We start from the raw sequence: 57,671 nt of genomic DNA, 5'->3' as shown, positions 1-57,671 counted from the left end.
CGCGATCATCTGCGCGGTCGTCTTCCACTTGGCCAGCTTGGTCACCTTGAGAAGGCCCGCGGTGTTGCCCAGGAATTCCCGCAATCCGCTCACGAAGACCTCGCGGAACAGGATCACGGTCGCGGGCAGCAGGATCCACGGATTCATGCCCGAAAACCCGGTGATGACCAGAAGCGCGATCACCACCATCGCCTTGTCCGCGATCGGGTCGAGCATGGCGCCGAAGCGGCTTTCCTGGTTGAACTCGCGTGCATACCAGCCGTCGAACCAGTCGGTGATCGCGGCGGTCACGAACAGCACGAGGGCGAACCAGTCCGCCCAGGGCCGGGCGAAGAACAGAAACATGATCGCGACGCCCGGCGCGGCGGCCAGGCGGATCACGGTCAGGATATTCGGCACGTTCCAGATCATGATGCGGGTTCTAGCCCGGTCCGGCGGAGGGAGCCAGCCGTCACGGGGCATTCGTGACGCGCGAAAGAAATTCGGCTAGCTTCCGCTGCGTAAACCCTATGATCGGAACATTGCATGCCCTGCCGTCTCGCCCTCGTCCTCTCCTTTCTTGCCGCGCCGGCAATGGCCCAATGGTCTCTGGATCAGGGCGGCGGGTCCGCCATGGCCGAGACCCGGGCGGGGGGCTATACGTTCCGCATGTCCTGTGAGGCGGGGCGCGGGGCGCAGGTGTATTTCGGCATCCGCGCGGGCGGGTCCGGCGACCCCGACCTGGCCGCGGCGCAATCGGCGATGCTGTGGATCAAACTGCCCGACGGGCGGACCGACCGCTGGCCCGTCACGCTGTCGGGCACCGCGCGCGGAGCCGGGGGGCCGCACCCGGTCTCGGATTTCAACCTGGATTTCTTCCGCAACGCCACCTCGATGGAGGTAGAGCTGTATCCGCAGCGCAAGACGCTGGCGGTCTTGCCGATGCGGGGGTCGGGCGCCGCGCGACTGGCGTTTCTGGAGCAATGCGGGATCTAGCGCGCCCGGCCTAGCCCCGTTCGTGGAAATGGGCGTGGATCGCCTCGGCCATGGCGTCGCTGATGCCGTCCACCGCCTTCAGATCGGCCAGGCCGGCGCGCGCCACGGCCTTGGCACTGCCGAAATGGGCCAGCAGGGCGCGTTTGCGCGTGGCGCCGACGCCCGCGACCTCATCCAAGGGGTTGGCGACGAATGCCTTTGCACGCTTGGCACGATGCGTCCCGATGGCGAAGCGATGCGCCTCGTCCCGCAGGCGTTGGACGAAATAGAGCACCGGGTCGTTGCGACGCAGCGCGAAGGGCCGCTGACCGGTGCGGTAGAATTCCTCCTTGCCGTGGTCGCGGTCGACGCCCTTGGCCACGCCGACCATGGCGACGTCCTCCACCCCCAGGTCGCGCATGATCCCGCGGACGGCGCTGACCTGCCCCGCGCCCCCGTCGATCAGCAGAAGATCCGGCCAAAGGTCCGATTTCCGCTCCGGATCTTCCTTCAGAAGGCGCTTGAACCGGCGGGTCAGCACCTCCTTCATCATGCCGAAATCGTCGCCGGGCGTCAGGTCCGCATCCTTGATGTTGAACTTGCGGTATTGCGACTTCTCGAACCCTTCGGGACCCGAGACGATCATCGCGCCGACGGCATGGCTGCCCTGGATGTGGGAGTTGTCATAGACCTCGATCCGCGCCGGCGGAGCGGGCAGGTCGAATGCCTCGGCCACGCCATTCAGCAGCCGGGCCTGCGTCGCGCTTTCCGACATCTTGCGGCCCAGGCTCTCGCGCGCGTTGCGCAGGGCGCCCTGCACCAGTTCGTGCTTTTCGCCTCGCTGCGGAACAAGAAGCTGCACACGCCGGCCCGCGCGGTCCGAGAGTGCCTGTGTCATCAGATCCCCTTCCTCGATCCCGTGGGACAGCAGGACCATGCGCGGCGGTTCCTTGTTGTCGTAGAACTGGCCCAGGAACGCCTCCATCACCTCGGCCGGCGAATTGTCCTCGGCCATTCGGGGATAGAAGTCGCTGTTGCCCCAGTTCTGGTTGGCGCGAATGAAGAAGACCTGGATGCAGGCCTGCCCGCCCTCGATATGCAGGCCGATGACGTCCGCCTCGGGGACGCCCTGCGGGTTCACGCCCTGAACCGACTGCACGTTCGTCAGCGCCTTGATCCGGTCGCGCAGGGCGGCGGCGCGCTCGAATTCCATCTCGGCGGAGGCGCGCGACATCTCGTCGGCCAGCTTCTCCTGGATCGCGGTCGTCTCGCCCCGCAGAAACCGTTCGGCATCGCGCACCGCGCCCGCGTAGTCCGGCGCCGAGATGTGACCGACGCAGGGCGCGCTGCACCGCTTGATCTGATAGTTCAGGCAGGGGCGTGTGCGGGATTCGAAGTCGCTGTCGGAACAGTTGCGCAACAGGAACACACGCTGCAACTGGTTGAGCACGCGGTTCACCGCGCCCGCACTGGCGAAGGGCCCGAAATACTCGCCCTTCTCGGACCGGCGGCCACGGTGCTTCTTGATCTGCGGGAAATCGTGGGATTTCGTTACCATGATGTTCGGGAACGACTTGTCATCGCGCAGCAGCACGTTGTAGCGCGGCTTGAGCTGCTTGATGAGATTCTGCTCCAGCAGCAGCGCCTCCAGCTCGGTCGCCGTGGTCAGCACCATCATCGACGCCGTCTCGGAGATCATCCGCCGGATCCGGCCGGAGTGGCCCTGCAACCGCGTGTAGTTCGCCACCCGGTTCTTCAGGCTGCGCGCCTTGCCGACATAGAGGACGCGGTTCTCCCCATCGAGCATCCGATAGACGCCCGGTGACCCGTCCAGCGTCCGCAGGAAGCGTTTGATGACCGCAGGGCCCGTCTGTTTCGTGGTTTCCGTCATTGCGTGCTGATTCCCCGATACCGCTGCCCCGATCCGGCGGCTCGATCAAGATGGCAGGCCCGTTCCGAACCGTTGCAGGGGTGTGGATAAAGCTGGTGGCGGATTTGGCTAGCCCCTGTGGCGCAAGGCAAAAGTCACATTGTTGTCACATTGCCCCGCCTTCTCTGAAAATTCCAACATCTTGATACGTATACAAAGTTTTCTTCGCCATTCTGCAGGTCGCCCCTGGGCCGCGCGATCGCGCCGGACCCGGAGCGACGTTACGGCAAGGTGGAGAAAAACCGCGCCCCTCTCCGTTTCCCGCCGACGACTGGGCTATTCGCGTCCTATGATGTCCGGCGTCTTCCAGGCCAGATGCTGACCCCCATCGGTACAGATCATCTGCCCGGTGACCGATGCCGCCGTCAGCAAATATGCCAGCGCCGCACGGATATCGTCGGCATCCGCGCCGCGTTCAAGGATCGTCGCCGCGCGCTGCGCGGCGAAATGGTCGGCCGATTGCCGATGGCCGCGCAGCGTTGGGCCCGGCGCGATCGCGTTGACCCGAATGCGCGGCGCCAGCGCCTGCGCCGACGTCCGCGTCAGCGTCCAAAGGGCGGACTTCGCCAACGTGTAGGTCATGAACTCCGGCGTCAGCTTGCGCACCCGCTGATCGAGCATGTTGACGATGCAGGCGCGGGCCAGCGGCTCCGGGTCGTCCTGCGGCGCGGGCGCCTGCGCGGCGAAGGCCTGCGTCAGCAGAAATGGCGCGCGGAGGTTCGAGCCGAAGTGGCGGTCCCAGCTTTCATGCGTTGCCGTGTCCACATCGTCATGCTCGAAGATCGACGCATTGTTCACCAGCACGTTCAACGGCCCGCCCAGCGCCTCGGCGGCCCGTGGCACCAGATCTTCGCAGGCCCTCAGGTCAAGCAGATCCGCTTGCAGGGCCACGCCGCGCCGGCCCAGCGCCTCCACCTCGCGCACCGTGTCGGCCGCGCCCGCGGCACTGCTGGCGTAGTGGACCGCGACATCGTGTCCTCGCTCTGCCAACTCGACGGCCATCGCCGCACCCAGCCGCCCGCCCGCCCCGGTGACCAGAGCCGTCATGCCAGCGCCCAGATCAAGTAGACCGCGTAAAGCGTCGAGAGCCCGACGCCCCAGATGCGCGTGATGTCGCGACCCAGAAACACGAACGGGATCAGCATCAGCGTCGCCGCCAGCATGACCCACAGATCCTTGGTCAGGAACGCCGGATCCACAGGCACCGGGCCGACCAGAACGGCCACGCCCATGATCCCCAGCAGGTTGAACAGGTTGGACCCGATCACGTTGCCCAGCGCGACGTCCGCATGCCGCCGGATCGCGGCCATGACCGTCGTCGCGAGTTCCGGTAGCGAGGTTCCGATCGCGACCAGCGTCAGGCCGATCACCGTCTCGCTGACGCCGAAGGCGCGCGCGATGCTGGTGGCGCCGTCGACCAGAAGGCCCGCGCCAACCGGCAGGCCGACGATCCCCAGCACCAGGAAGGCCGCGACCTTCCACCCGGGCAGTCCGGGCTCGGCTCCCTCGACCTCCACCTCCTCGGCGCGGCTCGCCAGGAAAGTGGCGATCAGCACCGCGGCAAGCCCCGCCAACAGGATCAGACCGTGCCACCAGACCAGCGTTCCGGTGAAGCACAGGCCGATGAACAGCGCCGTCGCGCCCAGCATGTAGACATAGTCGCGGCGTGTCTCGCAGGCGCCGGTATGCATCGTTGCGATCAGGGCCGGAATGCCCAGCACCAGCAGGACATTGGCGGTGTTCGATCCGACCACATTGCCCAGCGCTAGGCCCGGCGCCCCGTCGAGGATCGCCTGCACACTGACCAGGAGTTCCGGCGCCGAAGTCCCGAACGCGACGACGGTCAGGCTGACGACCAGGGCGGGAATCCCCATGCGAAGCGCGAGGTTGACCGCCCCCTTCACCAAGGCGTCGCCGGCAAGGATGAGGATGACAAGGCCCAGGGCCACGCTCAGGAACTCGATCACCATCGGGTTCAGGCCTTGCCACAGGGGCAGCGGCCACGGCCGACGCGCGGCGTTCCGCAATGCTTGCACGTGCCGCGCCCGATCCGCGTCGTGCCGGGAAAGCGCAGCCGTCCGAACATCGCCAGGACGGCCATGCCGATCAGGAACAACGTGATGATCTTGACCAGCATCTAAAGGCCGAACCGCGCCCAGGCGGCCCGGTCCTCGACGGCGGCGAACGCGTCGGCCATGGCCCAGGGGATCATGCGCTGCAAGAGCGGTCTGCGCAGGCCCATCGTCCGGGTGCGCACCTTGGGTCCGTAGATCTCGCGAAGCTTGGGGACCGCGTGGCCGATTCCGTCGGCCAGGCCGGCGGCAACGGCATCGGACCCGACGAAGATCTCGCCGGTGAAGAGATCGCGCGTCATATCGAGGCGCGCGCCCCGGCGCGACCGGACCTGCGCGATGAAGGTGTCGTGGATGCGGGCCTGTATCGCCTTCAGCCGTGTCACGTCCGCATCCCGTTCGGGTCGGAACGGATCTAGCATGGACTTGTCTTCGCCTGCCGTATGCACGCGCCGTTCGACCCCGTGGCGCGTCAGGAGGTCCGCAAACCCGAAGCTGGCGGAAAGGACGCCGATGCTGCCGGTGATCGAGCTGTCGTCGACCCAGATGTCGTCCGCCGCCGTGGCCAGCCAATAGCCGCCCGATGCCGCGACATCCTCGACGAAGGCATGAACCGGGACCTCGAGTTCCTCGGCGAGGTTGCGGATATGTGCGGCGATCAACGAGGACTGCACCGGCGAGCCGCCCGGAGAGTTGATCGCGATCGCGACCGCCCGGGGCTTGCCCTTGCGAAAGGCCCTTTCCAGCACCGGGGCCAGGCTCGCGTGGTTCAACGTCCCCCGCGCGCCATTGGCCGCGATGATCCCCTGAAGCCGCACGAGCGTCACGCGCGGGCCGCGGTCGCGGAAAAAGGATCGAATGCGTTCGCGCATGACGGTCGATGTATAGGGGGGCCGCCACCGGGACAAGGCGCCGGAAGCTCTCATCGGGCGAATTGACCGGCGCCGTCGCCGGCCTTGCGATGCGCAAGACAGCACCCGCGGCGCGTCGAACCGGCCGTCCCGCGCTGTGACGGCGTCGACGGAAGCCGATCAGACTGACCTGGACGGTTGCAACACATCTACGCCGGATTGTCTCCTGGGCAAGGCGGCGAACCGTTCAGCGCACGACGAACTCCGCATGGAGGGCGCCCGCGGCCTTGATGCTCTTGAGGATGTCGATCATATCGCGCGCCGAGACCCCGAGCGCATTGAGACCGGCGATCACGTCCGAAAGCGTCGTTCCCCCCTGCACCAAGGCAAGGCCCGGTCCGGGTTCCTCCTGCAAGGCGACGCCCGTTCGCGGAACGACCACCGTTTCGCCCTCGGCGAAGGGATTGGGCTGTACGACCACCGGCGCCTCCTCGATGCGCAGGGTCAGGTTGTTCTGCGACACCGCCACTTCCGAGATCCTGACGGTGCTTCCCATGACGATCGTGCCGGACGCCTGGTCGACCACGACCCGCGCGCGCTGCTCGGGCGTGATGGTCACGTTCTCGATCGCACTCAGGGCATGCGCGGGCGAGTCGCGTCCCATCCGCGCGATGTCGAGAAGAACGGTTCCCGAGTCGAGCATCCGCGCGACGTTCCCCCCGATCTCACGGTTGATGGCCGCCTCGACCCGGGAAGCGGTGGTGAAATCCGGACTGCGCAGGGCAAGCCGAACCTGTTCCATAGCGGTGAAGTCGAAATCCACCTCGCGTTCGACCCGCGCGCCCGAGGGGACCACGCCTGCCGTGGGCACGCCCTCGATGACGGTCGCCGCCTCTCCGGTCGCGGCCACGCCCCCGGAGATGACGGTGCCCTGGGCCACGGCGTACACATCGCCGTCTGCAGCCGTCAGCGGCGTCATCACGAGGGTCCCGCCCAGCAGGCTGTCGGCGTCGCCGATCGCCGACACGGTGACGTCGATCCGACCGCCGCTGCGCGCGAAGGGCGGCAGCGTCGCCGTGACGATAACGGCCGCGACGTTCTTTGGCCGAAACTGCTCTCCGGTCACGTTTACGCCCAACCTCTCCAGGATGTTGGACATGATCTCCTCGGTGAACGGCGCGTTGCGCAGACCATCGCCGGTTCCGTTCAGCCCGACCACGAGACCATAGCCCAGCAGGTCGTTGCCGCGCACCCCGTCGAATTCCACCAGGTCCTTGATGCGGATGGACTGAGCGGCGGCCGGCAGGACACCCGCTACGGCCAACACGAATGCCATCCAGATGACCGGAACGCCAAGGGACGGACCACTCCGCAGGAGGGCCCGAAAGGCGGCGCGTAGACAGCTCAACGCAGGAACTCCGTCAGATTCAGGCGCGATCGCCTCGCGGTAATTGCATAGAGCGTCTCGAGCTTCGTCATCGCCTCCTGCAGGCGGGTGGCCGTCTCGTAGGGATCGGCGGCGAGCATGTCGTTCTTCTGTCCCTCGAGCGTCAGTCGCGCGGCTTCCAACCCCTCTACACGATCGGCCACGCGGGATTGGACCGCGCCCATCCGGCCTTGAAGGGTCGCGACGTCCGCCCGATCGCCGACCCCGCGCGCCGACATTTCGGCCCGAAGCGTTTCCACATCGGCCCCCGTCAGCGCGAACCCGGCCTGAGGAAGAGACGCCACGATGCTGGCCGTCAGCAGAACCGATCGGACGGCATCCTCGCGGGCCGAGAACGGCATCGAGATCGCGTCGCCGTCCCCCAGCGGGAATACGGCCGGATCCGCGGGAAAGTCGCCAAGGGCGCCGCGCTCGACATTGCCGCCCGGGGCGAAATACGCCTCGAGATCGCGGATCATCGTCTCGGCGTCAGGGGCGGCGGCGGCAATGGCCGCCGTCTCGGCCAGCAGAACCTCCAGATCGACCGGCGAGGCGCCATCGGCCGATCCGTTCCCGAAGACCGCCCGCCCGTCATGCGTCTGCGAAAGCGCGGATGCCATGTCCGTCAGCGCGGCGCGCGCGACCCCGGCGGCCTGATCGAACTGCGGCGTGTCGCCCGGAGCCAACGCGACCTGCAAGGTTTCGTCCAGACGCTCGGACGAGCGGGCGACGGCATCGAGCCCGGCCTGCCCACCTTCGAGCCACATCTCCGCGCCCGAAAGCGCCGCGGCGCGCGTCTCCAGCGTGCGAAGTCCATGAACCACGCGCGACACTTCCGAAAAATCGCTCGCCAGCGCCCGGCCGGCGTCGGAGGTACGGCCGCTGCCCATCTCCATCGTCAGACGTTCGATCCGCGCGCGTACGCCCGCCGATGCGTTGTCGCGCAAGGAGTTAGCCGCGATGTGCTGTGTCGTCAGCATCCTAGATCTCCATCAGTCTGTTCATCATGTCATCGACCACCCGGATGACGCGCGCGTTCGCGGCATAGGCCTGTTCGATCTCGATCAACCGGCGCATCTCGGCATCAACATCCACGGCGCCGCCGTCGCGGGCGTCTAGGATCGCCTGTGCCTGGCCGCGATGCGCCTCAGCGGCGTCCGACAGGCGAACGCGGTCGGCCGAAACCGATGATTTCAGGCCAGCGGCATGTCCGGCGATATTCGTGACCCTGTTCTGCAGATCGGACGAACGGGGGGCGGCGGTTTCGGCGAAGGCGGCGCCATATGCCAGGAGCAGGTCGGGATCGCCCTGCACCCCCGAACCTGACGCGGCCAAGCCATCGCGTAACCGCCAATGCTGGTCCGTCCTCTCGGGCGCGACGGCGGCGTTGATCTGCAGCCTGCCCGCCAAACCGGCCGGTGCCGACGGATCGAAGCCCAGCCCCCCGTCGGAGAAGAGACCGGGATCGGCGGGCGCGAGCGTGGGATCGACGGAGGTGTGGCCAAAGCGACCGACCAGTTCCGCGGCGAGCCCGTCGAGGCGCGCCGTGGCACTCGGTGCAACGCGGTCGCGAAGCTCGAACAGGGCCTGCAGACGGCCGCCCGCGATCCCGGCCTGCGGCCCGTCGGTCGAGACCGGCCGACCATTGACGGTCAGTCCCGACAGCTGATCGGGGGCCGTCATGTCCGGCGTGATCGGATTGCGGCCGTCATGGCCCAATTCGGCCGGCCGCCCATCGAGCAACAGGACCCCGCCCTGCGTGACCAGCGCCACTGCGCCGTTGTCGCGCGGAAGCTCGCGGATCGGAACCTCCTGCGAAATCCGATCGAGAACCCGCGTCCTCTGGTCCAGCAGATCGGCGGTGTCGTGGCCCCCGGCGTCCAGCCGGACGATGCCGGCGTTTATCCGGGCGACCTCCTCAAGATCGGCGTTGAGCTTGTCGACCGTCCGTCCGATCTCGGTTTCGGCATCCTGGCGGTCTTGCCGCACGAGAGCGTCAAGACTGTTGAGCTTCTCCGCCGTCGCGTCGGCGGCATGGGCAATTTCCGTCAGCCGCGTCTCGGACCCCGGGCTGGCCGCGGCGGATACGAAGGCCGCGTCCAACCGCGCGAGGCGATCCTGCAAACTGCCGGCCGTGTCGGGGTCCCCGATGGCGGCGTCGAGCCGGGTCTGGAACTGCGCGGCCACGGATGTCGCAGCCTCCTGAGACTGGGCCTCGCGGCGCAGCTGGACGAGCCGGGGGTCGACATCGCGCGAGACGGCCACGCCGGACCCGGGCAGGCCGATCCCCGCCCCGGTCGCGTCGAGCGTCCGCCGCGCATAGCCCGCCTCGCCCGCATTGGCGACGTTGCGCGCCACGACATCGGCCCGCCGCGCGTTCAGATCCAGCCCGGCGGCCGCGAAGCTCAGCGAAGAGGTCAGGCTCATGGTCGTCTCCTTGCGATGGGGTCAGCGCTTGATGTTGGTGGTTTCCTGCAGCATCTCGTCGACGGTCTGGATGACCTTCGCGTTGGAGCTGTAGGCGCGCTGCGTCTGGATCAGCTGCGTCAGTTCGGCGGCGACATCCGTCGTGCTCTCCTCGCGGGAGAAGCCGACCACATCGCCCACCGGTCCGTCGCCCGCGTCCCAGAGGTAGAAGGCGCCGCTCTCGGAGGAGACCTGATAGGACTGGTTCGACATCGGCTTGAGACCGTTCGGGTTCGGCACGTCGACCACCGGGATCTGATAGAGCGTCTTGCTGACACCGCTGTCGTAGATCGCGTTGAGCATGCCGCGCTCGTCGACCTCGACCGCAGCCAAGTTGCCAACGGGCGAGCCGTTCTTGGTGATCGCGAGCGGGGCGAACGTGTCAGACAGCTGCGACAGGCCCTGCGTGTCCTGCGGGCGGCCGATCTCCAGTTCCAGCGGCCCGCTCCCCGCGGCGACGGTCACGAGGCCGGTGCCGGGATCGTAGGCGCCGACGGAGCCCGGCGTCACGCTGGCGATCTTGCCGCCATGTTCGCGGCTGTCGTCGAAGGTCACGGTGAACTCGCCCACGAGATCGTCGTTCTGCGCTCCATCGCGAATGCGCAGCGTCCATTCATTGCTGGAACCGGTCGCGGGAACCCGCGGCTCGAACGAGATGTCGAGCGTTTCGGACTGCCCGAGATTGCCGAAATACTCCAGCGCCACCTCGCGCGGGGCGCCGGACGCACCGGCGGCCGTATCGGTGGCCGGAAGGTTCACGCCGAGCGAGATCCGCGTGGTCGCATCGCCCTGGAACTGGTTGCCATCCACCCGCACGGGGACCAGCCCGCCGGCCGTGTCGCGGGGGAAACCCGCCACGACGCCATCGGCGTCGGCGGGCCAGCCCAGCAATACCTGCCCCCCGGCGGTGCGCAGGATACCATCGGCGTCGGCCCGGAAGGACCCGGTCGAGGTCATGTGCAGCGGAAATTCGGTCGACCCGCCCGCGACGGCCGTCGCGGTGGTGATCGGCAGCATGCCACGACCCGTCACCGACAGATCGGTCGGATTGCTCGTCGTGATCAGCGTCCCGCTCTGCTCGACCTCCCGGCCGGTGGTTACCCGGACGCCACCCGCGGAATAGGCGCCGCGGCTCGGGTTCAGGACCATCGAATGGAAATCCGCCGTGGACCGCTTGTAACCGAAGGTGGAGGAGTTCGCGATGTTGTCGGAAATCGTCGCGAGGCGGCTGGCGTTCACGTTCAACCCCGTCACACCGGCATTGAGGGAGGAGGAGATCGTCATGGGCGGTCCTTTCTGGGTCTCGTGCTGTCGCGGGGGCCGCGAGTCGTCTGCTTTCGACACTCGCGCGCGGAATCTTAAGGTCGGGCTAACGGGCGGCGCTTTTCGCGCGCGGCGGTGCCAGCGCATGGCGCAACACGACGAGTTCGACGCGGTCATTGCGCACGGACAGGCGATCGGCCGTGACCGGGCGACGGTCGGCATGCCCCGTCACACGCGCCACCCTCGACGACCGGATGCCCGCCGCTCCCAGCGCGCGTCGCAGAGCTTCGGCGCGGGCCATCGACCGGGCCCAGACCTCCGGCTCGCGCGTGACGACCGGTTCGGCGGCGACATGCGCCTCGACGGCGAGCGCGTTGGGCCGGGGCCGAAGCTCGGACGCGACGGAGGCCAGCAGACGACGCAGGAGCGGCGTCGGCCTGTCTTTGGTAAAGAGCGGCGAGCCGGGAAGCGCGAAGAATTCCACAACCAGCCCTTCATCGGTCAGGCGCAGCGAGACATGGCGCAGTTCCGCCTCGTCCAGCAGGCTGTCGCCGCCTTTGCCCATCAGTGCGGCCGCCAGGTTCTCGAGCTCGCCATCGGCATTCGTCGTGCCATGCGCCTCCGAATTGGTCATGCCGCCGCGCCCGAGCTGGACCATGCTGGCATCCGAGGCCAGCGAGCGGCCGCCGAACGCGCCATCGCCCCCGCCAGAGGCCCGACTGATCGCGATGGTCGGGCTGAAATAGTCGGCCAGGCCCTTGCGCTGCTGCTCCGTCGTCGCATTGAGGAGCCACATCAGCATGAAGAAGGCCATCATGGCGGTGACGAAATCCGCATAGGCCACCTTCCAGGCGCCGCCGTGATGGCCGCCGGCGATCACCTTCTTGCGCTTGATGATGATCGGCCGCGCGTTGTCCTTGCTGGAACTCATGGGAAACCCTCCAGGGACCGAGGGCTAGGGCGTGGAGGTGAAGATTCGGTTAGCGGCCTAAGGGGCAACCCAAGTGGCCGTCCCGTCCCCGAAGACGGCCCGTCGATGCGGATCATGCGTCAGGGAGACCGCGTCGATCTGCCGGACGCGGCCGATAAGGGCTGCGAAATGTCCGATATCGGGCGTTCGCCCGAGGGCATCGGGCGCGGAGATGGGCGTGCCGGGCGCGGGATCGGTGCCATAATTGCCGCGCGACGCTTTCGGAACCTCGGACCAACGCCCGGGATCGGCCGCGACGATCCGCATCTCGACCGACAGGCGCAGCTGGAGTTGCGCGGCCGCATCCCAGAAGAGGAGCGCCGCCCGTCGGTCGTGGCGCAGGGCGCGGACCTTGGCCGTCCGCAGATCCGAATGGACCTCTACCTCGCCCGTGTCGCGATCGGCGCGGCGCAGGCCCACGATCCGCGCCTCGGGGCCGTCCGGCCCGCCGGTGGCGATGGTGGTGAACCGGAACGGATCGTCCGCCACACGCGCGCCCCGGTCCAGCCGGTCCCAGACATGACGGCGCAGGGCGCCCAGGTCATCGAACGGGTCACTCATAGCCCGTCATCTCCAGATAGCCGGATCCGGCATGGGTTCCTGTCGCGACGACGGGCCCTTCCCAGTAGGGGAACAGCGTGTCCTGCCAGCTGTCGGGGTTGACCGCCTCGACCACGAGGTCGATGTCTTGTGCCGATAGAACGAGCCGCCATTCGACCGGCACCGTTCGGTCCGCCACCTGGGCCGTCCGCAATGGCGTCAGCGTCAGGGCGTCGCCGTAATACGGCACGAGCGTTCCATCCGCTTCGATCCAGGACGCGTAGTGAAAGGGCTCGTCCCCGCGCAGAGCGAAGGCCATCAGGCGGCGGCCGTCATCCAGGTGAAGCGAGAACCAGTCCCACCCCTCCTGATCGGCGGCGAGGGGCTGCGAGGACCATTCGCGGTCGAGCCAGCCCCGTCCGGTGACGGCGACCGGGCCTGAGGGCAGGTGCAGCGTGCCGGCCACGGCATAGAAGGGTTGCGAATAGTAGTGGCTGGCCTGGCCCGAGGCCGACTTGGTCGAGAACCCTTCCTGACCGTGGAACACCAGCGGGCCCTCGGCCGCGAAACGCAGGTCATAGCCGGCCCCGTCCGCCCGGGCCGAAAGCGCCAACGCATCGAGCGTGGCATCGGGCGAGGTCAGTTGCCAATCGTCGATCCAGGCGCGAAACGGGTCCACCGCGACGCCGGCCTGACCGACCCCGCCGCGGGCGAATTTCTCGCCGGTGAAATGCGCCTTCGGGGTGGTCAGCCCGAAATGTCCCATCCAGACCTGCGGTCCCTCGGGCGTGAGCGCCGAGCGGAACAGCGTCCACTGCATGCCGTAACGCCTCCCGTCTTCGCCCTCGAGCGATGCGGTCAGGTACCACCACTCGATCCGGAACCTTTCGTGCGAGCCGTGATCGGCCGGGAAGGCGAAGCGGTATTCGGGGTCCGGCAAGGCGAAACCCGCGCCGCCCTGGCCCAGACCGGCGAACCCCTGCGCCATGGCCGCGAACGGCAGGAACATCAGAAGGATGAGCGACCTAGCGTTCATGCGCGAAGACCTTGACCAGATGGGCGGGCGGCATCCGCCACAGGCGCCAGGCGGGCAACGCCGCCGCCAGGGCCGCCGCCAAAAGCGCCCAGAGCGAGAGCAGGCCCCAGGCCCCCGGATCCGGCAGCAGCGGCAGTCGCCAGCCGAAGGCCTGCACGTTCACGACCGCCAGCAGCACCCAAGCCAGAGCCACCCCGGTCGGCACGGCGAGGATCGCGGTGAAGGCCGCCAGGATCAGCGTGCGGAGCAGATCCGACAGGGCCAGGCCGCCCCGCGTCATGCCCAGCGCCCAGACAGGCGCGATTTGCGGCACACGCATTGTGCCCAGCGTCGTCAGCGAGGCCCAGAGCGCGAAGGCCGCGACGCCAAGCGTCAGGACGTTCAGCGCCGCGGTCACCGCGAAGGTCCGTTCGAATACGTCGAGCGAGAAACGCTTGATGCGGGCCTGGTCCACGACCCGGTCCGGCGGCAGGTCGAAGCGTTCCGTCAGCGCGGCCGCAAGATCATCCATATCGTCGGGCGCCACGCGCAGGCCGAATTGTCTTGGGGTCGCGTCGGGAAAGATCTGGGCGAAGGTCTCGAATGACAGGATCGCCTGCCCCCGCGGATTGCCATAGTCGGAATAGACGCCCAGCACGGCCCGTTCGCCCGCCGCGCCCAAGTAGATGCGTCCGTCGGACCAGAGGCCCGTGCGGCGCGCCAGCTGTTCGTTGATCAGGGCCCCCTCGCCTGCGGCCAGCCTGTCCCAGACATCGGGCACGCCATCGAGCAGCGGCCAGTTGTCGCGAAAGGTCGGGTGGTCGGGCTGGCCGAATATCTCGCCCGGCGCGCCTTCGAGGACCGTCTCGCGCGAGACGATGGGCAGGATCGCGTCGACCCGGCCCTCGAGGAAGGCCACCATTTCCCCCGCCTCGTCGGCGTCGGTCGCGTAGAGGTAGAGTTCGGCGGCGAGGCGCTGATCCAGCCAGCCGGTGAAGGTCGAGCGGAAGCTGCCGACCATCGTGCCCACGCCCACATTGGCCGCCAATGCAAGCAGAAGCGCCATCAGCGCGAGGCTGAGGCCCGGGACCTGCTGGCGGGCATCGGCCCAGAGCCACTGGATCAGCGGACCCTTCGCGAGGCCCGCGCCCAGGTCGAGGATCGCCGACAGAAGCGGCGGCAGCAGGAGCGCCGCCCCGAGCAGCATCGCGCCGAGACAGACGAACCCCGCCACCAGCCCCTGTCCGAAGATGCCGACGGCCAGCGCGACGCACAGAAGGGCAGCCCCCGCCAGGGCTTGCCGCCGCAGCGTGCCGGCCTGCGCCCGGGCCCAGGCACGGGGCATGGCCGGAACGAGCACCGGCAGGCGCGCCAGGCGCCAGAGGCTCTGACCCCCCGCCAGCACCAGACCGACCCCGGCCATCGCGAACCCCGACAGCCACCAGATGGGCGAGAGCGTCAGCGCCCCGGCCACCGAGGCGCCGTAAAGCCCCGAGAGCGTGGCCGCGACACCCGGCAGCAGAAGCGCCGCGACCGCATAGCCCAGCACGATCCCCAGCGTCCCGGAGATCAGCGTGAAGGCGCAGAGTTCCAGCGCCAGAAGCAGAACCAGACGGCGCGACGGCAGCCCCAGCGCCCGCAGCGTCCGGAACAGGGGCCGGCGCTGCTCGAACGCGAGGCCGATGGCCGCGTTGACGATGAACAGCCCGACGGCGAAGGCCAGCAGGCCGAACGCCGTCAGGTTCAGATGGAAGCTGTCGGTCAGACGGGCGATGTCGCCCTGCGCCTCGGGTTGGACGATACGGGTGTCGGGCAACAGCTCGGTCAGGGGCGTCAGGCCGTCGATCTGCTGCGGCAGGATCAGAAGGTGATCCACGCGGTCGACGCCGGCGATGGCCTGCGCGGCGGCGATGTCCGCCAGAAGAAGGCCGGGCGCCAGGTCGGGCAGGACACGCGCCTCTGGCAGGTCTTCCGGCACGGCGGCGCCGGGCGCGGCGAAGATCAGCGTCCCGGTCAGGAACCCGGTCAGATCCGACGCATCGGAGAGGTCCGGCAGGGTGCCGCCCTGTGGCGCGGTGAACGGGTCGATGCCGACCAGCCGCGCGTGGCTGCCCGGCAGGCGGAATTCCAGCACCGGGCTGACGTTCCAGCCGCCGCGGCGCGCGGTGGCGAAATCGGCGAGTGTGAGCCTGCCCTCCAGCCGCGCAAGGCCGCCCTGGCCCAGCGAGGCGGCCGCCTGATCGTAGCTCAGGCGCGCCTGCGCGTTGATCGCCTGAACCCCTGTCCAGAGGCCGGTGGCCAGCGCCAGCCCGACCACCATCGTCAGCAGTTGCAACGGATGCCGCCGCCAATGCGCCAGCAGCGCACCCAGACCCGCGCGGTTCATTCGGCCCCCCGCGGATCGGTCACGCGGCCCGCGCGCAGGTGCAGCCGGTCGTCCAGTCGGCCCGCCAGTCGCGACGAATGGGTCACCATCAGGAACCCGGCCCCCGTATCGGTGACCAGTTCGCGCATCAGCGCCAGCATGGCATCGCCCGTCGCCTCGTCGAGGTTGCCGGTCGGCTCGTCGGCCAGAACGAGCCGGGGGCGGGCTGCGATGGTGCGGCCGATGGCCACGCGCTGCTGTTGCCCGCCCGACAGCTCCTCGGGGAAACGGTCGAGGTGATTGCCCAGGCCCAGTCGGCCGGCCAGCGCATCCACATCGCCCGGATCGCGGCCGGCCAGCCGCGCGTGGAACGTCAGGTTGTCGGTCACGCTAAGCGAGGGGATCAGGTTGAACTGCTGAAAGATCAGCCCGACGGTGCCGCGACGCAGGCGCGCGCGCCCCGCATCGTCCATGGCAGCGATATCGTCACCCGCGATCTCGATGCGGCCGGCATCGGGGCTGTCGAGCCCCGCCACCAGGTGCAGCAGGGTCGACTTGCCCGAGCCGCTCTCGCCGGTCAACGCCAGCGAATGCCCCGCGTCGAGGTCGAAGGACACGCCCCGCAGGACGGGCTGGTGTCCATCCGCGGTCTCAAATCCCTTCTCGACGTCGCGGACTCGCAGCAGCATGGTCCGAAGGGTAGCCGCCCGCGCCGCCGCTTCAATGGCTACAACGCGATGTCGGGCAGGCTGTCGAAGGCGCGGCGCAAGGCGTCCGACCAGCCTTCCGAGATCGCGCGCCAATCGGGATCGGTATTCTCGATCCGACGGGAATAGCCCAGTTCCAGCCTGTCGTTCTCGTAGACCTGCAGATCCAGCGGCGTATCGACCGACAGGTTCGCGCGGATCGTCGAATCGAAGCTGACCATCAACAGCTTGACCGCGCGGGCGAAATCCATCTCCGGGTCGTAGGCGCGCACGAGGATCGGGCGGCCGTACTTGGTCTCGCCGATCTGGAAGAAGGGCGTGTCGCGCTGCGCCTCGATGAAGTTGCCTTCGGGATAGATCATGTAGAGCCGCGGCGGGCTGCCCTTGACCTGGCCGCCGAAGATCATGGTCGCGTTGAAGGTCGCCGCCGCCTTCGGGCCGGTGCCGGCCTGCGTGGCGATCACGTCGCGCAACGTCTCGCCGATCAGACGCGCGGCCTGGAACATCGAGGGCGCCGTCAGCAGGGTCGGGTTCCGGTCCGACGGGGCCAGGTTCCGCTCGTCCAGCAGGCTGACGACGGCCTGCGTGGTCGCAAGGTTGCCGGCCGTCATCAGGACGAGGCTACGTTCGCCCGGCACTTCCCAGGTGTGCATCTTGCGGTAGGTGGAGATGTTGTCGACACCCGCGTTGGTACGTGTGTCCGACATGAAGACGAGGCCGCGGTCAAGCTGCAGGCCGACGCAATAGGTCATGATGTGGTCCGGTTCCTTCTCGCGCCTCGTCTCTGCCCGCCTCCGCCGGCTGTCAAGCCGGAGATGGGGGCGCGGGCCTCATCCGCGCGGCTGGCTCTGCGACTGCGATTGCGACTGGCCGGCCTGCGACTGCGACTGCGACTGTGATGCACCCTCGGAGACCGACAGGTGCACCGACATCGTCTCCGTCCCCGGACCCTGCCGGATGCCCGAAACGGGGGACGCGTCCTCGTAGTCGAGGCCCGTCGCCACCCGCACATAGCGGTCATCGGGCGAGATCCCGTTCGAGATGTCGAAGCCGACCCAGCCCAATCCGTCGACATGCGCCTCGGCCCAGGCGTGGGTGGCGTCCTGCTCCTCGATCCCGTCCATCTTGAGATAGCCCGATACATAGCGCGCCGGGCGGTCCAGAAGCCGCGCGGCTGTCACGAAGATATGCGCATGGTCCTGGCAGACGCCGGTGCCGTTGGCGACGGCCTCCTCGGCGGTCATGGTCACCTCGGTCGTGCCACTGGCATAGGTCACCTGATCCCGGATAACCTGCGAGAGTGCGTGCATCTGGGCCAGCTGGTCGTCGACGTCCCGGACCTCGCGGGCGAGCGCCAGCGTGCCCGGCCCGCGCCGCGTCCGGTCGGTGGGCCGCAGGAACATCCATAGCGGCATGAAGCCGCCCTGCTGGCCGATCACGCCCTGCTGGTCCTCGATCTCGACCGTGCCGGCGGCGGTTATCGTGACCTCCGTCCGCCCGGCATCGACCGACACGAGCTGCGTCCGGTTTGCATGCGCGTCGTCGAACGCGACCTCCACCCGGCCGCCGTCGATGCGGGTGGACCAGTCGATGACGGTTTGGCCCGGCCGATCCTTGGGGGTCAGCCGCAGTTGCTGGAGCGCGTAGGACACCGGCGTGTCCCAACGATAGGTCGTGGTGTGTCGAATGGTCAGACGGGCGGTCATCGGGAGAACCTGTAGTCAGTCTCGATCTGGGCGGCGAGTTCGGCGTTGCGGCGCAGGAAGTCCTGCAGGAACTCGTGCAGGCCGGTCTCGAAGATGCCCTGGATGGTCGCCTGGCCCAGATCGTGGCAGATCGCCTCCGACAGGTCGTGACTGGGCATCCGCACGCCGTAATCGCGTTCCAGGAATTCGAGGTTGGCGCCGATCTTCTCGTAGCAGAACGACAGGCTACGCGGCTGGCGGTTGTCGAGCATCAGGAACCGGGCGATGTCGGGTGCCTGACGCGTGCGCCCATGCACCATGCGGAACGCCCCTTCGGCGGAGACGGCGCGCAGGATCATCTCCCACTGCGCGTTGTCGAGGCTGCTGCCGACGCCGGCGGCCGTCGGCAGAAGGACGTAGTACTTCACATCCAGGAGGCGCGCGGTCGCGTCGGCCCGTTCGAGGAAGGTGCCGAGCCGCGCGAAGTCGTAGATGTCGTTGCGCAACATCGTGCCGTGCAGCGCCCCGCGCACGAAGGCGGACCGCTGGCGGATCACGCCCAGGATGCGCGGCAGGTCCTTGGGGGTGATGCGGCGCGACAGCTCATGGCGCAGGGTCATCCACGCCTCGTTGACGGCCTCCCAAACCTCGCGGGTGATGGCGGTGCGCACCAGCCGCGCGTTCATCCGCGCGCCCTCGATGCAGGACATGACCGAGGCCGGGTTCTCCGACGACCTGAGCAGCCAGTCGATCACCGCATCGCCCGACACCTCGTCGTTATGGGAGTCGAAGGCCACGCGGGCCGATGCCGTGTCGAGGATGGAACTCCATTCGCTGTCGGCCCGGTCGGGGCGCGTCAATGCGATCCGCTGCCCCGTCTCGACCAGCCGCGCGAGGTTCTCGCACCGCTCCAGATAGCGGAACATCCAGGTGAGGCCGCCTGCGGTCTTGCCAAGCATCAGGCCCGCCCCCCGATCGGCCATGATAGAGTCCCGCGCCCCGACAGGTCGCACGCGTCGACGAGGGTCGCACATCGGATGGCGGCGCGATTGCGGGCGGGGCGCCGAATGGCTGGTCGCATACGCTGCTCCATCAATCGTCCTCCAGCACCCACGTGTCCTTGGTGCCCCCGCCTTGGCTGGAGTTCACGACCAGCGACCCCTTCTTCAGCGCCACGCGCGTCAGGCCGCCGGGCGTGATCTCGATCCCGTTCGGGTTGACCAGCACGAAGGGCCGCAGGTCGAGATGCCGGGGCGACAGGCCCGTCTTGGTGAAGATCGGCGCGGTCGAAAGCGCCAGCGTCGGCTGGGCGATGTAGTTCGACGGCCGCGCCTCCAACTTTCGGCGGAATTCGCGGATGTCCTTCTTGCTGGCGGTGGGGCCGATCAACATGCCGTAGCCGCCCGATCCGTGCACCTCCTTGACGACCAACTCCTCGAGGTTGTCGAGGACGTATTTCAGGCTGTCCACATCCGAGCAGCGCCAGGTCGGCACGTTCTCCAGCATCGGCTTCTCGCCGGTGTAGAACTCCACAATCTCGGGCATGTAGCTGTAGATCGCCTTGTCGTCGGCCACCCCGGTGCCGGGGGCATTCGCGATCGTGATGCCGCCGGCACGGTAGACGTCGAAGATGCCCGGCACGCCCAGATAGCTGTCGGGCCGGAAGTTCAGCGGGTCGAGGAAGTCGTCGTCCACCCGGCGATAGAGCACGTCGATCGCCTTGTAGCCTTGCGTCGTGCGCATCGCCACGCGCCCGTCGACCACGCGCAGATCGTGGCCCTCGACCAGTTCCACGCCCATCTGGTCGGCCAGGAAGCTATGCTCGTAATAGGCCGAATTGTGGATGCCGGGGGTCAGCACGGCCACGACCGGATCGCCCTCGCAGGCCGGCGGCGCACAGGCGGCGAGGCTCGCATGCAGCCGCTCGGGATACCGGCTGACCCGTTGCACCCGGTTCTTCGAGAAGATTTCGGGGAACATGTGCAGCATCGTCTCGCGGTTCTCGAGCATGTAGCTGACGCCCGAGGGCGTGCGGGCATTGTCCTCGAGCACGTAGAACTGGTCCGGCCCGGTCCGTACGAGGTCGATGCCGACGATGTGGGTGTAGACCCCGCCCGGCGGCTCCACCCCGATCATCTGCGCAAGGAACGCGTCGTTGCGGGCGATCATCTCCTTGGGCATCCGGCCCGCGCGGACGATCTCCTGCCGGTGATGGATGTCGTGCAGGAAGGCGTTGAGCGCCCGGACCCGCTGCTCGATCCCACGGCTGAGCCTGGCCCATTCCCGCGCGGCGATGATGCGCGGCACGATGTCGAACGGGATCAGCCGCTCGCCCGCCTCGGCCTCGCCATAGACGTTGAAGGTGATGCCGGTCAGGCGGAAAAAGGCCTCCGCCTCGCGCGCCTTGGCGCGCAGATGGGCGGGATCCTCGGACGAGAACCACGCCTCGAACGCCTGATACGCCTCGCGGACCGTCCCGTCGGGCCGCATCATCTCATCAAAGGGGGACATGTCGGACATCGGGTCACGATGCGGGCACGGACGCCGAAGTGCAACAGCGTCCATGGAATGAGGGACCGGACCGGCATCCGTCATGTCTGCCGCCCGGGGTCCGGGGTCGCGCCTGGTTGCGCGGTTTCGTATCCGGATTCCACGGGCGGCGGATGCATGCGAAACGCTAGCCTCCCCCGTCGGTTCCGGCCGGCGACCGGCGACGCGCGCGACCCGTGAGCGACCGGCGGAAAACCGCCGACGACCCATTCGCGCAAAACTTTGATCCCCTTGGCCCCGCTGCTAGGTTGAAGCCCCGGGCCGCCGGCAGATCGCGCCGTCCGGAACCTGCAAGACGACTGCCGACGACGGGATGGGGACGCCCTTGAGACTTCTGATCGCAACGGGCCTGGCCCTGTCGCTCTGGGCCGGCGCGTCCGCCGCGGCCGACCTGCAGATCGCCATCGCAGGCGATCCCGACACGTTCGAGGACCTGGCCGAAGACATTCGCGCCGCCTCGCTCACCGCCGGCGCCGTCGAGGAGGACGAGAGCCAGCGCCGCGACATCGTCGCGGCCGCACAGGCCGACTACCGCCGCCTGTTGGCGGTGCTGTTCGAAGCCGGGTATTTCGGGCCCGTCATCTCGATCACCATCGACGGGGTCGAGGCCGCCGCCCTGCCCACAATCGGGCAGCAGGGCGGCGTGAACAGCGTCGCGATCCAGATCCAGCCGGGCCCGCGCTTCCTGTTCGGGCAAGCCGCGATCGCCCCGGTCGCGCGCGGCACCGAACTGCCCGAGGGGTTCGCGCCCGGACTGCCCGCCGGGACCGACGTGATCCGCCAGGCCGCGCGTGCGGGCGTCGAGGGATGGCGCGCCCGGGGCCATGCCAAGGCCGAGGTCGCCGACCAGCAGATCACCGCCCGCCACGAGATCGACCGCCTGGACGTGGCGTTGTCCCTCGCCCCCGGCCCGCGGCTCGTCTTCGGCCCGGTCTTCGTCGAGGGCGCCGAGGACGTGCGCGCCAGCCACATCTCGCGGATCGCCGATCTGCGGCAGGGCCGTGTCTTCGATCCCGGACAGGTCGAGGAAGCCGCACGGCGATTGCAGCGAACGGGTGCGTTCTCCTCGGTGTCGATCACCGAGGCGGAGCGCATCGGGCCGGCCGACACCCTGCCCATGACCATTTCGGTCGTCGAACGCCTGCCCCGCCGGTTCGGCTTCGGCGCCGAGATCGCCTCCGAGGAGGGGCTGGGCCTTTCGGCCTATTGGCTGCACCGCAACCTGACGGGCTATGCCGACAGCCTGCGCATCGAAGGCAATGTCGAACAGCTCGGCGCCAGCAACAGCGGGGCCGATTACAGCCTCACCTTCGCCTATCTGCGACCGGCCACCTTCAACCCGGAATCGGACCTGTTCGTGAACGGCGGCGCCGAAAGCCTGGACCAGCCGAACTTCAATTCCGAGCGTGCCTATCTGGAAGTCGGCGCGCGGCGGATCGTGTCGGATGAGTTCCAGTATTCCTACGGTGTCGGCTATGAATACAGCAAGACATCCGATGCCTTCGGCACGCGCGAGTTCTCTATCCTGTCGCTGCCCCTGACCGCGCAATACGATCGCCGCGACGACCCGCTGAATACGCGCGACGGATATTACATCGAGGCGGGACTGCGCCCCTTCCAGGGCTTCCGGACCGCGGGGACGGGGGCGGTCTTCGACGCCGACCTGCGCGGCTACCAGGGGTTTGGCCCCGATCGCCGCACCGTCGTGGCCGCGCGCCTGCAACTGGGCAGCGTGATCGGCCCCGAACTGGATGAGGTGCCGGCCAAGACGCTGTTCTTCTCGGGCGGGGGCGGAACCGTCCGCGGCCAGGAGTTCCAGTCGCTCGGCGTGGAACTCGACGATGGCGACATCGTCGGCGGGCGATCCTTCGTCGGCTTCTCGGCGGAACTCCGGCAGGACGTGACCGAGCGGATCGGCGTGGTGGGCTTCGCCGATTTCGGTCTGATCTCGCCCGATAGCGACTTCACCGGCGGCGACAGCCATTCGGGGGCGGGCCTGGGCCTGCGCTACGACACCGGCATCGGCCCGCTGCGCCTCGATCTGGGCTTTCCGGTCTCGGGCCCGGACGACGATGGCGGCGTGGGTATATATATCGGCATCGGGCAGGCGTTCTGATGGCGCGGGGTGCTTTCCATCTCCTCCCGCTGGTGCTGGTCGCCGGTTCCGCACTGGCGCAGGACAGCGAGGAGGACCGCGACCGCGGCTTCCTGACCGGACTGATCGAGGACAACCTCTCCGCCCCCGGCCTGTCGGTCCGGATCGACGGGTTCGACGGGGCACTCTCCTCCGAGGCGTCTCTCGATGTGCTCCAGATCTCCGACGACGAGGGCGTCTGGCTGCGGCTGGAAGATGTCGTGCTGGACTGGAACCGATCCGCCCTGCTGCGCGGCCGGCTGGAGGTCGAGGAGCTTTCGGCCGGTCTCATCCGGGTCGAACGCGCGCCCCTGCCCGCCGAAGGGGTCGAGGCGCTGCCCGATGCCGGCGCCTCCGGCTTCACCCTGCCCGACCTGCCCGTCTCCGTCGATATCGAGAGCCTGCAGGCCGACCGCATCGAACTGGGCGCGCCGTTGCTCGGGCAGGACGTCGCGCTGACGCTCGATGCATCGGCGCAGCTGGCCGACGGATCGGGCCAGGCCCGGATCGAGGCGCAGCGTCTGGACGGGGCGACGGGCACCTTCTCCATCGCGGTCGCCTTCGACGGCGAGACCGAGGAGCTGTCCGTCGACCTCGACATCACGGAGGAGGAGGGCGGCCTGGCGGCGACGCTGCTGCAGCTGCCCGGCGCCCCGGCGATCCGGCTGACCGTCGAAGGCGCGGGGCCGCTCGACGATTTCGCGGCCGACATCGCCATCGCCTCGGACGGGACGGAACGGCTGGGCGGGCAGGTCACGCTGATCGGAACCGAGGACGGCCGCGCCTTCGCCGTCGATCTGGGCGGCGACGTCACCTCGCTCTTCGCGCCGCGCTACCAGGCCTTCTTCGGCGACGACGTGGGCCTGGTCGCGCGCGGTCTGCAACGCGACGACGGCCGCCTGGACCTGACGGCGCTGCGCATCGACACGGAGGCCCTGACACTGGAGGGCGAGGCCCGGCTGGGGCCCGATGGCTGGCCCGTGTTCCTCGATATCGACGGCTCGCTGGAATCGGCCGACGGCACGCCCGTCCTGCTGCCGACCGCCGACAACAGCCAGCTGCGCCGCGCGCGGCTTTCGGTCACGCATGACGCCGACGTCTCGGACAACTGGTCGCTGGAACTCGCGGTGCAGGACTATTCCACACCGACGCTGACGCTGGGCGACGCGGCCCTGACCGCCAGAGGCATCCTCAGCCGGTCGGACGGGTCGGTCGACCGCGCCACCGCCGCGATCGAGGCGGCGCTCAACCAGCTGGATTTCACCGATCCGGCCCTGGCGCAGGCCGTGGGACCGCGCGTCGGCCTGACGGCGGATGTCGATTGGCGATCCGGGGCGCCGGTGCGCCTGTCGGACCTCGCGCTGACGGGGCCGGACTATCGGCTGACGGGGCAGGTCACGGCCGACAACACCGATGCCGAACGTCCGTTGACGCTGGGCCTCGACCTGCAGGCCGCGTTCGGGGATCTGTCGCGTCTGGCCGCGCTTGCCGGGCAGGACCTGTCCGGGTCGGCCGAGACGAGCCTGCAGGGCGAATTCGCCCCCGTGGCCGGCAGCTTCGATCTGTCGCTGGGCGCCACGACGCAGGACCTGGCGCTTGGCATTCCGCAGGCCGACGCGCTCCTCGCCGGCGAAACGACGCTGGCCATCGCCGCGCGCCGCACCGTGGACGGCACCTTCGTGGATGCGCTGCGCCTGGCCAGCGATCACCTGACCGCCACCGGCAGCGTCGCCCTGCTCGACGAGGAGTCGGCCCCGCGCCTGCAAGGTCGGACAAGCCGCGCGAGTTTCGAGGCGAGGGTCGAGGACGGCACCCGGATCGACCCGAGGCTGGATGGCCCGATCGAGGTCGCGGCCGATCTGAACCAGGGCGAGAACGGCACTTGGACCGGCACACTGGACGCGGTCGCGCCCCAGGGCGTCACCGTCTCGGCCAGCGGCACCCTGACCGGGCCCGCGCCGGACCTGACCTTTTCGGCCGCAATCCCCGATATCTCCGCCTTCGCCGAGGGCGTTCCGGGTGGCCTGAACCTGTCGGGCCGTGCCTTCGCGCGCGACGATATCTGGTCGGTCGAGGCGGACGCGGCCGGTCCGTGGGACCTGACGGCCCGTGTCTCGGGCCCGGTCACGGGGCCCGAGCCGCGCATCGCCTTCGACGCGCGCCTGCCCGACCTGAGCGGCCCCGTCCCCGCATTTGCGGATCAACCTGCGCTTGCCGGGCCGGTCAGCCTGGCGGGCACGCTTACGCAGGCGAACGGGCAATGGTCCGTCGACACCACGGCCGATGGCCCGTCCGGCGTCGCGCTGCGGGCCCGCGGCCCGGTGACCGGCGAGGACATGCGGCTGGCCTTCACGGGCACGGTGCCCGAACTCGGGAATTTCGTGCCCGCCATCGAAGGGCGGCTGGACCTGGAGGGCAGCATCGCGCGGATGGGCGAGGACTACGCCGCCGAGGTCACCGCCCGCGGCCCCTACGACGCCGTCGTGACCGCCGAGACGGTCCTGACCCGCACGCCGCTTCGCGTCGGGTTCACCGCCGACATCCCCTCGCTCGCCCCGATCGCCCCGGTCCCCGACGGCCTTTCCGTCTCGGGCGAGGCGATCCGCACCGATGACGGCTTCCGCGTCGACCTGGCCGGCACCGGACCCTATGCGGCGACGATCGACGCCACGCTCAACCTGGCCGATGGCATCCCTTCGGTCGATGCCTCGGGTCAGATCCCCGATGCGTCGGCACTGGCCCCGCAACTGCGGGGGCCGCTGAACTACGACGTGTCGGCCCGGCAGGAAGACGGCCAGTTCCGCGTCGAGGTCGAGGTGGACGGCGCACGGGGCCTGTCGGCCACCGTCTCGGGCATCGCCACGGGGCCCGACGCCGACCTGGCGTTCCAGGTGAACGCGGCCAATGTCGCGCCCTTCGTCCCCGGGCTGTCGGGCCCGCTGAACGCCGCAGGCCGCCTGTTTCGACAGGATGGGCAATGGGCGGTGGACCTCGACGCCTCCGGCCCGCTCGGTGCCACGCTCGATGCCGAAGGTGTCCTGACGGGCGCATCGCCCAATGCGCGCTTCACGCTGGCCGTGCCCGATGTCGGACCTTTGCTGCCCGATATATCGGGGCCACTGCGGGTCGAGGGAACCGCCCGGCAGGAGGGGGACGCCTATGCCGTGGATGTCGACCTGGACGGACCGGCGGGCACGAACGCGGCGGTGACGGGCCGCGTGGGCACCGATGCGACGCTGGACCTGTCGGTCACGGGCTCCGCCCCCCTTGGCCTCGCGAACGCCGCGCTTGCACCACGCCGTCTTGCGGGCGTCGCGCAGTTCGATCTGTCCGTGAACGGACCGCCGGCGCTGGACGCTCTCTCGGGGACGATCACCACCGAAGGCGCGGCCCTGTCGCTGCCGTCGCTGCGCAACGGGCTCGACGATATCGACGCGCGCGTGACCTTGTCGAACGGGCGCGCGGACGTGTCGCTGACGGCGTCGCCGCAATCGGGCGGACGGCTGGCCGTCGATGGGCCGGTGGACCTGTCGTCGCCCTTCGACGCGAACCTGGTGGCGGAGTTCGACATCACGCTCGAGGACCCGTCCCTCTACACCGCCGAGGTCGAGGGGCGCGTGTCCATCGATGGTCCGCTGACCGGCGGGGCGCTGATCGCGGGCGACATCCTGATCGACGGGGCCGAAATCGCCGTTCCCTCCTCCGGGCTGACGGCGGTGGGCGACCTGCCCGAGATCACCCACCTGAACACGCCCAGACCCGTCCAGCGGACCCTCGTCCGCGCGGGCCAGGACGACGATGGCGGCGCGGGAAATGGCGGCGACCCGGATGCGGGCGGACCGGTCTATCGGCTGGACCTCGACATTCGCGCGCCGGGGCGCATTTTCGTGCGCGGACGCGGGCTCGACGCGGAACTGGGCGGCGCCCTGGCCCTGCGCGGCACGACGGCCGACCCGGTGACCACCGGCGGGTTCGAATTGCTTCGCGGGCGTCTGGACATCCTGCAGCAGCGCTTCGTCCTCGACGAAGGATCGATCACCTTCCAGGGCGACCTGACGCCGTTCATCCGCCTGGTCGCCGAGACCGAGACGGACACGATCACCGCGGCCATCGTGATCGAGGGACCCGCGGACGCGATCGAGGTCAGCTTCGAATCCACCCCCGACGTCCCGCAGGAGGAAATCGTCGCCCAGATATTCTTCGGCCGCGACCTGAGCCAGCTCTCCCCGCTTCAGGCGCTGCAACTCGCCAATTCCATCGCCGTGCTGTCGGGGCGCGGCAGCGGCGGCCTTCTGGACCGGCTGCGCGGGGATGCGGGGCTGGACGATCTCGACGTGACGACCGACGACGAGGGCAACGTCGCGCTGAATGCCGGCAAATACCTCTCCGACAACGTCTATACGGATGTGCAGATCGACCAGAACGGGGATGCCGACATCTCGCTCAATCTCGATGTGACGCCGAACCTGACGGTGCGCGGCTCGGTCGGGGCGGCGGGTAACACGTCGCTCGGCCTCTTCTACGAGAAGGATTACTGATGTCTCCGTCCGAGGACATGGTCTGCTGCCCGGTCTGCGATGCCCTGCACGAGGTGGGCGAGGTGCCGGACGGGATGCGCCTGCGCTGCATCCGCTGCCGGACGCTGATCGCCGTCGACCGCCCAGAAGCCATCGTACGGATCGTGATCCTGGCGGTAACGTCGCTGATCCTGATGACGATCGTCGTCTTCTATCCCTTCCTCGAGCTGCGAAACGGTGTCTTCGACAGCCGCGCATCCGTGTTCGAGACGGCCATGAGCTTCAATCGCGGGATCATGGCGCCGCTCTCGATCGCGGTGACGTTCTTCGTGATCGTGCTGCCCGTGGCCCGCCTGCTCTCGCTGGTCTGGGCGCTGGGCCCGCTCAGCTTCGATGCGCCGCCCTTGCCGGGGGCGGCCTTCGCCCTCAGGCTGGCCGAGACGCTACGCCCCTGGGCCATGGCCGAGATCTTCATGGTCGGCGTGGCGGTGGCGCTGGTGAAGCTGGCCGACCTGGCCACGCTGTCGATGGGCCCGGCGTTCTGGTCATTCGCGGCCATCGTCTTCATAACGGCGCTTCAGGACACGCAGATGAGCAAGCATACGATATGGACGGCTCTGGACATCGCCACGCGGCGCTGACCGCGCGCGACGCCGGCCTCGTCGGCTGTCGGCACTGCACCCGTGTCTGGCCGCTGGGGACCGAGATCTGCCCGCGTTGCGGCGGCGGGATCGAGAGCCGTGATCGCACCTCGATGCAACGCGTCTGGGCTTGGTGGCTGGCGGGGCTTCTGTTCTACATCCCGGCGAACATCTACCCGATGCTCATCACGCGGACGGTCGGGCTGGAATCCGACGCCACGATCGTGGGCGGCGTGATCGAGCTGATGCATTACGGCGCCTATGGCGTCGCGGGGATCGTTTTCTTCGCCAGCGTCATCATCCCCGTCGGAAAATTCATCGCCATCGCCTATCTGGCCGTGATCGTGCGGCGGCCGCATGGCCACAAGCCGCAGCACCTGCTCCATCTCTACGAGGTGGTGGAATGGATCGGGCGCTGGTCGATGATCGACGTCTTCGTCGTGGCCATCCTCGCGGCGCTGGTGCAGTTCAATCTGCTGGCGACGATCAATCCGGGTATCGCCGCGGTTTGCTTCGCGCTATCGGTCGTCTTCACGATGCTTGCCGCGATGAGTTTCGACAGCCGCCGCATATGGGACGAGATCGAACGGATCTCGAACGAGAACCGGAAATGACCGACGACCCGAACCGCCCCGCCACCCCGGTCGCCGAACCGCGCCGCCGCCGTCGCGGCGTCGTCTCGGCCGTGTGGCTGGTGCCGATCATCGCCATCCTGATCGCGCTGGCCATCGCCTATCAGTCCTGGTCCGACCGCGGCGTGCAGATCGTCGTGGCCTTCCCCGACGCATCGGGCGTGACCCCCGGCCAGACCACCCTGCGCTACCGCGAGGTGACGGTCGGCGTGGTCGAGGATGTGGGCTTTACCGCGGACCTGAGCCAGGTGAACGTCTATATCCGGGTCAACAAGGACGTGGCCCCCTTTCTGGACGACGACGCCAGCTTCTGGATCGTCCAGCCCGAGGTCACGGCGCGCGGCGTGCAGGGCCTGAACACGATCCTGTCGGGCACCTATGTCGAAGGCACCTGGGACAACGAGATCGGCGAGCCGCAGGTCGCGTTCCTGGGCGACGAACGCGCGCCGATCGTGCCGCCGGGTGTCGAGGGGACGGCGATCGTCCTGCGCGCCAAGGACAGCTCCCGGCTGGGGCCTGGCGCGCCGATCCTCTATCGCGGGATCGAGGTGGGCGAAGTGGCCGCGCCGCGCCTGTCGCCCGACGGGACCGAAGTGCGCGTCGACGCCTTCGTCCTCGCCCCCTACGACCGGCAGCTCTCGACGTCCACGCGGTTCTGGGACGCCTCGGGCGTCTCGGCCACGTTGGGCGCCGGCGGCGTGGAACTGCGCATCGGATCCATCGCCTCCATCCTGGAGGGCGGGGTCAATTTCGACACGCTGATCTCCGGCGGTGATCCGATCGGGACCGGCTACGTCTACAACATCTTCGAGGACGAGGAGGCCGCGCGCGCCTCCACCTTCGAGACGCCGGCCGAACGCTCGGTCTCCATCGGCGCGCTGTTCCCGACGGCCGCCTCGGGCCTGGCCGAAGGCGCGATCGTACGCTACCGCGGCATCCGGGTGGGAACCGTGACGCGGGTGACGGGCTTCATCCGGCCCGACGACCCGGACGGGGTGGTGCAGCTTCTCGCGGTGATGGCGCTTCAGCCGACGCGCATGGGGCTGGAGGATGGCCTGAACGACCTGGACGGGATCGACTTCATCGACCGCCTGGTGGCCGACGGGATGCGCGCCAAGCTCGTCTCCACCTCGCTGTTCGGAGGGGATCTGGCGATCGAACTCGTCGACATCGAGGACGCCCCGGTGGAGCATCTGGAGATTGGCCTCGCCTCGAACCCGCTTCTGCCCACGGTCGAGGCCGACATCTCCGGACTGACGGCCAGCGCGGAGTCGGTTCTCGACCGGATCAACGACCTCCCGATCGAAGATCTGTTGGCTTCGGCAACCGACCTCCTGGACAACATCAACCGGATCGCCGCCGACGACGCGACCCGGGCCATCCCCGAGGAGGTCCTGGCCCTGCTGACCGACGGGCAGGGCCTGGTGCGCGACGGCCGCAACATCCTGTCCTCGCCGCAATTCGCGGGCGTCCTGGCCGATGTCGAGGCGATCACCGGCGACCTGCGCGACATCACCGCGGACATCGCGGAACGCGAGGTGACGGCGTCGCTGGACGCGGCCCTGGTGGCCGCCGCGGCCGCGGCCGAGAACATCGCGGCCGGCACCGGCAATCTCGACGCGCTGACGGGCTCGGCGCAGGCGGCGCTGGACGGTGTGACGGGCCTTCTGGAGGACGAGAACACGCAGGCCCTGCCCGGCCTCGCGCGTGAGACGCTGCAGGGAACGCGCGATCTGGCGAACGCCCCGGAAATCGCGGCGATCCTGGCCGACACCGCAGCGGCCACGGCCGACATCCGCGCGATCCTCGCGCCCTTCGACGGCACCGCACTGGCCCAGACCGTGGACCGTGCGCTGGTCTCCATCGACGAGGCGGCGGCCAACGTCGCCGCCGGGACGGCCGATCTGGGCCCGCTGCGCGCGCGAATCGACGGCGTGGTGGCGGCCGCGGACGCGCTTCTGGCCTCGGCGGACACGCAGGCGCTGCCCGGCGCGGCGCGGGGCCTGCTGGAGGATGGGCGCGCCCTCGTCGCGGCGCCCGAAGTCCGGACGATCCTGACCGAACTCGCGACCGTCACCGCCGACATCCGCGCCCTGACCCAGTCGCTGGCCGAGCAGGAGGCGGCGACCCGCCTGACGACGGCGCTCGACGCCGCCGCGCGGGCCGCGACCAGCGTCGCACAGGGCACCACGAACCTGCCGGAACTGTCCGGATCGGCGCAACGTGTGCTGGCTCAGGCCGAGGCGCTGGGTGCGAACCTCAACACGCTTGCGGAAAAGGCGAACGCGCTGGCCCTGGACGAACTGGTCGACTCGACGACACAACTGATGCGAACGGCCGACGCGTTTCTCAGTTCGGACGAGGCCGACGACGTTCCCGTCGTGCTGGTCGACACGCTGGAGGAGTTGCGCAGCACCATCGAGACCATCCGGACCGGCGGAACGCTCGACAACCTCAACGCAACGCTTCGATCCGCCGCCGGTGCCGCCGACGGCATCCGCGTCGCGGCGGAGGATCTGCCGACTCTCGTGGCGCGACTGCAGGCGCTGTCGAACGAGGCCAGCACCCTGCTCGGCACCTATGGCGAGGGCAGCCGCGTGAACACCGAACTCTATCAGGCCCTGCGCGCCGCGACGCGTGCCGCCGAGGATGTCAGTTCGCTTTCGCGGACGATCGAACGCAACCCGAACTCCCTGCTGCTAGGACGCTGAACCATGAAACTGCCCCTCGCCGCCCTCCTCTTCGCGCTCGCCGCCTGTACCGAGACGCAGTATTTCGCGCCGCCCCCTTCCACGACCGACCTGCGCGTCAACGTCGCGGCGTCCACGGTGCAGGTGAACGAAATCTCGATCCCCGAATACGCCATCAATCAGGAAATCCCGATCCAGCAGGCCGACGGCGCGCTGCTGACGAATACCGACAAGCTGTGGGCGGACTTGCCGGACCGCGCCATGCAGGCCTCGCTGACGCGGCATCTGAACACGATCACCGACGCCCGTGTCGCCGCCGAACCCTGGCCCCTGTCGGGCTTTCCCGACGTCGAGCTTTCGGTCTTCGTCGAGGACATGATTGTGCGCGCGACGGGCGATATCCGCTTCACAGGCATCTACGCGATCCGGTCCGAAACCGGGCGGGACAAGGTCGGGAACTTCGCGCTCTCGGCACCGGTGGCGGATCTCGACAGCTATTTCGCCATCATCGCGGCGCATGAGGCGGTCTGGCTGCAACTGGCCGAACAGCTCGCACGGGACCTCTGAGCGGCGACGGCACGGGTCATCTCCGCAGGCGCGCGAACCCCGGATCATAGGGGGCGGGCGCGATCACGCGGGCCGGGCGGGACGTGCCGATCATGTCGACCTCCAGCGCCGTGCCTTCGGCTGCGCAGGCCGGTTTCACGAAGGCCAGCCCCAGGTTGAGCCCGGTGCGGTGGCCCATCGCGCCGGACGTCACCGTGCCGACGATCCCGCCATGCGACGTCACGGAAGCCCCCGCTCGAGCCGGCGCGTCGTCGGCGTCGATGGCAAGCGTCACCAACCGCCGGGTCGGCCCCGCTGCCTTGCGCGCGGCCAGTGCCTCGGCCCCGACATATCCCCCGCCGTCGCGCACGAAGCGCTCCAACCCTGCCTCGTAGGGGTCGAACTCGGTCAGGATGTCGGCCTTCCAGTGCAGGAACGACTTCTCCAACCGCATCGATTCCACCGCGCGCGACCCGAAGAGCGTCGCCGCCCCCGCCGCGCGCAGCGTGCGCCAGGCGGCGGCCAGGCTCTCATTCGGGACGTGGATCTCGTAGGCCAGTTCCCCTGAAAAGCTGACCGACATGACCGTGGCCGGGGCGACGCCCAGCTCCGCCGTGCGGACCGACAGCCAAGGGAAGGCTGCGGCCGACCAGTCGCCCCGCGCGGCACGCGACAGCACCTCGCGCGATCGCGGACCGGCCAGCAGCAGGATCGTGTGCGAGGTCGTGAGGTCCGTAATCGCGACGTCCTCGCCCGGCCCCAGATGCGCATCCATCCAGTCGCGGTCGTGCCACTGCGCCGCCGCCGCCGAGCCGAGCAAGACGCGGCCTGGCGCCACGTTCGCCACCGTCACTTCCGACTTGAGGCAGCCGTGGCCGTTCAGCCAGTAGGTCAGGCCCATGCGGCCCGGCTTGCGGGGAATGCGCGAGCAGGACAGCCGCTCCAGAAAGGCATGCACGTCCGTGCCGGTCAATTGGAAGCGCGAGAAGCCCGAGATTTCGGTAAGCGCGACATCCTCGGCCACGGCGCGGACCTCCCGGGCGATCAACGGCTCGGCATCGGTGAAGCGGAAGGAATGCGCCTCGGCGAACCCCTCCGGGGCGACGTATTCCAACCGTTCCCAGCCGGCGACCACGCCCATATGGGCGCCCTCCTCGACCAGCGTTCCGGTCAGGGGCGTCGTGCGCAAAGGGCGCCCGGCGGGCCGATGTTCATGCGGGAAGTGGAAGCGGAACTCGTTGCGGTAGTCCTCGACCGCCTTCTGGGCCGTATAGGCGACCGTGCCATGAGCCAGGAAACGGCGCGGGTCGAGGCACCAGGTGTCCACCTCGGCCTCGCCATGCACGATCATCTGCGCCAACAGCCAACCATGCCCGCCGCCCTCGCCCAGCCCCGCACGCAGGCCGGTGATGCAATAGGCGCCCCTGAGCCCCGGCACCGGCCCGACCAGCGGCGCCCCGTCGATCGTATAGGTGATCGGGCCGTTCACCACCTGCTTGATCCCCGCCGTGGCGAGCGCCGGCATCCGCGCCATCGCCCCCTCGATCACGGGCATGACCCGGTCGAGGTCGTCGGGCGAAAGATCCATCGTGAAATCCGGGTCGATCCCGTCCAACCCCCAGGTCTCGCAGTCCTGTTCGTAGAAGCCGACCAGCAGGCCGTCACGCTCCTGCCGGGAATAGAAGTCGCTGATCGGACAGCGCAGCAGCGGGATGCGGCGTCCGGCGTCCCGCACCTCCGCCATGTCCTCGGTGACGAAATACTGATGCTCCATCGATGCGACCGGCAGGCGATGACCCATCATCGCGGCGATCTCGTTGCAGCGGTAGCCACCAGCGTTGACGACGATCTCGGCCTCGATCTCGCCCATGGGCGTGGTAAGATGCCAGCCCTCGCCCTGCCGCGCGATCGCCGTTACGGGGCATCTGCGCACGACCTCGGCACCCGCGCGACGCGCGCGCGCTAGCAGCGCATTGCAGAGCTGCGACGGATCGATATGCCCGTCATGGGGGTCCCAAAGGCCGCCCGCCAAGCCGTCGGTGTCGATCAGCGGATGGCGGCGGGCACATTCGGCGGCGTCGATGACCTCCCAGTGCTGCCCCATCCCCCGCGCCATCGAGGCGAAGTGCCGATACCCTTCCATCGTGCGGGCATCGCCGGCCAGTCGGATGCCCCCGTCGCCGTAATTGTATCCGACCGGGTGATCCGGATCGGCGGCCAGGTCCCGGTAGAGCGCGATGGAACGGGCTTTCAGCGCCACCATCGTCTGGTTCATCCCGAAGGAGGTCACCTGCGCGGCCGAATGCCACGTCGTGCCCGACGTGATCTCGTCGCGTTCCAGCAACAGGACGTCGGACCAACTCTCCTGCGTCAGGTGATAGAGGGCCGAGCACCCCGCGATGCCACCCCCGATGACGACGACCCGTGCCCGACTGCGCATCCGCCCCTCCCGAACTGGTGCCGCAACCTCATTCCGGGCCGGCCCGAGGCGCGTCAATCCGTGGAACGCGGTTTCAAGCGATTTGAAACGCCGTTTTCAATCGGCGGGAGGCCGAGACGGCGCTTGCCCCGACGTCCCCCGTGGGCGCAGATGTGGGGGGTGAGCTTGACATGCGGGAGGTTCGGATGGGCGAGGTCGGGCGCAAGAGGGCCGGCGGGCGGCGCGCGCGGGTCGCCCAACGGGCCGCCCCACCGGTCCAGAACCCCTGCCCGCCGGGCCAGCGTGGCGGGATGTACCGCCCGCTGACCGAGGCGCAGCTCGACGCGATCACGGACACCGCGCTGCGGCTGTTGGCCGAACTCGGCATGGGCGAGGTGCCCGACCGGCTGGCGCGCGACCTGCTGGCCGCAGGCGCCGAACGGGCCGGCGACCGTATCCTGATCCCGCGCAAGACCACGCGGCGCGCGATCGATCTGGCCGCGAAGCGTTTCACGCTTCATGGGCGCGACCCGGCGCGGTCGATCGAAATCGGCGGCGACGCGGTCCATTTCGGGACGGGCGGGGCGGCTGTGCAGGTGCTGGACCTCGACACCGGGCTCTACCGGCCCTCCACCCTCGCGGATCTGCGCGACTTCACCCGGTTGCAGGACACGCTCGCCAACGTGTCGTGGTTCACGCGCTGCTGCGTCGCGACGGACATGCCGTCCGATCTGGACCTCGACGCGAACACGCTGCATGCGCTGCTCGCCAACACGACCAAGCCCGTGGCCACCTCTTTCACGACGGCCGCGACGATGCCGCCGCTGATCGCAATGCTCGACATCGCGGCGGGCGGGCCGGGGGCCTTCGCCGAACGGCCCTTCCTCACGACGCATATCAGCCCGGTGATCTCGCCGATGCGGTTCGGAGAGGACGCCGTCGCGGTCCTCTATGGTTGCCTGGCGGCGGGCATTCCCGTCTCTTGCATCACCGCCGCGCAATCGGGTGCCACCGCGCCCGCCACGCTGGCCGGGTTTCTGGCGCAATCCCTGGCCGAGACGCTGGCCTCCCTGGTCGCGGTGAACGCGATCCGGCCCGGCTTTCCGATGGTGTTCTCGAACTGGCCGCTGGTGGTCGACCTGCGCACCGGGGCATTCACCGGCGGCGGCGGCGAGATCGCGGTGCTCAACGCGGCCTCGGCGCAGCTTACGAACCGGTTGGGCCTGCCCTCGGGCGTCGCGGCCTCGATGACGGACGCCAAGTCGATCGACGCGCAGCACGGCTCCGAAAAGGCGCTGACCGCGCTCGCCGCAGGGCTCGCGGGGGGCAACCTGATCTACGAGTCCTCGGGCATGACCGCCTCCCTGCTCGGCGCGTCCTTCGAGGCCTTCGTGCTCGACGACGAGATGCATTCGGCCATCTACCGTATCCTGCGCGGGGTCGAGGTGGACGAGACCACCCTGGGCTTCGAGGCGATCCGCGAAGCCGTGCTGGGCGAGGGTCACTTCCTCGGGCACCCACAGACCTATGCCGCGATGGAACGCGATTACCACTATCCCGCCCTCGCCGACCGCGTCCCACCGTCGCAATGGGCCGAGGAAGGCGCCCAAGACGCATGGGGCCGTGCGCGCGGGCGCGCGCGCGGCATCCTGAAGACGCACCGCCCCGACTACCTGACGCCGGACCAGGACGCGGCCATGCGCGACCTCGCACCGATCAGGGATTGACGCCCTCTGGCCGAAGGTGGTCGCGCAGCCAGGGGAACCGTTCGGTGGCGGGGGCCACGCAGGCTTCGACGAGCAGATCGCGCAGCAAATCCGCGATCCGCGAGCCGACGTCCCGCGGCCCGTCGCCCCGGCCGAAAAGGGCGACGTGGCGAGAGAAGGCGGGGATCGGCAGGGGCTGCAGACGCACCGCGTCGCGATAGCGCCAGACCCGTTCATAGGCCACCGGGGTGGTCACGGCCCAGCCCTGCCCCGCCGCGACAAGCGCCAGGATCGAGGCGGTCTCGTCGAACTCGTATCGCGAGGCGGGTGCGAGGCCGTTGCGTCGCAGCTGCGCATCGATCTGGCGTCCCAGCAGATGGCGCGCGGCGTAGCGCAGCATCGGCAGGCCGTCGCCCTGCAGGTGCGCGATCGGCGGAGTGTCGTCGTCTTTCGCCACTGCCATCACGAATGGGTCGCGCAAGAGCGGTTGCACGGTCAGCCCTGACGGCACGGCGCCCGCGTCCGCCGCGACGGCGAAATCGATCTCCCGCGCGGCCAGCTGTTCGAGCGCGTCGAGGCTGGTCAGGCTGCGAACCGAGAGCGACGCCCGCGGCATCGTCCGTGCCAGGGCCAGGGCAAGGTCGGGGCCGATCCGTCCCTCCAGCTCGTCGATGAGCCCCAGCCGAAGCACACGCGTAGCGGAGACGGCACCGATTTCGGTCTCGCTCCGCGCGAGCCGGATCTGGCGCAGCCCCTCCTCTATGCGAAGCAGGAAGTTCTGCCCCTGTGCGGTCAGCCGCAGGGGACGGCGCCCCCGATCCAGGAGCGTCGTGCCCAGCTCACCCTCCAGCCTGGCGAGGTGGTGAAAGACCGAGCTGATGGAGATGTCGAGTTCCCGGGCGGCATGGCGCAGGGAGCGGGTCCGCGCGACCGTCTCGAAGACCTCGAGCGCTTGGAGGGACATTCCCGATCGCATCTACATCCGCGTAGTTTCCATAAGTTCGAAACACTGGTTTCGGATACGGCGATTCGTCAATCGATCGCGCCCGGCCCTCCACGGGATACCCTCGCCGCGCGGCCTCCCGGGCTTCGCCCATGTTCCATTTCCGTCACGCGTCCATGTGGCGGTCGAGGTGCTGGATCAGGACCGGAGTGAGGTACATCGGAACTTGGTAGCAACCGACGAAGATCATCAGGGGCGCCGCGACCTCGGGCGGCAGCACGATGAGGAAGAGCGCGATATTGCGGTTCCCCGCGTAGATCGCCGTTGCGACCGGCGCGCGGAGACGGGCACGGCGGCAGACGGCCATGGCCCCGGCGACGAGCAGCAGGTTGACGGCGAACGCCACGGCGAGCCAGCCGGCCAGCCGCAGCGGGTCGCTTCGCAACAGGGGTCCGATCGCGCTCATCAGGCCGACGACGACAACGGCCAGCAACAGGGCGGCGGCCCCGTCCAGCGCGGCCTGTGCGTCGGGGGCGCCCAGCCGGGGCAGCAAGCGCCGGGCCGCGAAGCCCAGACCCACCGCCAGCAGGATCGCCCCCATCAACCCCGCCGCGAGTTGCAGCGCCCCGACCGCGCCCTGCCCCGCGGGATCGAGGATCAGCAGAACCGGCATGGCCGTGACCGGGAACAGTGCCGTGCCCAGGACCAGCAGCTGCATCCCGGGCGACGGATCCCGCCCGACCATGATGGCGAAGTTCGGCGCGCCGGTGAGCGAGGGCGCCGCCAGCATCAGCGAGATCGCCAGGGCAAGCGGCCACTGCGAAACGCCGGCCAGCGCGAAGATCGCGACCGCCATAAGCGGCGCGACAATTTGCAGGACGACAACCCGGCCGATGCTGGGGGCCAGCCTGTCCAACGCACCGAGGGCACGTCCCGCGCCGACGCGGATCGCGGTCACGAACAGCAACAGACCGACCAGATGTCCCACCCAGGGGCGCAGCATCTCGGCCAGGTCCGGCAACAACAGCCCGGCGCAGAGGCCCCCGATCAGGCAGTGACGCCCATACCGGCCGATCCAGGCGAGGAGCCGGATCACGTCTATCCCGGCGCTTGCCGCATGGTTTCGGGTAGCCACATCGCGACGTCCGGAAACCAGATCAGGACGAAGCACATCAGGACCATGATCGCGAACATCGGCAGGGCGGCGCGGGTGATGTAGCCCATTTCGTGTTCGGTCATGCCCTGCAGCACGAAAAGGTTGAAGCCGATAGGCGGCGTGATCTGCGCCATCTCAACCACGACGACGACGAAGATGCCGAACCAGATCAGGTCGATCCCCGCCTCGCGGACCATCGGCTCGACCACTGCCATGGTCAGCACCACCGAGGAGATGCCGTCGAGGAACATGCCCAGCACGATGTAGAATACCATCAGGATCATCAGCAGCTCGAACCGCGACAGGTCCATGGTGGCAATCCCGTCGGCCAGCGCGCGCGGCAATCCGGTGAAACCCATCGCAAGCTTTAGGAAGGCCGCACCGGCCAGGATCAATGCGATCATCGCCGAGGTTCGCGTGGCGCCCATCAGGCTTTCGGTGAAGGTGCCCCAGGTGAGCGATCGTTGCCCCGCCGCCAGCGCCAGCGCGCCGATGACGCCGATGGCCGCCGCCTCGGTCGCGGTGGCGTAGCCCGCGTACATGGAGCCGATGACCACGAAGATCAGGCACAGGACCGGGATCAGGAAGCGCGAATTCCGCAGCTTGTCGACGAACGACATGCCGGTTTCCTGCTTGGGATTCCAAGACCCCGACACCTTGGAGAAGATCGCGACATAAGCCATGAACATCAGCGCGAGGCACAGGCCGGGAAACACACCGGCGAAGAAAAGCTGGGTGATCGATTCATTGACCGTCACCCCGTAGACGATCAGCGCCAGCGATGGCGGGATCATCAGGCCCAGCGTCGCCGCGCCCGCCAGCGTTCCGATCACGATGCGCTCGGGATAGTCGCGGGCACGCAGTTCGGGGATGGACATCTTGCCCACCGTCGTCAGCGTGGCCGCAGACGAACCCGACACGGCGGCGAAAACCGTGCAGCCGACGATGTTGGTATGCACCAGCCCCCCCGGCAGCCGCGCCAGCCAGGGGCTGAGGCCGCGGAACATGTCCTCCGACAGGCGCGTGCGGAACAGGATCTCGCCCATCCAGATGAACAGCGGCAATGCCGTCAGCGTCCAGCTCGAAGAAGAGGCCCAGATCGTCGTGACCATCGTGTCACCGACGGGACGCGTGGTGAAAAGCTCCATGCCCACCCAGGCGACGCCCATCAGCGCGAGGCCGACCCAAACGCCGGTGCCCAGCAACAGGAAAAGGACCCCGAGGAACAATCCGATGGCGGCAAGTTCTTCCATGCCCTACTCCGCGTAGCTTTGGTCGACGATGTCGCGCGTGATGCGGTGATCCCCCCGGAAGATGACGTGCAACAGGTTGTCCGTCAGCGCGATGGCGAGGATGCCGCCGCCCAGAACCATCACCGACTGGGGAATCCAGATAGGTGTCGCGTCCTGGGCCTGACTGACCTCGCCGAACTTCCACGACCAATAGGTGAACCAGTAGGCATAATAGGTGAAGTACCACGCCACCGCCGTCGCGACCGCGAAGCACCAGATCTCCATCAAACGCCGGATGCCGGCGGGCACGCTGTTGAGGACCAGCGACACGCGGATATGCGCGCCCCGGTTCAACGCATTGGCGAAGGCGAAGAAGCTGGCCGCGGCCATGGCGTAGCCCGCGTAGTTCGCGGCGCCCGGGAAGATTTCGCCCGTCCAGCGCGCGACCATCTGCGCCACGATCAGCAGCAGGATCGCCACGAGGCAGAGCGCGGCCAGCACACCGGCAGCCAGATAGAGAAGGTCGAGCACGCGGCGGAGGCCGCGAAGGGCAGCGGTCATGGCCTCTCTCCCGCGTTGGAATGGGATCCGCCCCGACCCGCCGTCCATAAGGCGGGCCGGGGCGACGGGCCTACTGGGCCGCGCCGTAGCTGTCGACGATCTCGGCGCCCGTCTCGCCGGCGGCCTCCAGCCATTCCTCCGTCATCGTGTCACCGATGGCCTTGAGCTCTTCCATCAGGGCGTCGTTGGCCGGCTCGACCGTCATGCCGCCGTCACGAAGGCCCGCCAGGGTGAAGCCTGTGTACTCCTTCGCGCGCCATGTCGCCGCGTATTCGGCCATCTGCGCACAAGCCTCGATGACGTTCTTGTTGCCCTCGGACACACCCTCCCAGACGTCGGAATTGATGAGCATGTAATTGCGCGGCAGCCAGGCATCGACCGAGTAGAAGTGGCTCAGGCTCTCCCAGACCTTGCGGTCGTAGCCCGTGGCCCCCGACGAAACCATCGATTCGGCCACGCCGGTGGCGAAGGCCTGGCTGATCTCGGCCGCCTCGATCTGCACGGGCAGCATGCCGGTCAGCTCCGCCAGGCGGTTGGTGGCATTGTTGTAGGACCTGAACTTGATCCCCTCCATCTCGGCGACGGAGTTGATCTCGCGGTCGAAGTAGAGCCCCTGGGGCGGCCAAGGCGCAGAATAGAGCAGCGTCAGGTTCTGTTCGGCCAGCAGCTCCTCGAGATGCGGCTTGACGATTTCATAGAGCTTGTCGTGCTCGTCGAAGGACGAGACCAGAAACGGGATGGAATCCCACCCGAACAGCGCGTCCTCGTTCTGGTGGCCCGAGAGAAGCCGCTCACCGATGGGCACCTGGCCCGTCTGCACCGCGCGCTTGATGTCGGCACCCGCGAAGAGCGAGCCGGAGGGGTGGGTCGTCACCTCGATCTCGCCGCCGGTTCCGGTGGTGATGCATTGCGCGAACTCGGCGCCGGTGACCGAATGGAAGTTGGAGCCGGCATAGGCCATCGGCAGATCCCACTTTTCCTGGGCGAGCGCTGGCGCCGCGCACAGGGCTGCCCCGATCAGCGGCAGGCAGGTCTTGGTGAACTTGGTCATCTTCTTCTCCCTCTTGGTGGTCGGCTCGTTCCTCCGGAGCCCTTGTCGGGCCGCAGCCCCGTTTGGTTACGACCCTACGCGAAACGCATCGGATCGAAAGCCCGCAGGTCGGTGTTCACGGGCTTTCCGGCCACGAGGCCCGCGACGATGCGGCCCGTCTTGGGCCCGCCCGTCAGCCCGATGTGATGGTGGCCGAAGGCCGTGAAGATGCCGCTATCGCGCACCTCGCCGATCAGGGGCAGGCTGTCGGAGGGCGCGGGACGGTGGCCCAGCCACTCGACCTCCCCGCCGTATCGCAGGTTGGGAAAGGCCGCCCGGGCCTTGCGTCGCAGCAGGTCGAGCGCCGGCCGGGACGGCCCGGCCTTCAGCCCGCCGAACTCCACCACGCCGGCACAGCGCAGACCGGCATCCATCGGCGTGGCGACAAATTTCCCGCTGGCCACCATGACCGGATGCGAAGGGCCGCCGGAGGCGTCCTCGAAGATGATGTGATAACCACGTTCGGTCTCGATCGGGATGGACAGGCCCAGCTTGGCCATCAGCGGGCCGGACCAGACGCCTGTCGCCAGGATCGCCCGGTCGCAGGGCTGGCGTCCCCCGTTCGTCAATACGGCCGTGACCTTGCCGTCCGCCAGCTCCACGTCGGTGATCTCGGCACGCAGGATCGTGCCGCCCATCCCCTCGAACACATCGGCCAGCGCCTTGGTATACGCGCCGGGATCGCGGACGAAGGCATGGTCTGTCATCGTGGCCAGCAGACCGATCCCGGTCGACAGGCTCGGCTCCCGCTCCTGCACGGCGGGGCCTTCGGCGATCTCGGGCACGAAACCCGCCTCCCGGCGCAGCGCCCAGGTATAGGCATCCGCCTCGAAGGCCGCACGGTCCGCATAGGCAAAGGAATAGTCGCTTTCCGTCAACCAATCGGCGGCGTCCGTCCCCGCCGTCAACGCCTTGTGCTGCGCGACGCCGTCGCCCACGATCTTCTCCAGCCCCAGGGCGATCCGGCGCGTGTCTGCGTCGTTTGCATGCGACAGGTACTTGCGCAACCACGGCAACAGCCTGGGCAGATAGCCCCATCGCAGGAACAGCGGGAAATCCGGGTTCATCAGCATCCGCGGCGCCTTGGCGATCAGGCCGGGGGCCGTGACCGGCGCGACGGAGCAGGCGGCGACGACGCCGGCATTGCCATGCGACGTGCCTTCGCCGGGCGGCAAGCGGTCGATCACGACGACCTCCGCCTCGCCGAAACGGCGCAGCCAGATCGCGGTCGACATGCCCACGATGCCGGCGCCGGCTATGATGATGCGCTCGGTGATGGGCGCCCTCCCCCCGCGTTCCGACCATCGGACTTCGTCGGACGGACGTGCCGAAATATCGCGTCGGATCTGTATACGGATCAGGGCACAGGATTGCCTTCAATGCAAGTCTGACGCTAGTCTGACCCCGCGAGCGAGGGAGAGAGGGCGATGGGCATCGTCGAGCCGGAAACCGAAGACACGGTCGGAAAGGTCTACGGCGCCCTGCGTGCGAAGGCGTCCTCCTTCGCGTTCAAGCCGGGCGAACGGATCAACGAGTCGGCCCTCTCACGCGAATTGGGGGCAAGTCGTACGCCGCTGCGCGAGGCGCTCAATCGGCTCGCCGCCGAAGGGTTCGTGGATATCCGGGCCGGGCGTGGCTTCTATTGCCGAGAGTTGTCGGGCACGCGGATCCGCCATCTCTACCAGGCGCGCATGGCCATTGAATGTGAGGCGGTGCGCGCGGCGACGGCCCGGGCGACGGCCGACGACATCGCGGCGATCCGCGACTGGCTGGGCACGACCGCCGCGGATTATGCCGGATCGACGGACCCCGGACACCTGCTGGAGTTGGACGAGGCGTTCCATGACCGCGTGACCGGCCTGTCCGCCAACCCCGAACTGGCGCGGATGCTGGTCAATATCTACGACAAGATCCGCTTCGTGCGGATGGCCGACCTGCGGATGCTCCGGGCCGAGGGCGGCACCACCACGAAGGGCCACCTCGCGATCCTGGACTGTATCGCGGCCGGCGATCCGGCGGCGGCGGCCGAGGCCATGCGGAGCCATATCGCGCAGCGCGCGCCGCATGCCGCGGAGGCCGTGCGCCATGCCTTCGCCGACCTCTACGCGCCGCAGTCCTGACATGGAGCAGGCGGGCGGGAAGACGGTCTTCGGGGCAAGTGTCGGCATCCTGATGCTGAACACGCGGTTCCCGCGCATCCCCGGCGACATCGGCAACGCGACGACCTGGCCCTTTCCGGTGCAGTACAACCGCGTGGACGCGGCGACGCCCCAGAACGTGGTCCGGGGCGAGGCGACCGATCTGCTGGGGCCTTTCGTCGATGCCGGTCGGGAACTGGTCGCGCTGGGCTGCGACGGCATCGCCACGAATTGCGGGTTCCTCGCGCCGTTCCAGACCGAGATGGCCGCCGCGCTGGGCGTGCCCGTCGCGGCGTCGTCCCTGCTGCAGGCCGGCCTCGTGCAACAGACGCTGCCGGCCGACCGGCGGCTGGGCATCCTCACCATCTCGGCGGAGACGCTGGGGGCGGCGCACCTGGCCGCCGCGGGCATCCCCGCCGGCACGCCCGTCGTCGGCACCGGTGCCGGATCCCACTTCACCGAGGCGATCCTATCGGATGCCGCAAGGATCGACTTCGCGCAGGCGCGCGCGGACAATGTCGCCGCCGCGCGCCGCCTTGTCGCGGACCATCCCGATGTGGGTGCGATCCTGCTGGAATGCACCAACATGGTTCCCTACGCCGCCGATATCCGCGCGGCGACCGGACGGCCCGTCTTCTCCATTTATACCCATCTGCTGTGGTTCCAGGCCGCGCTCGCACCCCGGCGCTTCGGCGACCGTATCGACGACACGCGCCTGCCGGACGGTCAGGCCCCGTGACCGACCATCGCGTCACCGGCATGCGCCTGCATTGCGTTTCCATCCCCGCCCGGGCCACCCATTCGCATGGATCGGGCGATGTCGGCGGGATCGAGGCCGTACTCTGCGAACTGACTACCGGGAGCGGTTTGACCGGCTGGGGCGAGGCGTCCCCCTGGCCCGTCTTCACCGGCACCGTGGAAGGCGCCGCCGCCGCGCTCGACCGCTATTTCCGGCCGCTCGTGATCGGGCGCGACCCTGTGCTGGTGGAGCCGATCCTGTGGCAGGCGGACCGGGTCCTGGTCGGCCACCCCGAGGCGAAGGCCGCCTTGGAATGCGCTCTCCTGGATCTCGCGGGGCAGATCGCGGGGCTACCCATCGCCGAGATGGTCGGCGGGCGCCACCGCGACGCGATCCCCCTCAGCTTCTCGGTGGCCAATCCCGATTTCGACGCCGATCTCGAGGACATCGCCGCGATCTGGGACAGCGGCGTGCGCATCTTCAAGCTCAAGACCGGCTTCGGCGACCATGCCTTCGACCTGATGCGGCTGGAGCGTCTGCGCGAAACCTATGGCGACGCTGCCCGTCTGCGCATCGACTACAACCAGGGCCTGCGCGCCTACGACGCGATCCGCCGCATCAGGGACCTCGAGGCGTTCCGCCCCGATCTGGTCGAACAGCCCGTCCCGATGCACGCACGCGAGGCGCTGGCCGAAATCACGCGCGCCGTCGACGTCCCCATCATGGCCGACGAAAGCGTCTTCGACGTCCGTGCGGCCCAGCGTGGCGCCGCGGCAAGGATGGCCGACGTCTTCTCGCTCAAGGTGATGAAATCCGGCGGTGTCCGCCGTTGCCTGGAGATCGCGGCCATCGCCCGCGCCGTGGGGATCGAGGTCTATGGCGGCTGCATGTTCGAGACCTCCATCGCCCACATGGCCGGCGCCCATCTGATGGCCGCGGTCCCAGACCTGACGCTCGGCTGCGAATTCTACATGTCCACCTACTATGCCCAGGCCGACATCGCGCAGACCCCGTTTCCCGTCCGGGACGGGCAGGTCCACGTGCCGCGCAGGCCCGGCCTGGGCACGGCCCCCGATCCCGACGCCCTTGCCCGATACCGGACGCGCCTTCTGACTTAGGGAGATACCGATGCCCCTCACGCGACTGGGCCCCGCGCGTCTGAACGGCGCACAGGCGCTTCTCACCATGCTGGAGCTGCACGGCGTCACCCATGTCTTCGGGCTGCCGGGCGAGACGACGATCGGTTGGTACAAGGAATGGCGGGCCCATTCCGGGATCGAGTTCGTCCTGACGCGCGACGAGCGGACCGCCGCCTTCGCCGCCGAATCCTACGCCAAGATCACCGGCCGACCCGCCGTGCTCGAAGCGCCCAGCCCCGGCGTCACTCATTGCACGCCCGGCATCACCGAGGCGTTCCTGAGTTCCGTCCCGATCATCTTCTTCAGCTCGGACATCCCCATCAATCAGGACAAGCGCCACGGACTGACAGGCGTGGACCAGACCGCGCTCTATGCGTCGATCTGCAAGGAGTCCTTCATCGTCACCCGGACCGACGAGATCCCGTTTCTACTGCGCCGCGCGTTCCGCGTCGCCACCTCGGGCCGCCCGGCCCCGGTTCATATCCGCGTGCCCATCGACATCTTCGGCCAGGAGGCGGACCTCCCGGACCTCTATGCCGATCTCGATCACGGCACCTTCCCGGCCCACCGCCCCGTCGCGGACCACGGCAAGTTGCGTGAGGCAATCCAACTGCTGCTGGCTGCCGAACGACCCGTGATGATCTGCGGTCAGGGCGCGCTGATCTCGCAGGCGTCCGAGGCGGTGCTCGCGCTGGCGGAACGGTTGCAGATCCCCGTCGGCACCACGACCCCGGGCAAGGGCACCATCCCCGAGGATCACCCCCTGGCGCTGCGTGTGATCGGGGGGCGCGGCGGGATGGCCCATTCCAACGACTTCGTCGGCCGGGCCGATACGGTGTTCTTCATCGGATCGAACACCGACAGTGCGGCGACGAACCACTGGACGCTGTATGGCGATCCGGCCAGGACGACCTTCCTGCACCTCGACATCGCGGAGGCCCATATCGGCAACACCTTCCCCGTCGACCTCGGCCTCGTCGGCGACGCCCGTGCCAGCCTTGACTACATGCTGACGCTTCTGGAGGCCGAGCATCCGGATACGACACGCCCGCGCCTGGATCTGACGGAGATGAAGGCCACAGCCCTGCGCCAGGTCTTCAGCGCCAACATTCCGATGCCCGAAGGCACGATCTCGCCGGTCAAGCTGACGCAGGCGTTGGACGACATGATGCCCGACGATGCCATCGTCACCTCGGAGCCGGGGGTGAGCGCGATCTACCCGTCGGCGCTGCTGACGTTCCGGCGGCCGGGGCGTCGCTACATCACGAACTACTCGATGGGCGCGCTCGGCTATTCCGTGCCCGCCGCGATCGGCGCGTCGCACGCCACGGACGGGCCGATCGTGTCCTTCACCGGCGACGGATCCTTCGCCTTCGTCATGGGCGACATGGAGACGATCAAGCGATCCGGCAAGAACGTGACCGTGATCCTGACCCGCAACGACACCTATGGCTGGATCCGGGGCGAGGCGATCCTGCTCGACGAGGTCGACGCGCCCTGGTCCACGGATTTCGGCGCTGTCGACTACCGAAAGATCGCCGAAGGGTTCGGATTCGCCGCGGACCGCATCACCCACGAAAGCCAGATCGCGGCAAAGCTGGCCACCGCCCTTGCCCATCCCGGCGCCAGCTTCATCGAGGTGATGGTGCCCTCCCAGGACGAGATCGTGCCCTTCGTGCCGTCCTGGGTCCGCGCCGCGAAGGCCAAGGGCCTGCCTTACTTCGAATAGGTCACCGGCGACGGCGCTGACTTGCCCGGAAGGCCCCCCTTCCTGCCGCCTATTCCGCGCCGCGCAGCCTTTCGGATCTGCGGCGCAGGACCTCCAGCGTCACGAGCAGCGCCATCGACAGCACCACCAGCAGCGTTGCCACGGCAAGGATCGTGGGGTTGATCTGTTCGCGCAGGCCCGAGAACATCTGACGCGGGATCGTGCGCTGCTCGGGCCCGGCGAGGAACAGGACGAGGACGACTTCGTCGAACGAGGTCACGAAGGCGAAGAGCCCGCCGGAAATCACGCCCGGACGGATCAACGGGATCACGACATCCCAGAACACCCGCACCGGCGATGCGCCCAGGCTCAGCCCCGCGCTGAAGAGCGATCGGTCGAAGCCCGACAGCGTCGCCGTCACGGTGATGATGACGAAGGGCACGCCGAGCGCGGCATGGGCGATGATGAGGCCCGGAAAGGTCCCGACAAGGCCGAAGCTCGTGTAGAAGAAGAACATGCCCGCCGCGATGATGATCAGCGGCACGATCATCGGCGACAGCAGCAGCGCCGTGATCAGCCGCTTGAACGGCATCCGGGGCGAGGCCAGCCCGACCGCCGCGACCGTCCCCAGTACCGTCGCCAGGATCGCCGCCGCGACCCCGATGATGAAGCTGTTCCGGATCGCCAGCGTCCATTTCTGATCCGTCAGGATTTCCTCGTACCAGCGCAGCGAATAGGCGTCGGGGTCGAGCGACAGCATCCCCTCGGTGAAGGTGAAGAACGGCTCGGCGTTGAAGGAGAGCGGCACGATCACCAGGATCGGCAGGATCAGGAACGCCAGCACCAGGTAGGCCGTGATCCGCAGCGCATAGTGGCCTGCGATGTGCCAGATCGTGAAGTACTCGGGGAACCGCCGCATCGCCCTATCCCAGTTTGATGTTGCCGGCGCCGACGAAGCGGTCGTAGAGCCAGTAGAGGGCCACGATCAGCACCAGCAGGAGCGAGCCCAGCGCCGCCGCGAGTTCCCAGTTGTTCGACTGTTGCATGTGGAAGGCGATGATGTTGGAAATCATCTGCCCGTCCGTGCCGCCGACCAGGGCCGGCGTGATGTAGTAGCCGACCGAGATGATGAAGACGAGCAGCGCGCCGGCCGACAATCCGGGCAGGCTCATGGGCAGGTAGATGCGCAGGAAGGCGGGGATCGGGCGGCTGCCCATGGACATGGCGGCACGCATGTAGCTGGGGTCGATCCCCCGCATGACCGAATAGAGCGGCAGCACCATGAACGGCAGCAGGATATGCGTCATCGCGATGATCGTGGAGAACTGCGTGTAGAGAAGCTCCAGCGGGTTGTTGGTGACACCCAGGGCCATCAGCGTCGAGTTGACCACGCCGTTGGTCTGCAACAGCGCGATCCAGGAGGTGGTGCGGACCAGGAGCGAGGTCCAGAACGGCAGAAGGACGAAAACCATCAGGAAGTTGGCATGCGCCGTCGAACTGTGGGCCATGTGGAAGGCCAACGGATAGCCGAGGACCAACGTCAGAACCGTGATGATGAAGGCCATCCACAGCGTCTTGCCATAGAGTTGCAGATAGATCCGCGTATCACGCGGCTGGATCGATCCGTCCCGCGTGGTCTCCAGGTCCAGGGCCGTCAGGTAGTAGCTCGCGCTATAGACCTGGCCGGCCTTGCGAAGCGCGCGCCAGATACCGGGCTCGCCCCAGGCGTCGTTGGCCTCCAGCAGCAGCGCGGGGCCGTCGGCGGCCAGCGCGGCGTCGTCCGCGCGGCGCAGCTGGCGGGCGGTCGATTTCACCACACTCGACGTGCCCGGCAGGAAGCGGTTGATCTCCTCGGCCAGCTGCCCGGAGGTGCGATCGTTGGCGAGACGCTTCAGATCCTGGGCGAACTGCGTCAGGACGGCGTCGGGGGGCCGGCCCTCGCCATCCCAGTCCTCGATCGCTTCCAGCGAAGCGGGGACCAACTCGGCCACGGTCGGGTTGTAGGCGCTGCGGAACAGCATCGACGCGATGGGCGCGACGAAGGCGAAGGCGATGAAGATCAGAAGCGGCAGGACGAACAGAAAGGCGCGCAGCCGCTGTGCCCGCAGCTCGCGCGCGGCATTCCGCGCGTCCTCGGCGCCGAGGGCGTCCTCGGTCCGGGTCAGCGGTGATGCCGTGATGTCCCCCATGCGGGATCTCCCGAAAGCTGCGCCCCGCGCGCCGAGGCGCGCGGGGCCGTCGTGTCAGCGGCCTATTGCAGCAGCCACTCGTTGAACTTCTCGCCCAGCGACTCGCCGAAATCGGCCCAGAAGACACCGTCGGCCTTCAGCCCCTCGTCGAGATGCGCGGTCGGCAGGTCCTGCTTTACCTCCTCCGGCAGCAGGTCCTGCGCCGACTTGCGCGTCGGGCCGTAGGCGACATCCTGCATGCCCGACAGCGGAACCGTCCGCGTGGCGAACTTGATGAAATCCAGCGCCTCCTCTTCCTTCTCGGTCCCGTCCATAATGGCCCAGACGTCCAGATCGTAGACATGGCTGTCCCAGACCATCGTGAAGGGCGCGTCCTCGTCCTGGATCGCGGCGAAGATGCGACCGTTGGCCGACTGCACCATCTGCGCACCGCCGTCGTTCAGAAGGACGGGCGCCTGCGACCAGCTGTCGTACCAGACGATGTCGTCCTTGATCGTGTCGAGCTTGTCGAAGGCACGCTGCTGCCCTTCCTCCGTGGCCAGAAGCTCATAGACCTCCTCGGGCGCGACGCCATCGGCCATCAGCGCCCATTCCATGTTGACCTGCGGCCGCTTGCGCAGCCCGCGCTTGCCGGGGAACGCCTCGGTGTCGAAGAAGTCGGCGATCGTCTGGGGCCCGCCATCGGGATAGGCGTCGTCGGCATGGGCGAAGATGATCGACCAGACGATGTTGCCCACGCCGCATTCGTGCAGCGCCTCGGGGATGAAATCCTCCTCGGCCGGGGTCCCGTCATCGCCGGGCGGCAGGATCGAGTGGTCGATGACCGCGACATATCCTTCCGAACAGGCCCGCTCCAGGTCGATGACCTCGATATCGACCACGTCCCACTGGATGTTGCCCGACTCGCTCTGGGCCTTCATCTCGGCCACGCCGCCGCCATAGTCCTCGAACAGGATGTTGACGCCGGACTCGGCCATATAGGGGTCGATCATATGCTCCTGCTGGGCCGCGCCATAGGCGCCGCCGAAGGACGTGACGGTCAGATCCTGCGCCGCCGCGCCCTGCGCGCCGAGCGCCATCGCGCCGGCCGCTGCCACTAGATGATACTTCATTGCGATCCTCCTTGCTTCATGTTCGGGGAAGCGACGGGGCCCCGATTACCCCGTGACATCCGGCATCTCCCCGGAATGGGGAAACGCGATGCAGTCCGATGCGAGCCATTGCAGGCGCCCCGTGTCGCCCTCGCTGAATTCCGGGGCCGAAAGGTCGTTGAGCACCTTGACGACGATTTCCGACCCGTCGGCCAGCCGGAAATAGTACCGGATGAAGTCACCGACATAGATCCGCGCCTCGAACCTGGCGGCGATCTCGTTGTCATGGGCGTGGCCGCTGGACTGGACGAACAGCTTCTCGGGCCGGATCGACACGATGCAGCGATCCCCCTGCGCCAAGCCCCCCGCGGCTTGGGCGACGATCCTGCCTTCGCCCGGGACGGACGTGATGGCACGCCCCCCCTCGATCCGGTCGACGACGCCGTGGATGAAATTGTTCTCACCGATGAATTCGGCCACGAACGCATTTGTCGGACGCTCGTAAAGGTCGGCAGGCGGCGCGCATTGTTGCACCACGCCGTCATTGAACACCGCGATGCGATCCGACATCGACAAGGCCTCGGCTTGATCGTGGGTCACGTAGATGACCGTGAAGCCCAGCTTCTCGTGCAGTCGCGTGATCTCGTACTGCATCTGCTCGCGCAGCTTCTTGTCGAGCGCGCCCAGCGGTTCGTCCATCAGGATCAGCGTCGGCTCGAAGATCATCGCCCGTGCCAGCGCGACCCGCTGGCGCTGCCCACCCGATAACTGGCCGGGATAGCGGTTGCCGAATGCTTCCAACTCGACAAGCGCCAGATACTCGTCGATCCGCTTTCGCTGCTCCGCTTTACCGACGCCCCGCACGCTCAGCGGATAGCCGAGATTCTCGGCCACCGTCATGTGGGGAAACAACGCGTAGTTCTGGAACACCATCCCGATGTTGCGCTTGTAGGGCGCGGTCCTGTTGATCGACTGGCCCCGGATAGAGATCGTCCCGGACGTGACGCTCTCGAACCCGGCCAACATCATCAGGACCGTCGTCTTGCCGGACCCGGACGGCCCCAGCAGGGTGATGAACTCGCCCTCCTCGACCGCGATGTCGAAGCCCTTCACGACCAGGCTTTTCTGGTCGTAGCTCTTCTTCACGTCGTCGAATTTCAGAAAGACGCGTCCGTCGGTCTCCGCCATCCAGTATCGCCCCCCGGCATCCTCGGTGCAGCCCCGGCCACGCATGTCCCGCATGCGCGGCCATGACCCGCCCCGTCACCGTAGTCATGGCCCGTCCCGTCGCACAAGAGGACGGATCACGATGGCGCGGGTTTCCCGTGGCGCATGACCTGCTCCGGGCGCTGTTCGTCGGTTCCGCCGGCGATGCCAGGTGAGATCGCCCGTGCCGAACGCCGGGACGGGGGCCTGGCCAACCGGCAACCCCAGACACCGCCCACGCGAAGGGTTCCAGTCCTGCGCGACGGCAGGGATATGGCAGGACCAACTGTCGGCACGCTTGCCGCAAGGGGCAGAATCCGCAAGGCAACTGAGCGGTCCGGGAAATCGCTGAAATCGGAAAACGGACGGCGGCCGGCCGTATGGTGAGGAGCCGGAGCCAGCCGGTAAAGGACAATGAGGAAGACGCCTTGGAGCGTCATCCCGCATCTTACTTCAGTGTGTTGCGTGGAATACTGGTGCCGCTGAAGGGACTCGAACCCCCGACCCCATCATTACGAATGACGTGCTCTACCAGCTGAGCTACAGCGGCACCGTGGCGCGGTCCTAGCAGGGGTCCGGAGCCGTTTCCAGCCCCGAAATGCACCTACATCCGCGACGTCCCGCCGGTCGTCGGAACCTCGTCCTGTGGGGCCGGCGGGCTTTCACCGGCGGGTAGTATGACCGTGTGTTCCACGTCGCGCGTGGTGCCCACGTCGTCGGGGTCGATGGGACGCGGGGACATGGCGGGTTCGGCCTCGGGCGCGGGATCCGGCTCGGGCGGGCCGTCCGACTCCGGCGCGGGTGCGGGCTCGGCCTCGGGGGCCAGGGCCGCACCAGCGGCCGGCCCCGTCAGCAAGGGCAGCATGTCGGAGGAGAGCGCGGCAGTGCTCGTCGCCCCGCTCGGAACCTCCTTCCAGGACAGGCTGTCGAACGCCTCGCATTGCGTACAGACCGGGATCCAGTCGCCATGCACGGTGCCGCAGTTCTCGCAGACCCATTGCGGCCCCCGCGGCGCCGAAAGTGCCTTGGCGAGCCAGCCGCGGACGACGGCCTCGGAGCCGCCCTCGCCGCGCTCGATCGCCGCCATGAGCGTCAGCGACCGCGTGGTCGGATGGCTTTCGTACAGGTTGCCAAGCGCCCGACGGGCACCGGGGAAGTCCTCGGCGGCGAGATGGAGTTCCGCCTCCAGCATCTTCGTCTCCGGCGCATCCGGCGCGACCTTGAGGAAGGGTTGGAACCGCTTGATGCGGGCCTCGGGCGTCTCGCCCGGTTCGATATCGGCGAAGGCGGCGGCCAGATCGGGATGCGGTGTCTTCGCACGCGCGGCCTTCAGGACCTTCGCCGCCCTGCGCAACTCGCCGCTTTCGATATGCATCCGCGCGGCGAGCACGGCGGCGGGCACCAGTTCCGGCGACAGGCGGTTCGCCTCCAGCGCCTCGGCGCGTGCCTTCGCCGCGTCACCACGGGCCAGTTGGTCACGCGCATCGGCCAGGCTCAGCACCGCCTCGCGGCGCTTGTAGACGTCCTTCGGCAGCGCGCCTGCCTTCAGCTTTGCCGTCAGGACCTTGCGGGCACCGTCCCAGTTCTCGTCGCGGGCTTGCAGGCGAAGCAGCGTGTCCTGCGTCTCGACATGGCGGGGCTTCAGGGCGAACGCCTTCTCGGCCAGCTTCATGGCCGTCTCGGTATCGCCCTCCTCCAGCTTCTGGCGCATCAGGCCACGGACGCCGACGAACCGCGTGCGATCGTGGGTGACCAGCTCCTTCCATGCGGCGCGGGCACGATCCTTCTCGCCGGCGGCCTCGGCCGCCTGGGCCACGACCAGCGTCGTCACCTCCGGCTTCTGCAGATACTTCTCGGCCTTCTGCGCCTTTGCCGCCGCCTCCCGCGCCTCGCCCGAGGCCAGCGCGATCAGGCTGTCGGACAATGCCTCGTAGCCCTTGCGTTCGCGGTGGCGGTCGAAATACCGGCCGATCGCCGTGTCGTCGCCGTTGATGAACCGCAGCGTGGCGACCAGCAGGCCCGCCAGTTTGAACACGACCCACAGAACCAGCATCAGCGCCAGGACCGCGATCACCACGACCAGCGGCGGCAGTACGTATTCCTGCCCCGCGAAGGTCACCAGCACCTGCCCCGAAACGGACAGGAGCCATTGCACGCCGAAGGCAAGCGCCACGATGATGGCGACGAAGAGAAGGATCTTGAACAGCGACCAGAGCATCGTGAATCCTTACCCGTCCATCAGAAAATCGTTGCCCGCGGCCACCGCGTCGACCCGCGTGCGGGCCCGTGCGATCCAGTCCGCCAGCACCGCCTGCGCCGCCTCCGGCAGGGCGGTCACTTCGGCCAACGCGCCCTCGACATCCCCGTCGCGCAGCGCGGCTTCGGCGCGGCTGAGGATGGCGTCGGTGTCGTCGCCTTCCCTCGGCTCCAGCGACCGGGCGTTGACGGCGTTGCGGAAGAGCGAGGCCATGCCCGTCTCGCCCTCGGCGGCGCGTCCGGCGCGCAGCGCCTCGCGGGCGAGCGGCGTAAAGTCGGTGGCCAGCGCGGTCACGGTCGGAACGCCGGTCTCGGCCGGCGCGGCGAGCGCCTCGGGCACATCCTCCAGCACCGAGAGCGGCTCGGCATAGGGCGCGCCCGATTGCAGGGCGAGCGTGACCTCGTTGCGCGCCGCCTCCCGGGCCAGCGCCTCGGCATCGGCCTCGGCAGTCTCGGCCAGGGTCGAAACCTCGTCCAGCCGTGTCTCCACGGTGTCCAGACGCCCCCCCAGATCCGCACGCAACCCCTCCAGATCGGTCGAGAGACCATCGACGCGATCGCCGGTTTCCTCGCGCGAGCCGTCGAACTCCTCGCGCAGGGCGGCGATCTCCTGCGACACCGCCTCGATATCGGCCCGCAAGCCGCTGAGGTCGACATTCTCGGCAGCGGTCTCGGCGACTTCCGCCGGGGCGGGGCGGGCCTCCAGCGCGTCGATCCGATCCGACAGGTCCGACAGGCGCGTGCCGAGGTCGGCCTGCCCGCCCTCCAACCCGGAGAGATCGACATCGGGCGGAACTTCGGCGTTCAGCCGGGCGATCTCCGCCTCCAGCGCTTCGACCCGCGCGATATCCACGGCGGGCACATCATCGTCGGGATTCAGGAATGTCGGGATCGCGTAGCCGATCGCCCCGGCCAGCAGGCCGCCCAGAACCAGGGGCACGAAGCCCGGACCACGCCGCTCCACGATCGTGGGCGGCGGTGCGACCATTTGCGTGTCGCCCCTGCGACCGTCGCCCGACGATCCCTCGCCCGGCCGATCGAAATCGATCTCCATATGATCGGCGGATGTGTCTTCCCCACGCGCGCCGGGTCCGATGGTGTCGTCCTGCGTTCCATCAAGGTCTTCCACCGGCGGGTCCTCGGACACGACCACGGCGTCCTCGACTCCGGCGGCCCCGTCTTCGGCCGCGCCGCTCTTGCCCGCGTCGTCGGCCGTGGCCGCGCCCGCCTCGTCCGGGTCCGCCGGCGCATCGTCCGTTCGCATGTCCGCGGCATCGGCGCGCAAGGTGTCCGCACCCGCGGACGTCGCGTCATCGGGGGTCGCCCCGACCTCCCCGTCCACGGCCTCGGGCGTAACCGTCTCCTCCGGGGCCTTTTCGGGCCCGGATGCGGGTTTCGCATGCGGTTTTCTCGTGCTGCGCGCCAAAACGTCCCCCTCCCGCCTGATGACCTGTCCCGGGGGGTAAACCCGGGCCGGTCCGATAATACCTAGACCGTCCCCCCGCCCCCCTCAACAGCAGATAGACGCAAATTCGCAAGGATGGCGCGCATCATGGATGCTCCGTCGGGCCGATCGGCGGTCGCGACGGGGGGCACCGGCAAGGCCTGGGCCACGGCTTCGCTCAAGGCGATCGGACGAAGGTTCGCCAATCCACCGGGGGGGCACATCTCCGCCAGAAGGGCGGCCGTGCGCGGCGAGTAGAGCGGCGCCAGCACCGCACCGCCGAGGATCGCCTGCCGCGCCTCGGCCGTCAGGGGCCGGGCGACCTGGTCGTAGATCACCGCGTCGGTCGCGGACAGTCCGCGGCCCCGCAACCGGGCCGGAAGATCTCCGCGCTGAACCCGGCCGCGCAGATGCACGAGTGGCGGCGCATCGTCGGGAACCAGCCTCGCCAGGCCGTCGGCATCCTCGGCCACGCCGCGCAGTTCGAACCCCGCGGCACGCGCCAGATCGGCCGTTCCGTATCCCACGACCCAGGCCGGCAAACCGCGCGGTCCGCCCAGCTCGCGCCAGACCGCGACTGCGTTGGCCGATGTCAGCAGCACCGCCTCTGGCGCCGGGGGCAGCCGGCCCACGGGCACGATGCGCAGTAGCGGCGAGATCACGATCCGCCCGGCCCCGGCCTCCGCCAGGCGCACGGCCAGCGCGCGGGCCTGCGCCTCGGGGCGGGTCAGCAGGATCGGCAGCGGTCGCATTGTTCCCCCCGGAGCCAGGCGATAGACGGGGCCGAAGACTGGACCCGGATGCGCAATGGCACAAGAGCTGACGATACTGGGGCTCGAAAGCTCCTGCGACGACACGGCCGCCGCCGTCGTGCGACGCGACGCGACAGGGCGCGGGACGATCCTGTCGAATGTCGTCTTGCGACAGGACGACCTGCATGCCGCCTTCGGTGGCGTGGTCCCCGAAATCGCCGCCCGCGCCCATGCCGAGAAGATCGACATCGCGGTCGAACGCGCGTTGACCGAGGCCGGCCTGTCGCTGACCGATTGCGCTGGCGTCGCCGTCACTTCGGGGCCCGGTCTGATCGGCGGCGTGCTGGCGGGCGTGATGTGCGCCAAGGCCCTGTCGGCGGCGACCGGCCTGCCCCTTCTGGGCGTGAACCATCTGGCCGGACACGCGCTGACGCCGCGCCTGACGGACGGGGTGGCCTTTCCGTACCTGATGCTTCTGGTTTCGGGCGGACACTGCCAGTTCCTGCGGGTCGAGGGGCCGGAAACCTTCGTCCGCCTTGGCGGCACGATCGACGATGCCCCCGGCGAGGCGTTCGACAAGGTGGCGCGGCTTCTCGGCCTGCCGCAACCGGGTGGTCCGGCCGTCGAGGCCTGCGCGCGCGATGGTACGGATCCCACATCCCTGCCCCGCCCGCTGTTGGACCGGGCCGGGTGCGACATGTCCTTCTCCGGGCTCAAGACCGCCGTGCTGCGTGCGCGCGACGCCCAGGTCGCGCGGAATGGTGGCCTGCCCCGGGCGGCGCGCGCCGACATCTGCGCGGGATTCCAGGCCGCCATCCGCGACGTCCTGGCCGAGAAATCGCGCCGCGCGCTGGCGTCCGGCGAGGTGACGGCCTTCGCCGTCGCCGGCGGGGTCGCCGCCAACCGGTCGCTGCGCGACGCGCTGGCGGCCGTCGCGGCGGAACGCGGCCTGCCCTTCGTCGCGCCGCCACAGGCGCTGTGCACCGACAACGCCGCGATGATCGCCTGGACCGGGATCGAGCGGTTTGACAGCGGACGGTTCGACGACCTGTCGCTGGCCGCCCGTCCGCGATGGCCCCTCGATCAGGCGTCCGCGCCGATGCTGGGGTCGGGCAAGCGCGGGGCCAAGGCATGATCGGCGTTTGCGGGGCCGGCGCGTTCGGGGCCGCGCTGTCGATCGCCCTCGCGCGCAGCGGCGCCGAGATCCGTCTCTGGGGGCGCGACGCCAAAGGCATGGCGGCGGCGCGGCAATCCCGGCGCCTGCCCCGGCTGCCCGAAGCGCCCCTGCCCGATGGCGTCATCGCGACCGGCGACATCGACGATCTGCGGGTGTGCGACACGATCCTCGTGGCTCTGCCGATGCAGACCATCGCGATCGTCCTTCCGGGTCTGCGCCTGGGGCCCGCCCATATCGTCGCGGCCTGCAAGGGGTTGGACCTCGCAACCTTGAACGGCGCGACGGCGATCCTGCGCGATGCGGTTCCCGGCGCCATACCGGCGATCCTTTCGGGGCCGAGCTTCGCCGACGACATCGCGCGGGGCCTGCCGACGGCCCTGTCGCTGGGGTGCGCGGATGACGGGGTCGGACGGTCGTTGCAGACGGCCCTGTCGACGCCCGTCCTGCGGCTTTACCGGACCACGGACGTGACCGGGGTGGAGCTTGGCGGCGCGCTCAAGAACGTGGTCGCCATTGCCTGCGGCGCGGCGATCGGCGCGGGTCTGGGCGAATCGGCGCGGGCCGCCCTGATGACGCGCGGCATGGCCGAGATCATGCGCTTCGCCGAAGCCGCGGGGGCGCGGCGCGCGACGCTGATGGGGCTGTCTGGCCTGGGCGACCTCGCGCTGACCTGCGCCTCGCCCGCGTCGCGAAACTTCGCGCTGGGATACGCACTCGGGCGCGGCGATCCACCCGCGAACACCACGACCGAGGGCGTCGCCACGGCTACCG

The 57,671-nt window shown here is 68.6% G+C and carries 47 protein-coding genes and 1 tRNA gene (2 of these 48 running past the window's edge); 14 read left to right on the top strand and 34 right to left on the bottom strand.

Annotated elements, in window-relative coordinates; all coding sequences use genetic code 11:
• Positions 1 to 411 carry the 5' portion of a CDP-diacylglycerol--glycerol-3-phosphate 3-phosphatidyltransferase gene (gene pgsA, locus MWU52_RS16045; protein WP_246954030.1) on the bottom strand. It extends 258 nt beyond the left edge of the window, so only the first 411 of its 669 coding nucleotides appear in the window; it begins with the start codon at positions 409 to 411; its stop codon lies off the left edge, out of view.
• 162 nt (positions 412 to 573) lie between these two features.
• Here pgsA and MWU52_RS16040 point away from each other — a divergent pair, with 162 nt between their 5' ends.
• Complete coding sequence (locus tag MWU52_RS16040; protein WP_246954028.1) at positions 574 to 975, top strand: hypothetical protein; 402 nt, start codon at positions 574 to 576, stop codon at positions 973 to 975.
• 10 nt (positions 976 to 985) lie between these two features.
• On the opposite strand, the gene uvrC is transcribed toward MWU52_RS16040, so the two are convergent.
• From uvrC to MWU52_RS15950, 18 genes are all read right to left on the bottom strand, one after another.
• The gene (uvrC, locus tag MWU52_RS16035; RefSeq protein ID WP_246954026.1) at positions 986 to 2,845 is read right to left on the bottom strand and encodes an excinuclease ABC subunit UvrC; all 1,860 of its coding nucleotides are present in this window, start codon (positions 2,843 to 2,845) and stop codon (positions 986 to 988) included.
• A gap of 315 nt (positions 2,846 to 3,160) precedes the next feature.
• On the bottom strand, positions 3,161 to 3,931 hold the full coding sequence (locus MWU52_RS16030) for an SDR family oxidoreductase (RefSeq protein WP_246954024.1): 771 nt from the start codon (positions 3,929 to 3,931) through the stop codon (positions 3,161 to 3,163).
• Positions 3,928 to 4,854: a calcium/sodium antiporter gene (locus tag MWU52_RS16025; protein ID WP_246954023.1), complete on the bottom strand. Its 927-nt coding sequence runs from the start codon at positions 4,852 to 4,854 to the stop codon at positions 3,928 to 3,930. Before MWU52_RS16025 ends, MWU52_RS16030 begins: the two co-directional genes overlap by 4 nt.
• A gap of 5 nt (positions 4,855 to 4,859) precedes the next feature.
• Positions 4,860 to 5,021: a hypothetical protein gene (locus MWU52_RS16020; RefSeq protein WP_246954022.1), complete on the bottom strand. Its 162-nt coding sequence runs from the start codon at positions 5,019 to 5,021 to the stop codon at positions 4,860 to 4,862.
• Entirely contained in the window at positions 5,022 to 5,828 is an 807-nt protein-coding gene (locus MWU52_RS16015; protein ID WP_246954021.1) for a S49 family peptidase, read from the bottom strand. It lies immediately after the preceding gene.
• Positions 5,829 to 6,054: 226 nt separating this feature from the next.
• Entirely contained in the window at positions 6,055 to 7,143 is a 1,089-nt protein-coding gene (locus tag MWU52_RS16010) for a flagellar basal body P-ring protein FlgI (protein WP_246954020.1), read from the bottom strand.
• Between the two features lie 68 nt (positions 7,144 to 7,211).
• Positions 7,212 to 8,213, bottom strand: a complete 1,002-nt coding sequence (locus MWU52_RS16005) for a flagellin (RefSeq protein ID WP_246954019.1) — start codon at positions 8,211 to 8,213, stop codon at positions 7,212 to 7,214.
• A gap of 1 nt (position 8,214) precedes the next feature.
• Entirely contained in the window at positions 8,215 to 9,660 is a 1,446-nt protein-coding gene (gene flgK, locus MWU52_RS16000; protein ID WP_246954018.1) for a flagellar hook-associated protein FlgK, read from the bottom strand.
• Between the two features lie 21 nt (positions 9,661 to 9,681).
• Positions 9,682 to 10,983 carry a flagellar hook-basal body complex protein gene (locus MWU52_RS15995; RefSeq protein ID WP_246954017.1) on the bottom strand — a complete coding sequence of 434 codons (1,302 nt, stop codon included), beginning with the start codon at positions 10,981 to 10,983 and terminating at the stop codon, positions 9,682 to 9,684.
• A gap of 85 nt (positions 10,984 to 11,068) precedes the next feature.
• Positions 11,069 to 11,893: a flagellar motor protein MotB gene (locus MWU52_RS15990; protein ID WP_246954015.1), complete on the bottom strand. Its 825-nt coding sequence runs from the start codon at positions 11,891 to 11,893 to the stop codon at positions 11,069 to 11,071.
• A gap of 57 nt (positions 11,894 to 11,950) precedes the next feature.
• Positions 11,951 to 12,493, bottom strand: a complete 543-nt coding sequence (locus tag MWU52_RS15985; protein ID WP_246954013.1) for a pyridoxamine 5'-phosphate oxidase family protein — start codon at positions 12,491 to 12,493, stop codon at positions 11,951 to 11,953.
• A complete protein-coding gene (locus MWU52_RS15980) occupies positions 12,486 to 13,508 on the bottom strand; it encodes a lipocalin-like domain-containing protein (RefSeq protein WP_246954011.1) in 1,023 nt (340 codons plus the stop codon). The genes MWU52_RS15985 and MWU52_RS15980 overlap by 8 nt, the downstream gene beginning before the upstream one ends.
• Positions 13,498 to 15,873, bottom strand: a complete 2,376-nt coding sequence (locus tag MWU52_RS15975) for an FtsX-like permease family protein (RefSeq protein WP_246954009.1) — start codon at positions 15,871 to 15,873, stop codon at positions 13,498 to 13,500. Before MWU52_RS15975 ends, MWU52_RS15980 begins: the two co-directional genes overlap by 11 nt.
• Positions 15,870 to 16,541, bottom strand: coding sequence for an ABC transporter ATP-binding protein (locus tag MWU52_RS15970; protein WP_246954007.1), 672 nt, complete (start codon positions 16,539 to 16,541; stop codon positions 15,870 to 15,872). Before MWU52_RS15970 ends, MWU52_RS15975 begins: the two co-directional genes overlap by 4 nt.
• A 38-nt stretch (positions 16,542 to 16,579) precedes the next feature.
• Positions 16,580 to 17,311, bottom strand: a complete 732-nt coding sequence (locus tag MWU52_RS15965; protein ID WP_246954006.1) for a proteasome-type protease — start codon at positions 17,309 to 17,311, stop codon at positions 16,580 to 16,582.
• A 78-nt stretch (positions 17,312 to 17,389) separates the two neighbouring features.
• Positions 17,390 to 18,265: a transglutaminase family protein gene (locus MWU52_RS15960; RefSeq protein WP_246954005.1), complete on the bottom strand. Its 876-nt coding sequence runs from the start codon at positions 18,263 to 18,265 to the stop codon at positions 17,390 to 17,392.
• Positions 18,262 to 19,227 (bottom strand): alpha-E domain-containing protein, encoded by a 966-nt coding sequence (locus tag MWU52_RS15955; protein WP_348645527.1) that lies wholly within the window; start codon positions 19,225 to 19,227, stop codon positions 18,262 to 18,264. Before MWU52_RS15955 ends, MWU52_RS15960 begins: the two co-directional genes overlap by 4 nt.
• 109 nt (positions 19,228 to 19,336) lie before the next feature.
• Complete coding sequence (locus tag MWU52_RS15950; protein WP_246954004.1) at positions 19,337 to 20,764, bottom strand: circularly permuted type 2 ATP-grasp protein; 1,428 nt, start codon at positions 20,762 to 20,764, stop codon at positions 19,337 to 19,339.
• A 355-nt stretch (positions 20,765 to 21,119) separates the two neighbouring features.
• On the opposite strand from MWU52_RS15950, the gene MWU52_RS15945 reads away from it, so the two are divergent.
• From MWU52_RS15945 to MWU52_RS15920, 6 genes are read left to right on the top strand one after another with little or no spacing between them, the layout of a single operon-like run.
• On the top strand, positions 21,120 to 22,910 hold the full coding sequence (locus MWU52_RS15945) for a BamA/TamA family outer membrane protein (protein WP_246954003.1): 1,791 nt from the start codon (positions 21,120 to 21,122) through the stop codon (positions 22,908 to 22,910).
• Positions 22,910 to 27,466: a translocation/assembly module TamB domain-containing protein gene (locus MWU52_RS15940; protein WP_246954002.1), complete on the top strand. Its 4,557-nt coding sequence runs from the start codon at positions 22,910 to 22,912 to the stop codon at positions 27,464 to 27,466. The genes MWU52_RS15945 and MWU52_RS15940 overlap by 1 nt, the downstream gene beginning before the upstream one ends.
• Positions 27,466 to 28,086, top strand: coding sequence for a paraquat-inducible protein A (locus tag MWU52_RS15935; protein ID WP_246954001.1), 621 nt, complete (start codon positions 27,466 to 27,468; stop codon positions 28,084 to 28,086). The genes MWU52_RS15940 and MWU52_RS15935 overlap by 1 nt, the downstream gene beginning before the upstream one ends.
• Entirely contained in the window at positions 28,053 to 28,700 is a 648-nt protein-coding gene (locus MWU52_RS15930; RefSeq protein ID WP_246953999.1) for a paraquat-inducible protein A, read from the top strand. The genes MWU52_RS15935 and MWU52_RS15930 overlap by 34 nt, the downstream gene beginning before the upstream one ends.
• The gene (locus MWU52_RS15925) at positions 28,697 to 31,429 is read left to right on the top strand and encodes an MlaD family protein (RefSeq protein ID WP_246953997.1); all 2,733 of its coding nucleotides are present in this window, start codon (positions 28,697 to 28,699) and stop codon (positions 31,427 to 31,429) included. Before MWU52_RS15930 ends, MWU52_RS15925 begins: the two co-directional genes overlap by 4 nt.
• Before the next feature lie 3 nt (positions 31,430 to 31,432).
• Entirely contained in the window at positions 31,433 to 31,975 is a 543-nt protein-coding gene (locus tag MWU52_RS15920) for a PqiC family protein (protein ID WP_246953995.1), read from the top strand.
• 16 nt (positions 31,976 to 31,991) lie between these two features.
• Here the strand turns inward: MWU52_RS15920 and MWU52_RS15915 are convergent, their stop codons facing one another.
• A complete protein-coding gene (locus tag MWU52_RS15915) occupies positions 31,992 to 34,394 on the bottom strand; it encodes an FAD-dependent oxidoreductase (RefSeq protein WP_246953994.1) in 2,403 nt (800 codons plus the stop codon).
• A gap of 170 nt (positions 34,395 to 34,564) precedes the next feature.
• Between MWU52_RS15915 and MWU52_RS15910 the strand changes: the two genes are divergently transcribed.
• A complete protein-coding gene (locus tag MWU52_RS15910) occupies positions 34,565 to 36,100 on the top strand; it encodes a trimethylamine methyltransferase family protein (protein ID WP_246953992.1) in 1,536 nt (511 codons plus the stop codon).
• Here the strand turns inward: MWU52_RS15910 and MWU52_RS15905 are convergent.
• From MWU52_RS15905 to MWU52_RS15880, 6 genes are all read right to left on the bottom strand, one after another.
• The gene (locus tag MWU52_RS15905; protein ID WP_246953990.1) at positions 36,090 to 37,043 is read right to left on the bottom strand and encodes a LysR family transcriptional regulator; all 954 of its coding nucleotides are present in this window, start codon (positions 37,041 to 37,043) and stop codon (positions 36,090 to 36,092) included. The genes MWU52_RS15910 and MWU52_RS15905 overlap by 11 nt on opposite strands.
• Positions 37,044 to 37,188: 145 nt before the next feature.
• The gene (locus MWU52_RS15900) at positions 37,189 to 38,118 is read right to left on the bottom strand and encodes a hypothetical protein (RefSeq protein ID WP_246953988.1); all 930 of its coding nucleotides are present in this window, start codon (positions 38,116 to 38,118) and stop codon (positions 37,189 to 37,191) included.
• Between the two features lie 2 nt (positions 38,119 to 38,120).
• Positions 38,121 to 39,431 (bottom strand): TRAP transporter large permease subunit, encoded by a 1,311-nt coding sequence (locus MWU52_RS15895; RefSeq protein WP_246953986.1) that lies wholly within the window; start codon positions 39,429 to 39,431, stop codon positions 38,121 to 38,123.
• 3 nt (positions 39,432 to 39,434) lie between these two features.
• Positions 39,435 to 39,971 carry a TRAP transporter small permease gene (locus tag MWU52_RS15890; RefSeq protein WP_246953984.1) on the bottom strand — a complete coding sequence of 179 codons (537 nt, stop codon included), beginning with the start codon at positions 39,969 to 39,971 and terminating at the stop codon, positions 39,435 to 39,437.
• Positions 39,972 to 40,041: 70 nt separating this feature from the next.
• A complete protein-coding gene (locus tag MWU52_RS15885; protein WP_246953982.1) occupies positions 40,042 to 41,022 on the bottom strand; it encodes a TRAP transporter substrate-binding protein in 981 nt (326 codons plus the stop codon).
• Between the two features lie 74 nt (positions 41,023 to 41,096).
• The gene (locus MWU52_RS15880) at positions 41,097 to 42,338 is read right to left on the bottom strand and encodes an FAD-dependent oxidoreductase (RefSeq protein ID WP_348645532.1); all 1,242 of its coding nucleotides are present in this window, start codon (positions 42,336 to 42,338) and stop codon (positions 41,097 to 41,099) included.
• A 150-nt stretch (positions 42,339 to 42,488) separates the two neighbouring features.
• On the opposite strand from MWU52_RS15880, the gene MWU52_RS15875 reads away from it, so the two are divergent.
• From MWU52_RS15875 to MWU52_RS15860, 4 genes are read left to right on the top strand one after another with little or no spacing between them, the layout of a single operon-like run.
• A complete protein-coding gene (locus MWU52_RS15875; RefSeq protein ID WP_246953977.1) occupies positions 42,489 to 43,181 on the top strand; it encodes a GntR family transcriptional regulator in 693 nt (230 codons plus the stop codon).
• 1 nt (position 43,182) lies between these two features.
• Positions 43,183 to 43,938 carry an aspartate/glutamate racemase family protein gene (locus MWU52_RS15870; RefSeq protein WP_246953975.1) on the top strand — a complete coding sequence of 252 codons (756 nt, stop codon included), beginning with the start codon at positions 43,183 to 43,185 and terminating at the stop codon, positions 43,936 to 43,938.
• The gene (locus tag MWU52_RS15865; protein ID WP_246953973.1) at positions 43,935 to 45,056 is read left to right on the top strand and encodes an enolase C-terminal domain-like protein; all 1,122 of its coding nucleotides are present in this window, start codon (positions 43,935 to 43,937) and stop codon (positions 45,054 to 45,056) included. Before MWU52_RS15870 ends, MWU52_RS15865 begins: the two co-directional genes overlap by 4 nt.
• 10 nt (positions 45,057 to 45,066) lie before the next feature.
• Positions 45,067 to 46,806 carry a thiamine pyrophosphate-binding protein gene (locus MWU52_RS15860; protein ID WP_246953971.1) on the top strand — a complete coding sequence of 580 codons (1,740 nt, stop codon included), beginning with the start codon at positions 45,067 to 45,069 and terminating at the stop codon, positions 46,804 to 46,806.
• Positions 46,807 to 46,855: 49 nt separating this feature from the next.
• Here MWU52_RS15860 and MWU52_RS15855 read toward each other — a convergent pair whose 3' ends face one another.
• From MWU52_RS15855 to MWU52_RS15820, 8 genes are all read right to left on the bottom strand, one after another.
• Positions 46,856 to 47,704, bottom strand: coding sequence for an ABC transporter permease (locus MWU52_RS15855; protein WP_246953969.1), 849 nt, complete (start codon positions 47,702 to 47,704; stop codon positions 46,856 to 46,858).
• Positions 47,705 to 47,708: 4 nt separating this feature from the next.
• Positions 47,709 to 48,974: an ABC transporter permease gene (locus MWU52_RS15850; protein WP_246953967.1), complete on the bottom strand. Its 1,266-nt coding sequence runs from the start codon at positions 48,972 to 48,974 to the stop codon at positions 47,709 to 47,711.
• A gap of 62 nt (positions 48,975 to 49,036) precedes the next feature.
• The gene (locus tag MWU52_RS15845; protein ID WP_246953966.1) at positions 49,037 to 50,086 is read right to left on the bottom strand and encodes an ABC transporter substrate-binding protein; all 1,050 of its coding nucleotides are present in this window, start codon (positions 50,084 to 50,086) and stop codon (positions 49,037 to 49,039) included.
• 45 nt (positions 50,087 to 50,131) lie between these two features.
• Entirely contained in the window at positions 50,132 to 51,307 is a 1,176-nt protein-coding gene (locus MWU52_RS15840) for an ABC transporter ATP-binding protein (protein ID WP_348645526.1), read from the bottom strand.
• A gap of 438 nt (positions 51,308 to 51,745) precedes the next feature.
• A tRNA-Thr gene (locus MWU52_RS15835) sits at positions 51,746 to 51,821 on the bottom strand.
• Between the two features lie 54 nt (positions 51,822 to 51,875).
• Positions 51,876 to 53,489 (bottom strand): heme biosynthesis HemY N-terminal domain-containing protein, encoded by a 1,614-nt coding sequence (locus MWU52_RS15830; protein ID WP_246953964.1) that lies wholly within the window; start codon positions 53,487 to 53,489, stop codon positions 51,876 to 51,878.
• A 9-nt stretch (positions 53,490 to 53,498) separates the two neighbouring features.
• Entirely contained in the window at positions 53,499 to 54,791 is a 1,293-nt protein-coding gene (locus MWU52_RS15825) for a mitofilin family membrane protein (protein WP_246953962.1), read from the bottom strand.
• Between the two features lie 224 nt (positions 54,792 to 55,015).
• Positions 55,016 to 55,723 carry a uroporphyrinogen-III synthase gene (locus tag MWU52_RS15820; protein WP_246953960.1) on the bottom strand — a complete coding sequence of 236 codons (708 nt, stop codon included), beginning with the start codon at positions 55,721 to 55,723 and terminating at the stop codon, positions 55,016 to 55,018.
• Between the two features lie 55 nt (positions 55,724 to 55,778).
• Here MWU52_RS15820 and tsaD point away from each other — a divergent pair, with 55 nt between their 5' ends.
• Positions 55,779 to 56,858, top strand: a complete 1,080-nt coding sequence (tsaD, locus tag MWU52_RS15815) for a tRNA (adenosine(37)-N6)-threonylcarbamoyltransferase complex transferase subunit TsaD (protein ID WP_246953958.1) — start codon at positions 55,779 to 55,781, stop codon at positions 56,856 to 56,858.
• Positions 56,855 to 57,671, top strand: partial view of an NAD(P)H-dependent glycerol-3-phosphate dehydrogenase gene (locus MWU52_RS15810; RefSeq protein ID WP_246953956.1) — the 5' portion only. Its footprint extends 134 nt past the window's final position; 817 of the gene's 951 nt are visible here — the first part of the coding sequence; its start codon is at positions 56,855 to 56,857; the stop codon falls past the right edge of the window. The genes tsaD and MWU52_RS15810 overlap by 4 nt, the downstream gene beginning before the upstream one ends.

Origin of the sequence: Jannaschia sp. S6380, assembly GCF_023015695.1 — a bacterium.
GTDB lineage: Bacteria > Pseudomonadota > Alphaproteobacteria > Rhodobacterales > Rhodobacteraceae > Jannaschia.
The sequence above is the reverse complement of the archived record's forward strand: the minus strand, read 5'-3'. Positions and strand labels throughout refer to the sequence as shown.

What these genes read in the sequence shown, in the direction of transcription:
- MWU52_RS16040 (WP_246954028.1), top strand. Translation starts at nt 574, where the DNA reads ATGGCCCAATGGTCTCTGGATCAGGGCGGCGGGTCCGCCATGGCCGAG.
- uvrC (WP_246954026.1), bottom strand. Translation starts at nt 2,845, where the DNA reads ATGACGGAAACCACGAAACAGACGGGCCCTGCGGTCATCAAACGCTTC.
- MWU52_RS16030 (WP_246954024.1), bottom strand. Translation starts at nt 3,931, where the DNA reads ATGACGGCTCTGGTCACCGGGGCGGGCGGGCGGCTGGGTGCGGCGATG.
- MWU52_RS16025 (WP_246954023.1), bottom strand. Translation starts at nt 4,854, where the DNA reads ATGGTGATCGAGTTCCTGAGCGTGGCCCTGGGCCTTGTCATCCTCATC.
- MWU52_RS16020 (WP_246954022.1), bottom strand. Translation starts at nt 5,021, where the DNA reads ATGCTGGTCAAGATCATCACGTTGTTCCTGATCGGCATGGCCGTCCTG.
- MWU52_RS16015 (WP_246954021.1), bottom strand. Translation starts at nt 5,828, where the DNA reads ATGCGCGAACGCATTCGATCCTTTTTCCGCGACCGCGGCCCGCGCGTG.
- MWU52_RS16010 (WP_246954020.1), bottom strand. Translation starts at nt 7,143, where the DNA reads ATGGCATTCGTGTTGGCCGTAGCGGGTGTCCTGCCGGCCGCCGCTCAG.
- MWU52_RS16005 (WP_246954019.1), bottom strand. Translation starts at nt 8,213, where the DNA reads ATGCTGACGACACAGCACATCGCGGCTAACTCCTTGCGCGACAACGCA.
- flgK (WP_246954018.1), bottom strand. Translation starts at nt 9,660, where the DNA reads ATGAGCCTGACCTCTTCGCTGAGCTTCGCGGCCGCCGGGCTGGATCTG.
- MWU52_RS15995 (WP_246954017.1), bottom strand. Translation starts at nt 10,983, where the DNA reads ATGACGATCTCCTCCTCCCTCAATGCCGGTGTGACGGGGTTGAACGTG.
- MWU52_RS15990 (WP_246954015.1), bottom strand. Translation starts at nt 11,893, where the DNA reads ATGAGTTCCAGCAAGGACAACGCGCGGCCGATCATCATCAAGCGCAAG.
- MWU52_RS15985 (WP_246954013.1), bottom strand. Translation starts at nt 12,493, where the DNA reads ATGAGTGACCCGTTCGATGACCTGGGCGCCCTGCGCCGTCATGTCTGG.
- MWU52_RS15980 (WP_246954011.1), bottom strand. Translation starts at nt 13,508, where the DNA reads ATGAACGCTAGGTCGCTCATCCTTCTGATGTTCCTGCCGTTCGCGGCC.
- MWU52_RS15975 (WP_246954009.1), bottom strand. Translation starts at nt 15,873, where the DNA reads ATGAACCGCGCGGGTCTGGGTGCGCTGCTGGCGCATTGGCGGCGGCAT.
- MWU52_RS15970 (WP_246954007.1), bottom strand. Translation starts at nt 16,541, where the DNA reads ATGCTGCTGCGAGTCCGCGACGTCGAGAAGGGATTTGAGACCGCGGAT.
- MWU52_RS15965 (WP_246954006.1), bottom strand. Translation starts at nt 17,311, where the DNA reads ATGACCTATTGCGTCGGCCTGCAGCTTGACCGCGGCCTCGTCTTCATG.
- MWU52_RS15960 (WP_246954005.1), bottom strand. Translation starts at nt 18,265, where the DNA reads ATGACCGCCCGTCTGACCATTCGACACACCACGACCTATCGTTGGGAC.
- MWU52_RS15955 (WP_348645527.1), bottom strand. Translation starts at nt 19,227, where the DNA reads ATGGCCGATCGGGGGGCGGGCCTGATGCTTGGCAAGACCGCAGGCGGC.
- MWU52_RS15950 (WP_246954004.1), bottom strand. Translation starts at nt 20,764, where the DNA reads ATGTCCGACATGTCCCCCTTTGATGAGATGATGCGGCCCGACGGGACG.
- MWU52_RS15940 (WP_246954002.1), top strand. Translation starts at nt 22,910, where the DNA reads ATGGCGCGGGGTGCTTTCCATCTCCTCCCGCTGGTGCTGGTCGCCGGT.
- MWU52_RS15935 (WP_246954001.1), top strand. Translation starts at nt 27,466, where the DNA reads ATGTCTCCGTCCGAGGACATGGTCTGCTGCCCGGTCTGCGATGCCCTG.
- MWU52_RS15930 (WP_246953999.1), top strand. Translation starts at nt 28,053, where the DNA reads ATGGACGGCTCTGGACATCGCCACGCGGCGCTGACCGCGCGCGACGCC.
- MWU52_RS15925 (WP_246953997.1), top strand. Translation starts at nt 28,697, where the DNA reads ATGACCGACGACCCGAACCGCCCCGCCACCCCGGTCGCCGAACCGCGC.
- MWU52_RS15920 (WP_246953995.1), top strand. Translation starts at nt 31,433, where the DNA reads ATGAAACTGCCCCTCGCCGCCCTCCTCTTCGCGCTCGCCGCCTGTACC.
- MWU52_RS15915 (WP_246953994.1), bottom strand. Translation starts at nt 34,394, where the DNA reads ATGCGCAGTCGGGCACGGGTCGTCGTCATCGGGGGTGGCATCGCGGGG.
- MWU52_RS15910 (WP_246953992.1), top strand. Translation starts at nt 34,565, where the DNA reads ATGCGGGAGGTTCGGATGGGCGAGGTCGGGCGCAAGAGGGCCGGCGGG.
- MWU52_RS15905 (WP_246953990.1), bottom strand. Translation starts at nt 37,043, where the DNA reads ATGTCCCTCCAAGCGCTCGAGGTCTTCGAGACGGTCGCGCGGACCCGC.
- MWU52_RS15895 (WP_246953986.1), bottom strand. Translation starts at nt 39,431, where the DNA reads ATGGAAGAACTTGCCGCCATCGGATTGTTCCTCGGGGTCCTTTTCCTG.
- MWU52_RS15890 (WP_246953984.1), bottom strand. Translation starts at nt 39,971, where the DNA reads ATGACCGCTGCCCTTCGCGGCCTCCGCCGCGTGCTCGACCTTCTCTAT.
- MWU52_RS15885 (WP_246953982.1), bottom strand. Translation starts at nt 41,022, where the DNA reads ATGACCAAGTTCACCAAGACCTGCCTGCCGCTGATCGGGGCAGCCCTG.
- MWU52_RS15875 (WP_246953977.1), top strand. Translation starts at nt 42,489, where the DNA reads ATGGGCATCGTCGAGCCGGAAACCGAAGACACGGTCGGAAAGGTCTAC.
- MWU52_RS15870 (WP_246953975.1), top strand. Translation starts at nt 43,183, where the DNA reads ATGGAGCAGGCGGGCGGGAAGACGGTCTTCGGGGCAAGTGTCGGCATC.
- MWU52_RS15860 (WP_246953971.1), top strand. Translation starts at nt 45,067, where the DNA reads ATGCCCCTCACGCGACTGGGCCCCGCGCGTCTGAACGGCGCACAGGCG.
- MWU52_RS15855 (WP_246953969.1), bottom strand. Translation starts at nt 47,704, where the DNA reads ATGCGGCGGTTCCCCGAGTACTTCACGATCTGGCACATCGCAGGCCAC.
- MWU52_RS15850 (WP_246953967.1), bottom strand. Translation starts at nt 48,974, where the DNA reads ATGGGGGACATCACGGCATCACCGCTGACCCGGACCGAGGACGCCCTC.
- MWU52_RS15845 (WP_246953966.1), bottom strand. Translation starts at nt 50,086, where the DNA reads ATGAAGTATCATCTAGTGGCAGCGGCCGGCGCGATGGCGCTCGGCGCG.
- MWU52_RS15840 (WP_348645526.1), bottom strand. Translation starts at nt 51,307, where the DNA reads ATGCGGGACATGCGTGGCCGGGGCTGCACCGAGGATGCCGGGGGGCGA.
- MWU52_RS15830 (WP_246953964.1), bottom strand. Translation starts at nt 53,489, where the DNA reads ATGCTCTGGTCGCTGTTCAAGATCCTTCTCTTCGTCGCCATCATCGTG.
- MWU52_RS15825 (WP_246953962.1), bottom strand. Translation starts at nt 54,791, where the DNA reads ATGCGAACGGACGATGCGCCGGCGGACCCGGACGAGGCGGGCGCGGCC.
- MWU52_RS15820 (WP_246953960.1), bottom strand. Translation starts at nt 55,723, where the DNA reads ATGCGACCGCTGCCGATCCTGCTGACCCGCCCCGAGGCGCAGGCCCGC.
- tsaD (WP_246953958.1), top strand. Translation starts at nt 55,779, where the DNA reads ATGGCACAAGAGCTGACGATACTGGGGCTCGAAAGCTCCTGCGACGAC.